Annotated in this window: 54 protein-coding genes and 1 tRNA gene (2 of these 55 running past the window's edge); 16 read left to right on the top strand and 39 right to left on the bottom strand. The window is 70.3% G+C overall.

All coding sequences use genetic code 11. From position 1 onward, the window contains the following. Positions 1-374 carry the end of a Bug family tripartite tricarboxylate transporter substrate binding protein gene (locus tag AC2D9U_RS01685; RefSeq protein WP_484745784.1) on the top strand. The gene continues 640 nt to the left of window position 1, outside the view, so 374 of the gene's 1,014 nt are visible here — the last part of the coding sequence; the start codon falls outside the window, past its left edge; the stop codon is at positions 372-374. A gap of 5 nt (positions 375-379) precedes the next feature. Continuing rightward, positions 380-1,363, top strand: a complete 984-nt coding sequence (locus AC2D9U_RS01690; RefSeq protein WP_484745786.1) for a Bug family tripartite tricarboxylate transporter substrate binding protein — start codon at positions 380-382, stop codon at positions 1,361-1,363. 55 nt (positions 1,364-1,418) lie between these two features. Here AC2D9U_RS01690 and AC2D9U_RS01695 read toward each other — a convergent pair whose 3' ends face one another. After that, positions 1,419-4,616: a hypothetical protein gene (locus AC2D9U_RS01695; protein WP_484745788.1), complete on the bottom strand. Its 3,198-nt coding sequence runs from the start codon at positions 4,614-4,616 to the stop codon at positions 1,419-1,421. Positions 4,617-4,933: 317 nt separating this feature from the next. Between AC2D9U_RS01695 and AC2D9U_RS01700 the strand changes: the two genes are divergently transcribed. Then, positions 4,934-5,812 (top strand): MBL fold metallo-hydrolase, encoded by an 879-nt coding sequence (locus AC2D9U_RS01700; protein WP_484745789.1) that lies wholly within the window; start codon positions 4,934-4,936, stop codon positions 5,810-5,812. 33 nt (positions 5,813-5,845) lie between these two features. Here the strand turns inward: AC2D9U_RS01700 and AC2D9U_RS01705 are convergent. Beyond that, positions 5,846-5,922: transfer RNA gene (locus tag AC2D9U_RS01705), tRNA-Pro, on the bottom strand. Positions 5,923-6,027: 105 nt separating this feature from the next. On the opposite strand from AC2D9U_RS01705, the gene AC2D9U_RS01710 reads away from it, so the two are divergent. After that, positions 6,028-6,900, top strand: coding sequence for a pirin family protein (locus tag AC2D9U_RS01710; RefSeq protein WP_484745791.1), 873 nt, complete (start codon positions 6,028-6,030; stop codon positions 6,898-6,900). Here AC2D9U_RS01710 and AC2D9U_RS01715 read toward each other — a convergent pair whose 3' ends face one another. The 7 genes from AC2D9U_RS01715 to AC2D9U_RS01745 form a co-directional block, all read right to left on the bottom strand. Then, a complete protein-coding gene (locus tag AC2D9U_RS01715) occupies positions 6,901-7,329 on the bottom strand; it encodes a MerR family transcriptional regulator (RefSeq protein ID WP_484745793.1) in 429 nt (142 codons plus the stop codon). Next, positions 7,326-7,640, bottom strand: a complete 315-nt coding sequence (locus AC2D9U_RS01720) for an integration host factor subunit alpha (protein WP_484745795.1) — start codon at positions 7,638-7,640, stop codon at positions 7,326-7,328. Before AC2D9U_RS01720 ends, AC2D9U_RS01715 begins: the two co-directional genes overlap by 4 nt. 143 nt (positions 7,641-7,783) lie before the next feature. Next, complete coding sequence (locus tag AC2D9U_RS01725; protein ID WP_484745796.1) at positions 7,784-8,752, bottom strand: beta-ketoacyl-ACP synthase III; 969 nt, start codon at positions 8,750-8,752, stop codon at positions 7,784-7,786. Positions 8,753-8,796: 44 nt separating this feature from the next. Further along, the gene (gene plsX, locus AC2D9U_RS01730) at positions 8,797-9,864 is read right to left on the bottom strand and encodes a phosphate acyltransferase PlsX (RefSeq protein ID WP_484747315.1); all 1,068 of its coding nucleotides are present in this window, start codon (positions 9,862-9,864) and stop codon (positions 8,797-8,799) included. Between the two features lie 99 nt (positions 9,865-9,963). Then, positions 9,964-10,164 carry a 50S ribosomal protein L32 gene (gene rpmF, locus AC2D9U_RS01735; RefSeq protein WP_484745799.1) on the bottom strand — a complete coding sequence of 67 codons (201 nt, stop codon included), beginning with the start codon at positions 10,162-10,164 and terminating at the stop codon, positions 9,964-9,966. Positions 10,165-10,279: 115 nt separating this feature from the next. After that, the gene (locus AC2D9U_RS01740; protein ID WP_484745800.1) at positions 10,280-10,795 is read right to left on the bottom strand and encodes a YceD family protein; all 516 of its coding nucleotides are present in this window, start codon (positions 10,793-10,795) and stop codon (positions 10,280-10,282) included. Continuing rightward, on the bottom strand, positions 10,795-11,337 hold the full coding sequence (locus tag AC2D9U_RS01745; RefSeq protein WP_484745802.1) for a ubiquinol-cytochrome C chaperone family protein: 543 nt from the start codon (positions 11,335-11,337) through the stop codon (positions 10,795-10,797). The genes AC2D9U_RS01740 and AC2D9U_RS01745 overlap by 1 nt, the downstream gene beginning before the upstream one ends. 85 nt (positions 11,338-11,422) lie before the next feature. Here AC2D9U_RS01745 and AC2D9U_RS01750 point away from each other — a divergent pair, with 85 nt between their 5' ends. Together AC2D9U_RS01750 and AC2D9U_RS01755 are read left to right on the top strand one after the other, a co-directional pair. Continuing rightward, positions 11,423-11,989, top strand: a complete 567-nt coding sequence (locus tag AC2D9U_RS01750; RefSeq protein WP_484745804.1) for an outer membrane protein assembly factor BamE — start codon at positions 11,423-11,425, stop codon at positions 11,987-11,989. A 334-nt stretch (positions 11,990-12,323) separates the two neighbouring features. Beyond that, positions 12,324-12,926, top strand: a complete 603-nt coding sequence (locus AC2D9U_RS01755; RefSeq protein WP_484745806.1) for a hypothetical protein — start codon at positions 12,324-12,326, stop codon at positions 12,924-12,926. Positions 12,927-12,949: 23 nt separating this feature from the next. Here the strand turns inward: AC2D9U_RS01755 and AC2D9U_RS01760 are convergent, their stop codons facing one another. From AC2D9U_RS01760 to rpiB, 10 genes are read right to left on the bottom strand one after another with little or no spacing between them, the layout of a single operon-like run. Further along, entirely contained in the window at positions 12,950-14,134 is a 1,185-nt protein-coding gene (locus tag AC2D9U_RS01760; protein ID WP_484745808.1) for an MFS transporter, read from the bottom strand. 20 nt (positions 14,135-14,154) lie between these two features. Further along, the gene (gene thiL, locus AC2D9U_RS01765; protein ID WP_484745809.1) at positions 14,155-15,114 is read right to left on the bottom strand and encodes a thiamine-phosphate kinase; all 960 of its coding nucleotides are present in this window, start codon (positions 15,112-15,114) and stop codon (positions 14,155-14,157) included. Next, complete coding sequence (gene nusB / locus AC2D9U_RS01770) at positions 15,115-15,618, bottom strand: transcription antitermination factor NusB (protein WP_484745811.1); 504 nt, start codon at positions 15,616-15,618, stop codon at positions 15,115-15,117. Further along, positions 15,615-16,097 (bottom strand): 6,7-dimethyl-8-ribityllumazine synthase, encoded by a 483-nt coding sequence (gene ribH, locus AC2D9U_RS01775; protein ID WP_484745813.1) that lies wholly within the window; start codon positions 16,095-16,097, stop codon positions 15,615-15,617. Before ribH ends, nusB begins: the two co-directional genes overlap by 4 nt. After that, positions 16,094-17,212: a 3,4-dihydroxy-2-butanone-4-phosphate synthase gene (gene ribB / locus AC2D9U_RS01780; RefSeq protein WP_484747317.1), complete on the bottom strand. Its 1,119-nt coding sequence runs from the start codon at positions 17,210-17,212 to the stop codon at positions 16,094-16,096. The genes ribH and ribB overlap by 4 nt, the downstream gene beginning before the upstream one ends. Before the next feature lie 2 nt (positions 17,213-17,214). Further along, the gene (locus tag AC2D9U_RS01785; protein WP_484745815.1) at positions 17,215-17,817 is read right to left on the bottom strand and encodes a riboflavin synthase; all 603 of its coding nucleotides are present in this window, start codon (positions 17,815-17,817) and stop codon (positions 17,215-17,217) included. Next, positions 17,818-18,915, bottom strand: coding sequence for a bifunctional diaminohydroxyphosphoribosylaminopyrimidine deaminase/5-amino-6-(5-phosphoribosylamino)uracil reductase RibD (ribD, locus tag AC2D9U_RS01790; protein WP_484745817.1), 1,098 nt, complete (start codon positions 18,913-18,915; stop codon positions 17,818-17,820). It abuts the gene before it with no gap. Between the two features lie 10 nt (positions 18,916-18,925). Beyond that, positions 18,926-19,378, bottom strand: a complete 453-nt coding sequence (nrdR, locus tag AC2D9U_RS01795) for a transcriptional regulator NrdR (protein ID WP_484745819.1) — start codon at positions 19,376-19,378, stop codon at positions 18,926-18,928. 6 nt (positions 19,379-19,384) lie between these two features. Then, positions 19,385-20,689, bottom strand: a complete 1,305-nt coding sequence (glyA, locus tag AC2D9U_RS01800) for a serine hydroxymethyltransferase (RefSeq protein WP_484745821.1) — start codon at positions 20,687-20,689, stop codon at positions 19,385-19,387. Beyond that, on the bottom strand, positions 20,686-21,162 hold the full coding sequence (gene rpiB, locus AC2D9U_RS01805; RefSeq protein ID WP_484745823.1) for a ribose 5-phosphate isomerase B: 477 nt from the start codon (positions 21,160-21,162) through the stop codon (positions 20,686-20,688). Before rpiB ends, glyA begins: the two co-directional genes overlap by 4 nt. Positions 21,163-21,261: 99 nt before the next feature. Here rpiB and AC2D9U_RS01810 point away from each other — a divergent pair, with 99 nt between their 5' ends. The 3 genes from AC2D9U_RS01810 to hemB all read left to right on the top strand — a co-directional run bounded on the left by AC2D9U_RS01810 (position 21,262) and on the right by hemB (position 24,557). Then, entirely contained in the window at positions 21,262-22,131 is an 870-nt protein-coding gene (locus AC2D9U_RS01810) for a sulfotransferase (RefSeq protein WP_484745825.1), read from the top strand. Positions 22,132-22,260: 129 nt separating this feature from the next. Beyond that, complete coding sequence (locus AC2D9U_RS01815) at positions 22,261-23,556, top strand: O-acetylhomoserine aminocarboxypropyltransferase/cysteine synthase family protein (RefSeq protein WP_484745827.1); 1,296 nt, start codon at positions 22,261-22,263, stop codon at positions 23,554-23,556. After that, a complete protein-coding gene (gene hemB / locus AC2D9U_RS01820) occupies positions 23,553-24,557 on the top strand; it encodes a porphobilinogen synthase (protein WP_484745829.1) in 1,005 nt (334 codons plus the stop codon). The genes AC2D9U_RS01815 and hemB overlap by 4 nt, the downstream gene beginning before the upstream one ends. Positions 24,558-24,573: 16 nt before the next feature. Here hemB and AC2D9U_RS01825 read toward each other — a convergent pair whose 3' ends face one another. The 3 genes from AC2D9U_RS01825 to AC2D9U_RS01835 form a co-directional block, all read right to left on the bottom strand. Further along, the gene (locus AC2D9U_RS01825) at positions 24,574-25,554 is read right to left on the bottom strand and encodes a Bug family tripartite tricarboxylate transporter substrate binding protein (protein WP_484745831.1); all 981 of its coding nucleotides are present in this window, start codon (positions 25,552-25,554) and stop codon (positions 24,574-24,576) included. 75 nt (positions 25,555-25,629) lie between these two features. Continuing rightward, positions 25,630-26,487, bottom strand: a complete 858-nt coding sequence (locus tag AC2D9U_RS01830) for an alpha/beta fold hydrolase (protein WP_484745833.1) — start codon at positions 26,485-26,487, stop codon at positions 25,630-25,632. Positions 26,488-26,589: 102 nt separating this feature from the next. Beyond that, positions 26,590-27,798 carry a CaiB/BaiF CoA transferase family protein gene (locus tag AC2D9U_RS01835; RefSeq protein ID WP_484745835.1) on the bottom strand — a complete coding sequence of 403 codons (1,209 nt, stop codon included), beginning with the start codon at positions 27,796-27,798 and terminating at the stop codon, positions 26,590-26,592. Positions 27,799-27,900: 102 nt separating this feature from the next. Here AC2D9U_RS01835 and AC2D9U_RS01840 point away from each other — a divergent pair, with 102 nt between their 5' ends. The 3 genes from AC2D9U_RS01840 to AC2D9U_RS01850 all read left to right on the top strand — a co-directional run bounded on the left by AC2D9U_RS01840 (position 27,901) and on the right by AC2D9U_RS01850 (position 32,046). Beyond that, positions 27,901-29,412: an aldehyde dehydrogenase family protein gene (locus AC2D9U_RS01840; protein ID WP_484745837.1), complete on the top strand. Its 1,512-nt coding sequence runs from the start codon at positions 27,901-27,903 to the stop codon at positions 29,410-29,412. Between the two features lie 59 nt (positions 29,413-29,471). Further along, positions 29,472-31,112, top strand: coding sequence for a GMC family oxidoreductase (locus AC2D9U_RS01845; protein WP_484745839.1), 1,641 nt, complete (start codon positions 29,472-29,474; stop codon positions 31,110-31,112). Between the two features lie 394 nt (positions 31,113-31,506). Then, positions 31,507-32,046: a hypothetical protein gene (locus tag AC2D9U_RS01850; protein WP_484745841.1), complete on the top strand. Its 540-nt coding sequence runs from the start codon at positions 31,507-31,509 to the stop codon at positions 32,044-32,046. 109 nt (positions 32,047-32,155) lie between these two features. Here the strand turns inward: AC2D9U_RS01850 and AC2D9U_RS01855 are convergent, their stop codons facing one another. Further along, entirely contained in the window at positions 32,156-33,958 is a 1,803-nt protein-coding gene (locus AC2D9U_RS01855) for a calcium-binding protein (protein ID WP_484745843.1), read from the bottom strand. A gap of 122 nt (positions 33,959-34,080) precedes the next feature. On the opposite strand from AC2D9U_RS01855, the gene AC2D9U_RS01860 reads away from it, so the two are divergent. Both AC2D9U_RS01860 and AC2D9U_RS01865 read left to right on the top strand, forming a co-directional pair. Next, on the top strand, positions 34,081-36,420 hold the full coding sequence (locus tag AC2D9U_RS01860) for a penicillin acylase family protein (RefSeq protein WP_484745845.1): 2,340 nt from the start codon (positions 34,081-34,083) through the stop codon (positions 36,418-36,420). A gap of 53 nt (positions 36,421-36,473) precedes the next feature. Further along, positions 36,474-37,256 carry an arginyltransferase gene (locus AC2D9U_RS01865; protein WP_484745847.1) on the top strand — a complete coding sequence of 261 codons (783 nt, stop codon included), beginning with the start codon at positions 36,474-36,476 and terminating at the stop codon, positions 37,254-37,256. 2 nt (positions 37,257-37,258) lie between these two features. Here the strand turns inward: AC2D9U_RS01865 and AC2D9U_RS01870 are convergent, their stop codons facing one another. From AC2D9U_RS01870 to folK, 10 genes are all read right to left on the bottom strand, one after another. Further along, positions 37,259-37,501: a hypothetical protein gene (locus AC2D9U_RS01870; protein WP_484745849.1), complete on the bottom strand. Its 243-nt coding sequence runs from the start codon at positions 37,499-37,501 to the stop codon at positions 37,259-37,261. A 144-nt stretch (positions 37,502-37,645) separates the two neighbouring features. After that, positions 37,646-39,889, bottom strand: coding sequence for a DNA topoisomerase IV subunit A (gene parC, locus AC2D9U_RS01875; protein ID WP_484745851.1), 2,244 nt, complete (start codon positions 39,887-39,889; stop codon positions 37,646-37,648). Positions 39,890-39,920: 31 nt separating this feature from the next. After that, positions 39,921-40,646 (bottom strand): DNA repair protein RecO, encoded by a 726-nt coding sequence (gene recO, locus AC2D9U_RS01880; protein WP_484745853.1) that lies wholly within the window; start codon positions 40,644-40,646, stop codon positions 39,921-39,923. 16 nt (positions 40,647-40,662) lie between these two features. Next, positions 40,663-41,562 (bottom strand): GTPase Era, encoded by a 900-nt coding sequence (era, locus tag AC2D9U_RS01885; RefSeq protein WP_484745855.1) that lies wholly within the window; start codon positions 41,560-41,562, stop codon positions 40,663-40,665. Further along, positions 41,559-42,260 (bottom strand): ribonuclease III, encoded by a 702-nt coding sequence (rnc, locus tag AC2D9U_RS01890; RefSeq protein WP_484745857.1) that lies wholly within the window; start codon positions 42,258-42,260, stop codon positions 41,559-41,561. Before rnc ends, era begins: the two co-directional genes overlap by 4 nt. Next, positions 42,257-43,009, bottom strand: coding sequence for a signal peptidase I (gene lepB, locus AC2D9U_RS01895; protein ID WP_484745858.1), 753 nt, complete (start codon positions 43,007-43,009; stop codon positions 42,257-42,259). The genes rnc and lepB overlap by 4 nt, the downstream gene beginning before the upstream one ends. Positions 43,010-43,099: 90 nt before the next feature. Continuing rightward, entirely contained in the window at positions 43,100-43,534 is a 435-nt protein-coding gene (gene acpS / locus AC2D9U_RS01900) for a holo-ACP synthase (RefSeq protein ID WP_484745860.1), read from the bottom strand. Positions 43,535-43,544: 10 nt separating this feature from the next. After that, positions 43,545-45,797: a RelA/SpoT family protein gene (locus AC2D9U_RS01905; protein WP_484745862.1), complete on the bottom strand. Its 2,253-nt coding sequence runs from the start codon at positions 45,795-45,797 to the stop codon at positions 43,545-43,547. 106 nt (positions 45,798-45,903) lie between these two features. Next, the gene (gene rpoZ, locus AC2D9U_RS01910) at positions 45,904-46,299 is read right to left on the bottom strand and encodes a DNA-directed RNA polymerase subunit omega (RefSeq protein WP_484745864.1); all 396 of its coding nucleotides are present in this window, start codon (positions 46,297-46,299) and stop codon (positions 45,904-45,906) included. Between the two features lie 87 nt (positions 46,300-46,386). Then, the gene (gene folK / locus AC2D9U_RS01915; protein WP_484745866.1) at positions 46,387-46,905 is read right to left on the bottom strand and encodes a 2-amino-4-hydroxy-6-hydroxymethyldihydropteridine diphosphokinase; all 519 of its coding nucleotides are present in this window, start codon (positions 46,903-46,905) and stop codon (positions 46,387-46,389) included. Between the two features lie 65 nt (positions 46,906-46,970). On the opposite strand from folK, the gene AC2D9U_RS01920 reads away from it, so the two are divergent. Further along, on the top strand, positions 46,971-47,603 hold the full coding sequence (locus AC2D9U_RS01920; RefSeq protein WP_484745867.1) for a uracil-DNA glycosylase: 633 nt from the start codon (positions 46,971-46,973) through the stop codon (positions 47,601-47,603). Here the strand turns inward: AC2D9U_RS01920 and AC2D9U_RS01925 are convergent. The 6 genes from AC2D9U_RS01925 to dapA all read right to left on the bottom strand — a co-directional run bounded on the left by AC2D9U_RS01925 (position 47,596) and on the right by dapA (position 53,862). Further along, a complete protein-coding gene (locus tag AC2D9U_RS01925; RefSeq protein ID WP_484745868.1) occupies positions 47,596-48,135 on the bottom strand; it encodes a glutathione peroxidase in 540 nt (179 codons plus the stop codon). The two genes, AC2D9U_RS01920 and AC2D9U_RS01925, sit on opposite strands and share 8 nt — an antisense overlap. Continuing rightward, entirely contained in the window at positions 48,128-48,799 is a 672-nt protein-coding gene (locus AC2D9U_RS01930) for a sulfite oxidase-like oxidoreductase (RefSeq protein WP_484745870.1), read from the bottom strand. Before AC2D9U_RS01930 ends, AC2D9U_RS01925 begins: the two co-directional genes overlap by 8 nt. A gap of 52 nt (positions 48,800-48,851) precedes the next feature. Next, positions 48,852-49,910 (bottom strand): alginate lyase family protein, encoded by a 1,059-nt coding sequence (locus tag AC2D9U_RS01935; protein ID WP_484745872.1) that lies wholly within the window; start codon positions 49,908-49,910, stop codon positions 48,852-48,854. Further along, a complete protein-coding gene (locus AC2D9U_RS01940) occupies positions 49,910-51,448 on the bottom strand; it encodes an amidohydrolase family protein (protein ID WP_484745875.1) in 1,539 nt (512 codons plus the stop codon). Before AC2D9U_RS01940 ends, AC2D9U_RS01935 begins: the two co-directional genes overlap by 1 nt. Positions 51,449-52,495: 1,047 nt before the next feature. Continuing rightward, a complete protein-coding gene (gene smpB / locus AC2D9U_RS01945; RefSeq protein ID WP_484745877.1) occupies positions 52,496-52,981 on the bottom strand; it encodes an SsrA-binding protein SmpB in 486 nt (161 codons plus the stop codon). 2 nt (positions 52,982-52,983) lie between these two features. Beyond that, the gene (gene dapA / locus AC2D9U_RS01950) at positions 52,984-53,862 is read right to left on the bottom strand and encodes a 4-hydroxy-tetrahydrodipicolinate synthase (RefSeq protein WP_484747318.1); all 879 of its coding nucleotides are present in this window, start codon (positions 53,860-53,862) and stop codon (positions 52,984-52,986) included. Positions 53,863-53,968: 106 nt separating this feature from the next. Between dapA and AC2D9U_RS01955 the strand changes: the two genes are divergently transcribed. Continuing rightward, positions 53,969-55,841, top strand: the 5' portion of a protein-coding gene (locus tag AC2D9U_RS01955; protein WP_484745879.1) for a lytic transglycosylase domain-containing protein. 101 nt of this gene lie beyond the right edge of the window; 1,873 of the gene's 1,974 nt are visible here — the first part of the coding sequence; the start codon lies at positions 53,969-53,971; its stop codon lies off the right edge, out of view.

Raw genomic sequence — 55,841 nt, forward strand, 5'->3', positions numbered from 1 at the left:
TGCCGAGCGTGATCGGCCATCTGCGCGAAGGGCGGCTGCGCCCGCTCGCCGTCACCACGGCCACCCGCAGCCCCGCCATGCCCGAGGTGCCGACCACCGCCGAGGCCGGCTTCCCCGGCGTGGAGGCCACGGCCTGGTTCGGCCTGCAGGGCCCCGCGCGCATGCCGCGCGCCGCCATTCAGCGCTATTCGGATGCGATGAACGAGGTGCTGCAGGAACCCGACATGCAGCGCCGCATCGCCGATCTCGGCGGCATGGCGCCCGCGCTGCGCCCCGATGGCGGCACCGACCCCGCGGCCTTCGACGCCTTCATCAGGGCCGAGATCACGAAATGGGCCGAGGTCGTGCGCCGCTCCGGCGCGCGGGTGGAATGAGCGCCATGGCCCTCACCCGCCGCGGCACGTTGGGCGCCGCACTTGCCCTGCCCTTCTCCGGCGCCGCCCTCGCCCAGGGGAATGCGCAGCCCTGGGCGCCGAGCCGCCCGGTGCGCATCGTCGTCCCCTTCCAGGGCGGCGGGGCCACGGACCTCACGGCGCGGCTGCTGGCCGAACGGCTGGCCCCGATGCTCGGCCAGCCCGTGGTGGTGGACAACCGCCCCGGCGCGGGCGGCAATGTCGGCGCCGAGAACGTCGCGCGCAGCGACCCCGACGGGCATACGCTGCTGATGTGCACGATCGGCACGGCGAGCATCAACCAGTTCCTCTACAGCCGCATGCCCTTCCGCCCGGATGAGCTGGCGGCGGTGGCGCTGGTGAACCTCGTGGCCAACGGCATCATCGTGCATCCCTCGGTGCCGGCGAACACGCTGGCCGAGCTGATCGCCTATGCGAAGGCCAATCCGGGGCGGATCAACTACGGCACGCCGGGCAACGGCACCTCGGGACATCTCTCGGGCGAGTATTTCAAGGTCCGCGCCGGCATCGAGATCACGCATGTGCCCTATCGCGGCACGGGCGGCGTGGTGCCGGACCTGATCGCGGGCAATATCCAGATGGCGATGGACAACCTGCCGGCCTATCTGCAGCACATCCGCGCCGGCACGCTGAAGCTGATCGCCGTCACCTCCGCGCAGCGCTGGTTCGCGGTGCCCGAGACGCCGACGGTTCAGGAGGGCGGGATCCCGGGCTTCGAGGCCGTGGCCTGGTTCGGTGTGCAGGCGCCCGCGCGCATGCCCGCCCCGATCCTGGCGCGCTACGCGGCCGCCATCGCCGAGATTTCGGCCGATCCGGCCGTGGTCGCCCGCCAGCGCCAGATCGGCGCCGAACCCCGCCCGCTGGGCCCGGCGGAGTTCGAGGCCTTCATCCGCGCCGAGAACGAGAAATGGCGCGAGGTGGTGCGGATCTCGGGGGCGCGGCTGGACTGAAACGGCACGGGCCGGCGCGGTTGCGCCGGCCTGGCCCTGGTCACGTGTTCCTGCGCTACAGGATCACGTCGGTCGCGGCCATGCTCGCCAGGCCCAGGATCTGGACCTGGAAATCCGCCACCGCGTCGCCGGTCACATCGGCTTCGAGCAGATCCTCGGCGGCGTTGTAGCGCAGCTGGCCCGCCCCACCGCTGAAGCCGCTCGCCCCACGCCAGGTGAAGGCCTGGTTGCCGTTGAGGTAGGGGTTCGCATCGATCGCCGAGAGATCGATCTTCTCGGTGCCGAAGACGAAGTCCACGATGACATCGCGATAGATGCCACCCGGCCCGCTCTCGGCCACGCTGGCATAGACGAAGCGGTCGGTGCCCGCGCCGCCGGTGAGCGTATCCGCCCCCAGCCCGCCCAGCAGCGTATCCGCCCCCTCATCGCCGCCCAGCACGTCGTCGCCGCCCAGGCCCACCAGCCGGTCATTGCCGATGCCGCCCGAGAGGCTGTCATTGCCGCTGGTGCCGGTGAGCGTATCGTCGCCGCCGGAGCCACCGCTCGACGAGCCGCCGACCAGGCGGATGTCGCGGCCGGCGAGCTGGAAGTCGGCGGCCTCGTAGACGCCCTGCAGGCGCACGGTGACATCCGCCCCGGCCGTGCCGTTGCGGCCGATGTAGAGCAGCGTCTCGCCGTCGATCACCTGCAGCTCGACCGCGTTATTGGCCGTGGTCGCCCCTGCATTCGCCACCACGGTCACCTGCCCGGCCGAGGCCAGGCCGCTGACGCGGATGGTGTCGCCGGCCGCGGCATCGGTGATGAGGTCGGTGCCCGAGCCCTGCCAGACGTGGAACATGTCGTCCCCCGCCCCACCGGTGAGGATATCGTCGCCTTCATGCCCCACCAGCAGGTCGGCGCCCAGGCCTCCCACCAGCACATCGCCGCCGCCGAAGCCGCGCAGCCGGTCATCGGCGCTGCCGCCGGTGATCGCGATCTGCTCGAAGGCGTACATGTCCACGCGGTTGACATTGGCCAGGCCGTCATCCACGCGCCACCAGCCATAGCCGATGTCGCGCATGCGCACCGTGGTCGTGGAGGTGGAGAAATCCGCCACCACCAGGTCGTTGCCCGCGCCCATGTTCACCACGGCATGGCCGGTGCCCAGCGTGGCGGTATCGTTGCCATCGCCGAGGGCGAGGTTCTCATCACCGCCGGCCATCGCGGAGGTGTTGATCGCATCATTGCCCGCGCCGGTGGTCAGGCTGATATTCTCGATGCCGTTCAGGACCGTGCCGCTGCCGCCGATGGTCGCATTGCCGGCGGCGCTGAGCGTCAGCGTCACGGGGACCACCGCGCCGCCGAGATTGCCGCTCCAGCGATCCACGCCCAGGCCGCCGATGATGAGGTCGGTACCGCCGGCACCATCGAGGATGTCATTGCCCTCGCCGCCGTTCAGCGTATCGCCGCCATTGCCGCCCGAGAGCGCGTCCGCGCCGACGCTGCCGGTCAGGTGGAAGCGCTCGATGCCGTAGTAGTCGACCGATTGCGTGCCATCGGCATTGCCCACGCGCCACCAGCCATAGCCCTGGTCGCTGTGGGAGACGCGCGGCGCGGAGGCTGAGAAATCCGCCACCAGCAGGTCGCCCAGGGCTGCATGGCTGCCGCCATTGACCGTATCGATGCCCGCGCCGCCATTGAAGGTGTCGTCGCCGCCGCGCAGGTCGAGCCAATCGTTCAGCGCGAAGCCTGCGGCGTTGATGTTGTCCCCGGCCGCGCCGGTGGTCAGCGAGAGCTGCTCGATGGCGCGGATGTTCAGCCCCGCGGCCACACCCTGCGCGGTGGTCTGGCTGGCCTGGAGGTTGATCTGGACAGCGGCGACCTCGGCAGAAAGGTCGGCCGTCCAGAGATCATTGCCGCTGCCGCCATTGATCTGCGCATCGCCGGTGGCGCTGCGCAGCGTGTCGTTGCCGGCCCCGCCGTTCAGCGTATCGTTGGCGCCACCGCCGCGCAGATCGTCGCTGCCCGACCCGCCGCTGAGCTGGAAGCGTTCGACGTTGTAGTAGTCGATCTGGCTCAATGCCGTGGCGAAGCGCTGCCAGCCATAGCCGGTATCGGCCCAGGTGACGGGCGTGTTCTCGCTGGTCCAGTTCATCACCAGCAGATCGTCGCCACCCCCGGCGTTCACATAGTCGCGTCCGCGACCGGAGGTGAAGCTGTCATTGCCCTCGCCGAGCCAGACGCTGTCGTTGAACAGGCCGGCACGCGCCACCACCGTGTCGTCGCCGATGCCGAAGCTGCCATACAGCTGCTCGATGCCGGTGACGGTATGGCCCGTGCTGACCACGGCCGTATCGGCGGCGATGTTCACAGAGGTGCTGACGAAGCCCGAGAGGTCGAAGGCCCAGGTGTCGGTGCCCGCACCGCCCTGCACCACGTCGATGCCCAGGCCGCCGCCGCTGTCCAGCCAGTCATTGCCGGCATTGCCGGCGAGGATGTCGTTGTCGCTGCCACCGGCGAAATTGTCGTTGCCCGACCCGCCGCTGAGGTGGAACCGCTCGAAGCCGTAGAAATCCGTGTAGTGGCTCAGGCCCTGCTGGTCGCCGAAGCGGTTCCAGCCCCAGCCAATGTCCCAGCGCACGATGTCGGTGGTGAGGCTGCCGTAGTTGACGACCAGCGTGTCCGTGCCGCCTTCACCATTCACGTAGTGGCGGCCGAGCCCGAGCACGGCGGTGTCGTCGCCGCCACGCAGGTAGAGTTCGTCATCGCCGGAGACGGCGGAGGTATCGATCAGATCCGTGCCGGCCCCGCCGACGAAGTAGAGGGATTCAACGTTGCGGATCTGGGCGTTGGTGGAACCCACGACATGCGTCGCCCCGCCGCCGAGCAGACGGACGTCGTTGACGACGGCGCCCAGGGATTCGTAGTTGACGCGCCACTGATCGAGACCGGCACCGCCATCGATGACGTCGGCGCCAAGGCCGCCCGAGAGCACGTCATCGCCGCCGCTGCCGCTCAGCGAATCGTCCAGATCGCCGCCGACCAGCTCATCGCCGCCCGCCCCGCCGGTGAGCTGGTAACGCTCGAAATTGCGGAACTCCACCGTGTTGTTCATGTCATCGGTAAAGTAACGCCAATAGCCATCCTGGAATGAAATCGGCCCGGTCAGGACCGACCAGTTCATCACCAGCGTATCCACCCCACCCAGCGCATCCGCGCCATTGGTTTCCCCGAGTGGTACATTCAGGATGTTGTCGCCGTTCGTGAAAGACATCTCGCATCTCCTCCTGCGGAGCGGCGTGGCGCGGTGCCCCGGGGCATGATCCGCCGGCCCCTGGCTACGTTCCCGCCCTCCTGTGGGGATTCAAGACATTGGTGGCATCGTGACATTGACCCAGATCAAGATATTCGAATTGCATCGATCCTTGACATAGTGTATAAGATACATCTTACTGATTTGACTTGTTTTTTCGGATCGCGTTCCAGCCTTTATTTATTCATCTCCGGGTCTTGAATTCCTACCCCCACGGGCTGCTGGCAAGGCCACCCTGCTCCTGGCACGCTGGCGCCCTTGATTCGAGGAGACATGCCATGGCCGATGCATCCGCCGGTGTCCCGGTGGTCACCGCCTTCTTCGATCCCGCGACCAATACGGTCAGCTACGTGGTCAAGGACCCGGCCTCACCCGCCTGTGCCGTGATCGACAGCGTCCTCGACATCGACTACGCCGCCGGCCGACTCAGCCATGCCTCGGCAGATGCCATCATCGCCCATGTCGAGGCGCAGGGCCTGACCGTGGAGTGGCTGATCGAGACGCATGTCCACGCCGACCACCTCTCCGCCGCGCCCTATATCCAGGGCAAGTTGGGCGGGCGCATCGGCATCGGCGCCGGCATCACCGAGGTGCAGGAGGTCTTCGGCAAGATCTTCAACGAAGGCACCGAATTCCAGCGCGACGGCAGCCAGTTCGACCGCCTGTTCCAGGAGGGTGACAGCTACCAGATCGGCGGGCTGCTCGCGCGGACATGGCACACGCCCGGGCACACCCCCGCCTGCATGACGCATCTGATCGGCGATGCGGCCTTCGTGGGCGATACGCTGTTCATGCCCGATGGCGGCTCGGCGCGGGCGGATTTTCCGGGCGGCAATGCGCGCACCCTCTATCGCTCGATCCAGCGCGTACTCGCCCTGCCGCCGGCGACACGGCTGTTCATGTGCCACGACTACGGCCCGAATGGCCGCGAGATCCGCTGGGAGACGACGGTGGCCGAACAGCGCGCGCACAACATCCATGTGCGCGACGGGGTGACGGAAGAGCAGTTCGTCGCCCTGCGCGAGGCGCGCGACGCCACCCTGGCGATGCCCAAGCTGATCATTCCGGCGCTGCAGGTGAACATGCGCGCCGGCGCGCTGCCGCCCGCGGACGCCACCGGCCGGCACTTCCTGAAAGTGCCGCTGAACGCGCTTTAGAGGTCGAAGGACTGCCGGCGGGTAACGGCAGGATGGTCGGAGTGGCGGGATTCGAACCCACGACCCCCAGTCCCCCAGACTGATGCGCTACCAGGCTGCGCTACACTCCGACTGCGGCGCAGATAGCACCGCCCATGCCCCCGCGCCAACCCCCGCCCGGCCAGCTTGTGCATCCGATTGACGGACCACAGGCACACGGGCAGGAACGCGCGGCCATGAGCCCTCCCGCCCCCCGCTTCCGCACGCTGCGCGCCCTGCATCCGGCGCTGCGCGACGACATCGGCGACCTCACCACGCGCCGGCCCCTGCCCGGCCCGCGGCTCGACCATCTCGACCCCTTCCTGTTCCTGAACCATCACGGGCCGCAGACCTACCGGCCCGGGAATCGCGGCCTGCCCTTCGGGCCGCACCCGCATCGCGGCTTCGCCACGCTCACCTTCATCCTGGCGGGTTCGCTCGCGCATCTGGACAGCGGCGGGCATGAAAGCGTGATCGAGGCCGGGGGCGTGCAATGGATGAGCGCTGGCAGCGGGCTCGTCCATGCAGAGATCTCGCCCGAGTCGTTTCGCCGGCAGGGCGGGCCGCTGGAGATCCTGCAGCTCTGGGTGAACCTGCCGGCGCGGCTGAAGATGACCCCGCCGCGCTATCAGGGCCTGCAACAGGCCGAGCTGCCGCGCCTGACGCAGGACGGGGTGGCGATCGACCTCATCGCCGGCGCCTGGGCCGGGCAGGAGGGCCCCGTGCGGCCGCCGACCGACCTGTCCATGGCGGTGCTGCGCATGGTCCCCGACGCGGCGCTACGCCCGCCAGCGCCGGAGCAGCAGAGCGTGTTCCTCTATGTGGTCAGCGGCGCCCTGGCGGTTGCCGGCGCGCCCGTGCCGGCGGCCACGCTGGCGCAGCTGCATGCGGATGGCGACGCCCTCGACCTCCGGGCGGGCCCGGCGGGCGCGGTGGTGCTGTTCGGCTGCGCCACGCCCTACAACGAGCCGATCGTCGCGCACGGCCCCTTCGTGATGAACACGCCAGCCGAGATCGAGGCCGCGATCCGCGACTACCAGGCCGGGAAGTTCGGCAGCGTGCGGCTGTAGCTACCCGCGCGCAGCCAGCGCGCGCAATTCGTGGGAAAGGCGCTCGAGCGCGTCCAGCGCCTCACGCAGCGCGTCCGGCGCCTCGGCCTCGTCACCATCGAGATCGCCGAGCGGCAATTCGGGCGTCCCGCCTGCTTCCTCGATCCCGCCCTCGCGCAGCAGGCGCTGCACGCCCTTGATCGTGTAGCCCTGGGTGTAGAGCAGGTCCGAGATCCGCTTGAGCAGCGCGATATCCTCGGGCCGGTAGTAGCGCCGCCCGCCGCCGCGCTTCAGGGGCTTGAGCTGGGGAAACTTGCTCTCCCAGAAACGCAGCACGTGCTGCGGGATCTGAAGATCGTCCGCGACCTCGCTGATCGTGCGGAATGCCGTGGGGGATTTGCGTGCCCGCGCGCGGCCGGCCTCGCCATCGGCCTCGTCGCTCGGGCTCATGCCTCCTCATCCGCCTCGACCGCAGCGCCCGGATTGAGCTGGGCGCGGAGCACATGGGAGGGACGGAAGGCCAGAACCTTGCGCGGCAGGATCGGCACCTCGACGCCGGTCTTGGGGTTCCGCCCGACGCGGCGCCCCTTCTGGCGCACCACGAAGCTGCCGAAGGCCGAGATCTTCACCGGCTCGCCGGCTTCCAGCGCGGCCGACATGCGTTCCAGCACGGTTTCCAGCAGCGCGGCACTCTCGTTCCGGGAGAGGCCAACCTCGGTGTAGATCGCCTCCGCGAGATGCGCGCGCGTGATCGTTTTCATGCCGTAGCCAGTCCCCGCAAGTCCCTCAACGGCAAACAAAACCGGTATCCGTGCCGGGCGTCAACCATGGTCTTTCGGGGGCCGACATGCCGCTCCAAGATCACGCGAAGACAGATATGTTATGGGCTGAAAACAAAGGATATTCAGAAGCGAGCGAGCGCCGCACCCCAGGTCAGCCCGCCGCCGATCGCCTCCATCAGCACCAGATCGCCTGTCTTGATGCGGCCATCGCGCGTGGCCTCCGCCAGGGCGAGCGGCACGGAAGCGGCCGAGGTATTGGCGTGCCGGTCCACCGTCACCACCACGCGCGACATCGGCAGGCCCAGCTTCTTGCCGATCCCCTCGATGATCCGCAGGTTCGCCTGATGGGGCACCAGCCAGGCGATGTCGGACTGCGCCACGCCATTGGCGGTGAGTGCTTCCTCCACCACGCCGGCGAGCTTGGTGACGGCGTGCTTGAAGACTTCCTTGCCGGCCATGCGGAGCAGCCCGGTGCCGCCGGTGGAACCCGCCCCGCCCTCGACCTGCAGGATGTCGGCATGGCGCCCATCCGCGTGCAGATGCGTGGAGAGCAGCCCCTGCCCCGCCGGAAGATCCGCCCTGGCTTCCAGGAAGACGGCGCCGGCCCCGTCACCGAACAGCACGCAGGTGCCGCGATCCGTCCAGTCGAGGATGCGCGAATAGACCTCGGCGCCGATCACCAGCACGCCGCGCGCCTGGCCGGTGCGGATCAGCGAATCGGCCAGGCCCAGCCCGTAGATGAAGCCGGTGCAGGCGGCCGAGATGTCGAAGGCGAAGCCGCGCGTCAGGCCCAGGCGCCCCTGGATGCGCGCGGCGGTCGCCGGGAAGCCGCTGTCGGGGGTGGTGGTGGCGACGATGATGCAATCCACCGCCTCCGGCCCCACTCCCGCCTGGGCCAGCGCCGCCTGGGCGGCGGCGAGGCCCATGTCCGAGCAGGTCTCCCCCTCGGCGGCGATGTGCCGCCGGCGGATGCCGGTGCGCTCGACGATCCAGGCGTCGGAGGTGTCGAGGCCCTTCCAGGCCGCCAATTCGTCATTGCTGAGGGAACGCGCCGGCAGATAGCCGCCGGTGCCCCGGATCACCGCGCGCATCGCGCTTCCCCCTGCATCATGCGTGGCGCAGCCCCATGAGTCGCTCAGCGCGGCGTGGCCACGACCGAAGCCTGGCGTTCAGCCAGCAGGGCCAGGCCCTCCTGGATCCGTTCGTTGAAGCGGTGCGTCACCATGTCCATCGCGACATCAACAGCATGGGCGAAGCCCACGCCATCCGTGCCGCCATGGCTCTTCACCACCATGCCGTTCAGGCCGATCAGCACGGCGCCGTTGTAGCGGCGCGGGTCCATCCACTCGCGCAGCCGGTCGAGCGCCGGGCGGGCCAGCAGGTAGCCCATGCGGGCGGGGACCGAACTCGTGAAGACCTGGCGCAGCAGGTCGCGCATCAGCTTCAGCGCGCCCTCCCCGGTCTTGAGGGCGACATTGCCGGTGAAGCCATCGGTGACGATCACGTCCACCGTGCCGGCGGCGATGTCATGGCCTTCGACGAAGCCGCGGAAATTCGCGCCGATATGGCTGTCGCGCAGCGTCTCCGCCGCCTGGCGCACGCGCTCATCGCCCTTCAGCTCCTCGCTGCCCACATTGAGCAGGCCGAGGGTGGGGTTGGTGAGGCCGAGCACCGCGCGCGCGAAGACGTCGCCCATCACGGCGAACTCCACCAGGTTGCGCGCATCGCATTGCAGGTTGGCGCCGAGGTCGAGCATCACGACATCGCCGCGCGCCGAGGGGCCGATCGCGGCCAGCGCCGGGCGGTCGATCTCGGGCAGCGTCTTCACCACGATCTTGGCGAGCGCCATCAGCGCACCCGTGTTGCCGGCCGAGACCACGCCTGACGCCTCGCCCGCCGCGACCGCATCGATCGCGACGCGCATGGAGCTGCCGCGCACCCGGAGGGCGGCGGTCGGCTTCATGTCGCCTGGAATGGCCTCCGGCGCATGGCGCAGGCTGCAGGCCTTGGCCGCGCGCGGCCGACGGGCGAGCAACGCGCCCAGGCGCGCCTCATCACCTACCAGCAGGAAGCGGGCATGCGGATGGCGTTCGGCAGCAAGCTCCAGGCCGTCAAGCACCGAATCCGGCGCGTGATCGCCGCCCATGGCGTCGATCGCGAGCGAGAAGGACGGTGCAGGCCTGGATGCGCCCTTGAGGGGCAGGTTCACGACCTACGCCCCCGGCCCTGCTGCGCCTGGCCCCGGCTCGGCCGGGAAGGCACCACGGAGCATGTCATGCGCGAATGCCGTGCCGGCCCGGTCTCAGACGCGAACCACGCCCTTGGCCTTGTCCGCCGCCATCACTTCACGGCCATCATAATGGCCGCAATGCGAGCAGACGTGATGCGGGCGCTTCAGCTCGCCGCAATTGGAGCACTCGACATGAGCCGATGCCGTGAGCGCCTCATGGCTGCGGCGCATGCCGCGGCGGGAGGGCGAAACCTTCTTCTTCGGAACGGCCATGGTGCCGAGCCTTTCTCGTCAACAAACTGAAAAATAAGCGGGGCCGCGGGGATTACCACCGCACCCCCGACGGCGCAAGCACAACCCCGGAATGGGGCCGAGGGGCGGACGCATATCAGCCGCGCTTGAACTGCGCCAGCGCCGCGAACGGATTCGGACGCGCCTTCGGGGTCTCCGCGACGCTTTCTTCGCCCGGCGCGCGATACTCGGCCGGCACCTCGGCCTCGGGCAGGCGCGGATAGGGGTCGAGCGCGAGGGCCAACTGCTCGGCGCAGACCTCGCCCAGATCGACCATGCCGCCCGCGCTCTCGATCTCATCGGGGCTTTCGGGGTCGTCATCCGTGGGCGGGGTGCCCTCCGGCAGGATGCGCAGCGCGAGCGGGGCGAGCACCTGCTGCACCACCGGCTCCAGCGTCGTCACGCAGGCCTGGGTCACCGTCGCGCGCAACTGCCCCTCGACCCGCACCGATCCATCGGTCTCGGGCAGGAGCTGCAGCTCGGCCGCGAAATCCGCGATGCCGAGAATGGCGAAGCGTTCGGCCAGGGCCGCGCATTCGGCGGCGCTTGCCACCAGGGCCAGCCGCCTCGCCTTGGGCGGCAGGCGTGTCGGGCGGGCGAATTCGGGCGTCATCAGGCGGGCTCCAACTCGGGCAGGGTCAGCTCCCCGGCCAGCAGCGGGGCGAAGGGGAGGCCCGCGAGCACGCCATCCAGCACCGCCGCGCGGGCCGCCAGCGCCGCCGCCGCGCCCTCCGGCGCCGTGCCACGCCAGACATTGCGCGCCAGCGCCTCGGCCAAAGCGGGCATGTCCTGCGCGTCGAGCGCGGCCTCATAGGCGGCGGCGCGGCCATGGAAGGCCTCCCACATCCGCTTCACGCGCTTGCCCACCGCCAGGTCGCTGACCCCCATCTCGCGCAGATTCACGTCCATGTCAGCGAACATCGCGTCGAACACCGCCTGCGCCAATTCCTGCCCGCGCGGATCCGGGTCCCGCCGCAGGCGCCGGATCACCAAGGCGACATGCAGCGCCACCACGTCGAAGCGCCCATCGAGCGTGTCCGGCACGCCGAGCTGGGCGAAGAAATGCGGATGGCGCGCGGCGCCCACGGCCGCTCCGTAAAGCGCGAAGCCGGCCCGTTCATGCGGCTTGCGGCGGAAGAGGCCGAGCAGGCCCATGCGAGACTCCGATCCAGAATGAAGAGGCGCGCCCCGAGGCAGCGCCGCCGTTGACCGCGCCGCGGTGGGGTGGCATTGCGCCCACATGGATAGCTCTGCCCATCCGGTCAATATCGCCGCCCGACGCGGCGCCCCGCGCGCCTTGCCCGGCGTGGCCTTGATGGCCGCGCTCCTGCTCGGCGGCTGCTCAGACAACTGGATGACCGGCCTGCCCGGCCCCGACATGTTCGACGTGCCCCGCACGAACCGCGGCATCCATATCGAGGATGAGACCCTGGCACAGGTAACGCCCGGCGTGACCGGCCGCGCCGACATCCAGTCCCTGCTCGGCTCGCCCTCCGCCACCGGCACCTTCGAGGACCGGGAGTGGTTCTACATCAGCGGCGTGACGCGCCAGCGCCCGGGCCGTGGCCCGGCGATGGAGAACCAGCAGGTGGTGCTGGTCCGCTTCAACGATGCCGGAATCGTGCAGGAAATCCGGCGCATCGGCCCCGAAGCACGCCGCGAAGTGGCCTTCGTCGAGCGCGAGACGCCCTCTCCGGGCAATGAGCGCACCTTCCTCCAGCGGCTCTTCGGCAATCTCGGGCGGCTCGCCCCCGGCCTGCCGGCCCAGCAGGGCGGCCCCGGCAACTCCACCGCCAGCGGACGCTGAGGGCAGGCGCCGGCTGGCCTTGGGCCTCGCCGCTGGGCGCCGCAGGCTTCGCGCCCCTGCCCCTCCCGGCGCTGCCATGGCGCAAGCCAGCGGCGCCTTCGGAAAAGCCCATGGCTGTGAGAGGATCAGCCTTGTTGTCCGTCCCTGCCCCGACCCGGTAGCCTGCGCAACGCGAGCGCGACCCGTCCTTCTGGAGGGACCTCGTGCTCAGGGAATCACGGCTTCCAGGGCCCCATTCGGATCGGATGATCGCATCCGGCCGGACAGGGCTCCAGGGCCGCGCGCGGAAGGACCGGGACATATGACAGGCAGGCGTCAGGATCGGATGGAACCGGTGCCGCTGGATTTGGCCGCGCTGGACCGGGTGCTGGGCGGCGTGAGCACCGGTACGGGCGGCGCTGGCGCGGGCGGCACCGACCCGAATGACCCGATGGGCCAGAATTGGGGTGGCCCCCCCGGCGATGGCGAGCCGCCGCCGGAGGACGACACGATGATCGGCGGCAGTGGCGGCGCGCTTGGCGTCGGCGATCTGCTGTTCGGCGATGGTGGCGCTGCGGGCGGTTCGGGCGGCACAGGGGGAATCGGCGGCCCGACGGATGGCGGCGAGGGCGGATTCGGCGGCACAGGTGGCCATGGCGGTTCGGGTGGCATCGGCGGCGCCGGTGGCACCGGCGGCGCGACGGACGGCTATGTCGGTCCCCAGGGCGGCAATGGCGGTAATGGCGGCACGGGGGGGATCGGGGGCCTGGGTGGGGTCGGCGGCCTGGGCGGCGTCGGCGGCACGGCCGGGCTGGGTGGCGCAGGCGGCACGGGTGGGACGGGCGGCGCGGGCGGCATCGGCGGCACCGGCACCGGCGGGCCTGGTGGGGCTGGTGGCGCGGCCGGATCCGGCGGCACCGGCGGGGCAACCGGCACGGGCAGCCTGTTCAGCGGCTGAAGGCGGGCGCGGGCGCGCGCAGCTCAGGCCAGGCGGGGCGCCCGCCGCGGCCAGAGCACCAGCACGACCGCGACCACCAGCGTGGGCAGCACCGCCAGGTTCAGCACGTTCCACCCTGCCCCGGCATGCAGCACGCCCGACCCCAGCGCCGTGCAGGCAACGGTGCCGAAGACGATGAAGTCGTTGGCGGTCTGCGCGCGCACGCGCTCTTCCGGCCGATGGGCCTCACCCAGAAGGTTGGTGGCGCCGGTGAACATGAAGTTCCACCCCAGGCCAAGCAGCGCCAGCGCCACGGTGAAGTGCCAGAAGGTCTCGCCATTCACCGCCACCAGCACGCAGAGCGCGTTCAGGGCGGCGCCGGCCGCGATCACCTGCCGCACGCCGAAGCGCTGGATCAGCCGACCGGTGAAGAAGCCCGGCGCGAACATGGCCACCGCATGGGCCTGGATCACGGTCGCACTCGCGCCCACCCCGAAGCCGCAGGCCATCATCTCGAGCGGCGTCGAGGTCATCAGCAGGTTCATCGTGCCATAGGCGATGGCACCGGTGATGGCCGCCGCCAGGAAGGCCGGGCGGCGGATGATCTCGCCCACGGGGGTCGCCACCTTCGGGCGCGGGGGCGCGGGCGGCAGGCGCACCTGCATCAGCAGCACCATGCACAGGATCGGCAGCACCGCGAGGAACATGTAGGTGCCGAGGAAGAGGAAGGGCTGGAACAGGTCCTTGCTGTGCTTCACCAGCTCCGGCCCGAAGATCGCCGCCAGCACGCCGCCCGCCATCACCAGGCTGATCGCGCGCGGCCGATAGGCCGGCGAGGCGACCTCCGAGGCCGCGAAACGGTAGTGCTGGGCGATGCCGAAGCCGATGCCCGCCGGCAGCGCGCCGGCCGTGTAGAGCCAGAAATCGCCCATCCAGATGCCGGCCGCGAAGGTGAGCGCGCCGCAGAAGGACCCCGCAGCCCCCACCAGGAAGCCGGCGCGCCGGCCGAGCCGGGCGAAGATGATGCCGGCCGGGATCGAGGCGCACATCGTCGCCAGCATCTGCAGCCCGAGCGGCAGCGTCGCCAGCGCCTTGTTCTCGGCCAGCGAGTAGCCGACCAGCGCGCCCATCGCGACCTGCCCCACCACCGAGGCGTTCATCAGCGCCTGGCAGAAGAACAGGAGCCAGACGTCGCGCCGCATGGCGCGCTCATCCAAGACCGGCTTCATCGCGCGTTCTGCCGTATCCATCAGAAGTGGCTCCATCCGCCCTGCGGCAGGCTGAGCGGCGCGCCGGACTCCCCGCGCACCACCACCCCCGCCGCCGCAGTGAAGCGCCCGATGCGGCTGACCGCTACCCCTGCCCCCATGCCGGCAGCGCGGATCCGTTCTGCGTCGGCGGGGTCGGCCGCGAAAATCAGCTCGTAATCATCGCCGCCGCCGAGAATTCTTTCCAACAGGGTCGGCGCCGCCGCCAGCGCCGCCTGCGCGGGGGCGGAAAGCGGCACCAGCGCCGCCTCGATCTCCGCCCCGCAGCCCCCGGCGCGCGCGAGATGGCCGAGGTCCTGCACCAGCCCGTCCGAGACATCCATCGCCGCCCGCGCGAGGCCCGTGAGCGCCTGCCCGAGGGCGAGGCGCGGTTCCGGCAGGCGGTAGCGGCGGGCCAGATGCTCGTCGGGCGGCAGGCGGCCCGTGAGGCTCAGCAGGCCAAGCGCGCCATCGCCGATGCTGCCCGAGACCCAGACATCATCGCCCGGCCGCGCCCCCACCCGCCGCAGCGCCGCACCCGGGGCGACGGTGCCGAGGATGGTCAGGGAGAAGCTGGCCGGGCCGGGCGTACTGACCGTGTCGCCGCCCAGCACCTGCAGGCCGAATTCGCGCTGGTCCTCGGCGAGCCCCTGCACGAAGGCCGCGATCCAGGAATCATCCGTGCCGCGCGGGAAGCCGCAGGTCATCAGGTAGCCGAGCGGCGCGGCCCCCATCGCCGCGAGGTCGGAGAGGTTCACCCGCAACAGCTTGCGCCCGATGGTCGCGGGCGGGTCCTCGGGCAGGAAATGCACGCCCGCGACCATCGCATCGGCGGCCAGCACCAGCGTGCGGCCCGGCGGCGGGTCGAGCAGCGCGGCGTCATCCAGCAGATCGAGCGCACCGGGCCCGGCCAGCGGGCGGAAATGCCGCGCGATCAGGCCGAATTCGGCGGGCAGGCCCATCTAGCGCGTCGGGGGCGGCGCGAATTCATCGGCGCGATAGGCCCGCGCCAGCGCATCCAGCACGCCATTGGCGAAGCGCGGCTCGTCGCCCACGAAGAAGCCATGCGCGATGTCGAGGTATTCGTTGATCACCACCCGGGCCGGCGGCTCATGCGGGTGCGAAAGCTCACCCGCGGCGGCGCGCAGCAAGGCGCGCAGCACGGGGTCGAGCTTCTCCATCGGCCAATCCTTGGCCAGCGCCTTCTCAATCTGCGCGTCGAGCGATTCGATCTTCGTCGCCGTGGTGCGCACGATGCGGGCGAAGAGCTTGGCGTCCACATCGGGGATGCGCCCCTCCGCCATGCCGTCATCGCTGCCATCGGGGCCGAGCCGGTGGCGGACGAATTCCTGCACCACGGCCTCGGGGCTCTCGCCGGCCTGCTCGCTCTGGAACAGCGCCTGCACGGCGGCAAGGCGCGCGGCGGTGCGCGGGCGGAAGCCGGGCGCGGGCTTGGGCGTGCTCATGCCGCCTGCCACCGGCGCGCCAGGGCGATCTGGCCCAGCGCCGCATGCGCGGCCTCGGCCCCCTTGTTGTGCCGGTCGTCGCGCGAACGCGCGATGGCCTGCTCCAGATTGGCGACGGTGAGCAGCCCGAAGCCAAGCGCGGCACCGGTCTCGGCCGCAATCGCCATCACGCCCTGGCAGACCGCGTCGCAGATGAAGTCGTAATGGTCCGTCTCGCCCTTCACCACGCAGCCGAGCAGCAGGAAGCCGTCCCAATCCGTATCGGCGAACAGCGCCATGCGGAGCGCGGCGGGCAGTTCGAAGGCACCGGCGACATCAACCACCTCATGCGTCGCCCCCACCTCGGCCAGCACGCGCGCCGCCCCGGCCAGCATGCCGCCCACCACATCGCTGTAGTAGGGCGCCTGGATCACCAGCAGATGCGGCGGCCTGCCCTCGAGGGCGGTTGCGGCGCGAACGGGCGCGTCTTTCGTGCTCACGTCTTTTCCTTCGAAATCGGCCGGGTCTCGACCACCGCGAGGCCATAGCCCTCGAGGCCCACCACAGGGCGCGGGTTGTCGGACAGGCGAATGATGTCGCGCAAGCCAAGATCGGCGAGAATCTGCGCCCCGATCCCGTAGTCGCGCAGTTCGGGCGAGGCGCTCTGGCGGCTGCGCAGCGCGCGGACCTGCTGGCTGAGCCCATCGGCCCGCCAATCGCGCATCAGCACCACGACGCCGCGCCCGGCCGCGGCCACGGCCTCCATCGCGGCGTGCAACTCGCCCTCCGCCCGGCCCATCACCAGATCGCGCATCAGCGAGGCCTGGTGCATGCGCACCAGCACCGGGGCGGGCGTGGAGAGGTCACCCTTCACCAGTGCCACATGCTCTCCGGAATCGAGCGTCGAGGCATAGACGATGATGCGCCAGGCGCCGCCGATGCCCTCCACGCTGCCTTCCTCGACGCGCTTGACCAGGCGTTCGGTGCGGCGGCGATGGGCGATGAGGTCGGCGATGGTGCCGAGCTTGAGGCCATGATGCTGCGCGAAGGAAACGAGGTCGGGCATCCGGGCCATGGTGCCGTCATCGTTCATGATCTCGCAGATCACGCCGGAGGGGTTGAGGCCCGCGAGGCGCGCGAAATCGACCGCCGCCTCGGTATGTCCCGCGCGCACCAGCGTGCCGCCGTCGCGTGCGACCAGCGGGAAGACATGGCCCGGCGTGACGATGTGCTCGCGCCCCAGTTCGGGGTTGATCGCCACCGCCACGGTGCGGGCGCGATCGGCCGCCGAGATGCCGGTGGTGACGCCATCCCGCGCCTCGATGCTCACGGTGAAGGCGGTGGAATGGCGCGTGCCGTTCGACTGCGCCATCAGCGGCAGGCCGAGCTGCTCCACCCGGTGGCGCGCCATGGCCAGGCAGATCAGGCCGCGCGCGTGGCGCGCCATGAAGTTGATGGCGTCGGGCGTGGCGAATTGCGCGGGGATCACGAGGTCGCCCTCATTCTCCCGGTCCTCGTCATCCACCAGGATGAACATGCGCCCGCGCCGCGCTTCCTCGAGCAGTTCCTCGGTGGGGCTGATGAAATCGGCGAAGCGGGTGGCTGTCGGTTGCACGTTCACGCGCTGAACTCCCGCATCCGGGCGACGTAGCGCGCCAGCATGTCGATCTCGAGATTCACCGCATCGCCCACGGCGAGGAAGCCGAAGCCCGTCACCGCGGCGGTGTGCGGGATGATGTTCACGCCGAAGCTCTCCCGCGTCACCTCATTCACCGTCAGCGAGCAGCCATCGACGCCGATGCTGCCCTTCGCCGCGACGAAGGGCGCGAGCGCAGGCGGCAGGGAGAAGACCCAGCGGGTGGACCCGTTCTCCGGCGTCGCCGACAGCACGCGGCCCACGCCATCGACATGGCCGGAAACCAGATGCCCGCCCAGCTCGTCGCCCAGCTTCAGCGAGCGTTCGAGGTTGATGCGCCGCCCCACCTGCCAGCTGCCGAGCGTGGTCTTGGAGAGCGTCTCGGCCGAGGCTTCGACCGCGAAGCTGTCGCCCGCGAAGGCCACGGCGGTCAGGCAGCAGCCCGAGCAGGCGATGGAGGCACCGAGGGCCGCGCCCGTGAGCCAGCCGGGCGGTGTCGCGATGGTCAGGCGCATATCCTGCCCCGCGCCAAGCGGCGTGATGGCCGTGACCTCCCCCAGCGCCGTGACGATCCCCGTGAACATTCAGCCAGCCTCGCCTTCGAATTCCGTCAGCAGGTCCGGCCCCAGCGGGCGGATCGCGACCCGGCGGAACTTGGGCGCGCGGGCCAGTTCCGGCAATGGCAGTTCATAGGCGGCGGGTATGCCGTCACCGCCGATGACCATCCCCGCATGGAACCAGGCGAGGCGATCGACCAGCCCCTCCCGCAGCAGGGCGGCGGCGATGCCCGAGCCCCCTTCGGCCAGCAGCCGCGTGATGCCCCGGCCGGCCAGGGCTTCGAGGATGCCGCGCATGGCGAGCCCCTCCGGCCCCGCCGGCAGCTCCAGGATCTCCACCCCGGCCTCGCGCAGGGGGGCGAGGGCGGATTCGGGATGGCCGGGGATGGTGGCGACGATGGTGGGCACGCTGCGCGCCGTGCGCACCAGCTTCGCCCCGGGCGGGATGCGCAGCCGCGCATCGGCCACGATTCGCGGCGCGGGCACGGGCACGCCGCCGGGCAGGCGGCAGGTGAGGTCCGGGTCGTCGTCGATGACCGTGCCCGAACCCACCAGGATGGCGTCATGCCGCGCGCGCAGCCCATGCGCGGCGCGGCGCGCCTCGGGCCCGGTGATCCACTGGCTCTGCTTGGTCGAGGTCGCGATGCGGCCATCGAGCGAGGTGGCGAGCTTGAGGGTCACCATCGGCAGGCCTTCGCGCAGCCGCTTGATGAAGCCGCGGTTGAGCTTCGCGGCCTCCTCGGCCAGCAGGCCTTCCTCCACCACCACGCCCGCGGCACGCAGGCGGGTCAGGCCCTCCCCATCCACGCGCGGATCGGGATCGCGCAGCGCGACCACCACGCGGGCCACGCCGGCCGCGACCAGCGCATCGGTGCAGGGCGGCGTGCGGCCCCAATGGCAGCAGGGTTCGAGCGTGACATAGGCGGTGGCGCCGCGCGCGGCGATGCCGGCCCGGGCCAGCGCCTCGGTCTCCGCATGGGGGCGCCCGCCGGGCTGGGTCCAGCCGCGTGCCACCACCTGCCCGTCGCGGACGATGACACAGCCCACGGCCGGGTTGGGCCAGGTATTGCCCAGGCCCCGCGCGGCCAGGGCCAGCGCGGTGCGCATATGCGCGAGATCGGACACCTGCTTCTTCTCAGCCGCCGTCGCTGTTGCTCAGGAAGGCCTGGAAATCCTTGGCCTCACGGAAATTGCGATAGACCGAGGCGAAGCGGACATAGGCCACCTGGTCCACGTCGCGCAGCGTCTCGAGCACCACCTCGCCGACGCGGCGGCTGGTGACCTCGCTGTCGGCCTCCACCTCCAGCCGGCGCTGGATGCCGGTGACGATGCGCTCGATACGCTCCTCGTCGAAGGGCCGCTTGCGCAGCGCGATGCGCACGCTGCGCGCCAGCTTGTCGCGGTCGAAGGGCACGCGGCGGCCATCCGTCTTGATGACCAGCAGTTCGCGCAGCTGCACCCGCTCGAAGGTGGTGAAGCGGTTGCCGCAGGCGGGGCAGGAGCGACGGCGGCGGATGGAGGCGCCATCCTCCGCCGGACGGCTGTCCTTCACCTGCGTGTCCTCATGCCCGCAGAAGGGACAGCGCATGGCCGGTCAGTCCCGATAGATCGGGAAGCGGCGGCAGAGCTCCTGCACCCGGGCCTTCACCGCGGATTCCACGGCGCCATTGCCGTCCGCCGCATTGGCGCGGGCCAGGCCATCCAGCACCTCGCCGATCATCTGGCCGACGAGGCGGAACTCGGCCTCCCCGAAGCCCCGCGTGGTCGCGGCGGGGGAGCCGAGCCGCACGCCCGAGGTCACCATCGCCTTCTCCGGGTCGAAGGGGATGGCGTTCTTGTTGCAGGTGAGGTGCGCGTTGTTCAGCGCCGTCTCCGCCGCCTTGCCGGTCAGGCGCTTGGGGCGGAGATCCACCAGCACCAGGTGGTTGTCCGTGCCGCCGGTCACGAGGTCGAGCCCCTGGGCGCGCAGCTCCTCGCCCAGCGCCTTGGCATTGGCAACCACCTGCTTCGCATAGGCGCGGAATTCAGGGCGCAGCGCCTCCCCGAAGGCGACCGCCTTGGCGGCGATGACATGCATCAGCGGCCCGCCCTGCAGCCCGGGGAAGACGGCCGAATTAATCTTCTTCGCCAGCGCCTCGTCATTCGTGAGGATCATGCCGCCCCGCGGGCCGCGCAGCGTCTTGTGCGTGGTGGTGGTGGCGATGTGGGCGTGCGGGAAGGGGCTGTCATGCGCGCCACCCGCCACGAGGCCGGCGAAATGCGCCATGTCCACCATGAAATAGGCGCCGACCTCATCCGCGATGGCGCGGAAGCCGGCGAAATCCCAGGCGCGGGCATAGGCGGAACCGCCGGCGATGATCAGCTTGGGCTTCGATTCCAGCGCGATGCGGCGGACCTCCGCCATGTCGATCCGCTGGTCGTCGCGCCGCACCGTGTAGGGCACGGGCTTGAACCACTTGCCCGACTGGTTGGCGGGGTGGCCATGGGTCAGGTGCCCGCCGGCGGCGAGATCCAGGCCCATGAAGGTGTCGCCGGGCTGCAGCAGGGTCAGGAAGACCGCCTGGTTGGCCTGGGCGCCGGAATGCGGCTGGACATTGGCGAAGCCGCAGCCGAACAGCTTCGTCGCGCGCTCGATGGCGAGGTTCTCAGCCACATCGACGAACTCGCAGCCGCCATAATAGCGCCGGCCGGAATAGCCTTCCGCATATTTGTTCGTCATCACCGAGCCCTGCGCCTCCAGCACGGCGCGGGAGACGATGTTCTCGCTCGCGATCAGCTCGATGCCGTCCTGCTGGCGAACCAGCTCATCCTGGATGGCGGCGGCGAGCGCGGGGTCGGTCTCGGCGAGCTTCGCGCTGAAGAACCGGTCGGGCGTCATGGCGGGGATGGTCTGGTTCATGGGGACGGGCTCCAACCGGGGCTGAGCTTCTGGACACGGCGCGCATGGCGCCCGCCTTCAAAGGGGGTTGCGAGGAAGATGCGCAAGGCGTCGAGCGCGACTTCGGCACCCGTCATCCGCGCGCCGAAGGCGATCACGTTCGCATCATTATGGGTGCGCGTCAGCCGCGCGCCGGTCACGTCATGCACCAGGGCGCAGCGGATGGCGGGGTTGCGGTTGGCGGCGATGGAAATGCCGATGCCCGTGCCGCAGACCAGCACCCCGAAGCGCGCACGCCCTTCGGCCACGGCGGCGCAGACGGCGGCCGCGAAATCCGGGTAGTCCACGCTGGCCGGGCCATCTGTGCCGAGGTCGAGCGTGGCATGGCCATCGGCCTCAAGCGCGGCGCGCAGCAGGGCCTTGAGCTCGACTCCGGCATGGTCGGCGCCCAGCGCGATGGGAAGGGGGGCAAGGGGGATCGGGGCGGCACTCATGGGCCGCGAATACCACTTCCTGCGGCAGGGCGGAACGGCATGGACCATCCCTTGTATCGGGCGACTTGACAGGCCAGCCCCGCGGCGGGAGCAGGGGCGATGCCTGCCCCCTGCCCCACCGGCCCCGATTTCCTGTGCATCGGCACCATCAAGGGGGGCACGACCTGGCTCTATGCCCGCCTGCCCGGCAACCCCGGCATCTGGCTGCCGCCGATCAAGGAAGTGCGGTATTTCAATACGATCCACATTCCGGGGCCGCACCAGCAGACCGATGTGACGCATCGGGCGGAGCAGCTGGTGGCGCATCGTGCGCGCCTTGCCGCGCTGAAGCAGCCCCTGGCCCCCTGGCGGGCCAGCCACCCCGCCTGCATCGAGGCGATGCTGGAGGAACCCCAGGATGACGCCTGGTATGCGCGGATCTTCGGCTTCGCCGGGCCGGGGCAGCTGCGCGGCGACATCACGCCGCAATACGCGCTGCTGCCCGAGGCCGGGATCCGCCACGCCCTGGCCTTGAACCCGCGCCTCAAGACCATCGCCCTGCTGCGCGACCCGGCGCAGCGCGCGCTTTCCCATATCGCCATGCGGCTCGGCCGCGCTGCCACGGCCGAGGGCGTGATGCGCGTGGCGGACAGCCCGCAATGGCCCGGCTATGCACGGCATTCCGACTACGCAACCTGGCTCACGCGCTGGCGGGACGCGCTGCCGCCGGGCGCGCTGCATGTGGACACGCTCGGGCGGATCGAGCGGGAGCCCCTGGCGGTGCTGGAGGAGATCTCCGCCTTCCTCGGCGCCCCCGCCCCGCCCGGCTGCTTCGCCCGCGCCGAGTCCCGGGTCAATGTGGGGGCGGCTGACCGGGACTCGCTGCTGTCCGCCCTGCCCCATCTGCGCGCGCGGCTCGCGGGCGAATATGCGGCATTGGAAGCGGGCTGGCCCGATCTGGCGGCGCGCTTCGCCGCGGAAGGAATCTAGCGCGCCGGCGCGCCCGGGGACGATGCACACCTCCCCCGGCCTTCAACACGGCGAGATTCTGTCCCCGCTTGGCGCGCGCCCCCCGGGCGTGCCACGACTTGCGCCACAGAACACGCCATGGAGGGCGCCATGACCAGCAGCACCAACCCGGAAACCATCGCGCTCCATGCCGGCTGGCGGGCGGACCCCTCCACCGGCTCGGTCGCCGTGCCGATCCACCAGACCACCAGCTTCCAGTTCCAGGATACCGGCCACGCCCAGCGGCTCTTCGCCCTGGCGGAGCTGGGCAACATCTACACCCGCATCATGAACCCCACCGTCGATGTGCTGGAAAAGCGCGTCACGGCGCTGGAGGGTGGCGTGGCGGGCCTGGCGGTCGGCTCGGGCCAGGCGGCGACGACCTTCGCGGTGCTGAACCTCTGCGAGGCCGGCGACAACATCGTGAGTTCCACGGACCTCTATGGCGGCACCTGGAACCTCTTCGCCAACACGATGAAGTCCTTCGGCATCGAGGTCCGCTTCGTCGATCCCGCCGACCCCGAGGCCTTCGCCCGCGCCACCGATGATCGCACGCGGTGCTGGTATGCCGAGACCCTGCCGAACCCCAAGCTGCAGGTCTTCCCGATCGCCGAAGTGGCCGCGCTGGGGCGCAAGCTCGGCGTGCCGCTGATCATGGACAACACGGCTGCCCCGGTGCTGTGCAAGCCGCTCGCCCTCGGTGCGGCGGTGGTGATGCATTCGACCACCAAATGGATCGGCGGGCATGGCACCTCGATCGGCGGCATGGTGATCGATGGCGGCAATTTCGACTGGGAGGGCCATGCCGCGCGCTTCCCCACGCTGAACAAGCCCGATGCCAGCTATCACGGCGCGGTCTGGACGCAGGCGGTGAAGCCGCTGGGGCCCATCGCCTACATCATCCGCATGCGGGTGATCCTGCTGCGCGACCTGGGCGCCCCGCTCTCGCCGATGAACGCCTTCCTGACGCTGCAGGGGCTGGAGACGCTGCCGCTGCGCATGGAGCGCCACTGCGCCAATGCGCTGCGCGTCGCGGCCTTCCTCTCGGCGCATCCGGCGGTGGCCAGCGTGACGCATCCGAGCCTGCAGACCGGCGAGAGCAAGCGCCGTGCGGATGCCGCGCTGAAGGGCGGCTATGGATCGCTGCTGGGCTTCGAGCTGAAGGCCGGCGCCGAGGCCGGGCGGAAGTTCATCGAGGCGCTGAAGATGTTCTACCACGTCGCCAATATCGGCGATGCGCGCTCGCTCGCCATCCATCCGGCGACGACCACGCACAGCCAGCTCAATGCGGAGGAGCAGGCGCTCTCGGGCGTCTCGCCGGGCTATGTGCGGCTGTCCATCGGCATCGAGCATATCGACGACATCCTGGCCGATCTCGACCAGGCGCTGGCGGCCGCCTCGGCATGACCGGCTTTCCGAATCTGCGCCCGCGCCGCAACCGGGTGGACGCCTTCACGCGGCGGCTGGTGGCGGAGAACCGGCTCTCCGTCGATGATCTGATCTGGCCGATCTTCATCATCGAGGGGAACGGGATCGAGACCGAGGTCGCCTCCATGCCCGGGGTGAAGCGCGTCACGCTCGATCGGCTCGCGCATCACGTCGCGCCCGCGGTGGCGCTCGGCATTCCGGCCGTCGCACTGTTTCCCGCCACGCCGCCCGCGAAGAAGGATGCCGACGGCACCGAGGCGAAGAATCCCGAGAACCTCATGTGCCGCGCCGCGCGGCTGCTCAAGCATGAGTATCCGGAGCTTGGCCTGGTCGGCGACGTGGCCCTCGATCCCTATACCGACCACGGCCATGACGGCGTGCTGCGCGAGGGTCCCGGCGGGCTCTATGTGGCGAATGACGAGACGCTCGATGTGCTGACCGTGCAGGCCGTGATCCAGGCCGAGGCCGGCATCGACGTCATCGCGCCCTCGGACATGATGGATGGCCGCGTGGGCGCGATCCGCGCGGCACTGGATGCGAAAGGGCTGATCCACACGCGGATCATGTCCTATGCGGCGAAGTATGCCTCGGCCTTCTATGGCCCCTTCCGCGAGGCGGTGGGCTCGGGCGCCTCGCTCAAGGGCGGCGACAAGAAGACCTACCAGATGGACCCGGCCAATTCGGACGAGGCGCTGCGCGAAGTGGCCCTCGACATCGCCGAGGGCGCGGACATGGTGATGGTCAAGCCCGGCATGCCCTATCTCGACATCGTGCGCCGGGTGAAGGAGCGCTTCGCGGTGCCCACCTTCGCCTATCAGGTGAGCGGCGAATACGCGATGATCATGGCCGCCGCCCGCAATGGCTGGCTCGACCATGACCGCGCGATGATGGAGAGCCTGCTCTGCTTCAAGCGCGCCGGCGCCGATGGCGTGCTGACCTATTTCGCCATCAGCGCGGCGGAGAAGCTGCGGGCGGGGTGAACCGCCCGCCGCACCCTCACTCCACGCTCATCCGCAACTCACGCACCAGCGGGCGCACGGCGGCGATCTGGGCGTGGACGGAGGCGCCGAATTCGGCGGCCGAATTGCCGCCCGGCTCGGCGCCGAGTTCATCGATGCGCGAGGCGACGGCCGGGTAGCGCGCCGCCGCCGCGATCTCGGCGTTCAGCCGTGCGAGCACCGGCTCGGGCGTCCGCGCCGGGGCGAAGAAGCCGTTCCAGCCGAGGATCTCGGCATTCGGGAAACCCTGCTCGCGCACCGTGGGCACGTTGGGCAGCACGCGCGCGCGCTGCGCGGCCAGGGTGGCGATGGGCTTCAACGTGCCCGCGCGCATGTGCTGGAGCGAGGAGGAAAGCTGGTCGCCGCCGAAGGCGATGCGTCCGGCCAGCATCTCCTGCACCAGGGGTGCGGCGCCGCGGAAGGGCACATGCTCCATCGCGAAGCCGCCATCGCGCTTCAGCACCTCGGCGATCAGGTTGATCGTGCTGCCCGGCCCGGTCGAGCCATAGAAGGGGGGCGTGGGCTGCGCCTTCGCCCAGGCGATGAACTCGCGCAGATTGGTCGCCGGCACCTGCGCATTCACCAGCAGCATCATCGGCACATTGGCGCCGAGGCTGATCGGCGCGAAGTCGCGCTCCAGCGCATGCGGCGCGCGGTTGACGAATTCCAGCGCCGCCGTGGTGGTCGAGAAGGTGAGGTTGTGGAACAGCAGCGTCTGCCCATCCGGCGCGGCCTTGGCCACCACATCGGCGCCGATCGACCCGCCCGCACCGCCGCGATTCTCCACCACGACGGAAACCCCCAGCGTCTCCGTCAGGCGCTGCGCGTAGAGCCGGGCGAGGATGTCGGTGGTGCCGCCAGCCGGAAAGGGCACGACGATGCGCACCGGCCCGGTCGGCGTCCAGGCCTGGGCACGGGCGATCGAGGGCGCGGCGAGCAGGCCCGTGGCGGCAAGGCCGAGGGCGCGGCGGGTGATCATGGTGGTTTCCTCCGATGGGCGCCGCTTCTGCCGTGGCGCTTGCGGGAAAAGCGTGGCGGCGCGCGCCGCCGGCCGTCAAGCGGCCAGGAAGCGGGAAACGAGGCCGATCTGCGCCGGATCCACCAGCGCGGGCGCATGGCCGATGCCCGGCAGGGTCACAAGTTCGACCGTCGGACGCATCGCCATCTCGCGCGCCGTCTCCTCATCGAGGATGTCGCTCTCGGCGCCGTGCAGAAGCAGGACCGGCACCTGCACCAGCGACCACAGCGCCGAGAGATCGACCGGCCCCGTCGCCGCCTGTTCGAAGGGCACGGCGATCGCGGGGTCGTAATGCATGCCGAACCGCCCATCGGGCAGCACGCGGTGGCTGTGCTGCGCCATGTGCCGCCAGTCTTCGTCGCTCAGCGGGCCGAAGGGCGCGTGCACCTCGCGCAGATGCGCCTCCAGCGCGGCGAGGTCGGCGAAGGCGCGCTCCTCCCGCACATAGGCGGCGATGCGCGCCGCGGCCGTGGCGGGCACGCGCGCGCCGATGTCGTTGAGCACCAGGCGGCGGATCGGATGCCCCTGCCCGGCTGCGACCATCATGCCGCAGATGCCACCCAGCGAGGTGCCGACCCAATCCACCGGCCCGTCGAGCCGGGCGAGCAGATGCGCCAGCGCCACGACATAGGAGGGCGGCGTATAGGCCGCCGGATGCGGCAGCCAGGAAGAGGCGCCGCGCCCCGGCAGGTCCGGGCAGAGCACGCGCCGCCCCTGCCCCGCCAGATGCGCGGCCAGCGCATCGAAGTCGCGCCCGTTCCGCGTCAGTCCATGGACACAGATCACGGGCACGCCCTCGGCCGGGCCCCATTCCGTCCAGGCGAGGCTGTGGAAGGCACCGCCGAGCAGGTAGCGCAGGCGGTGCTCCCGCATCGGGCTAGTGGTGCGAAGCATGCAGATCGCTCCTGGCCGGAATGTCGCCCCACGCACCACAAGCAGTTTCTTGGGTGGGCCGATTCACGCTGCTGTCGAAGACAGACAGCAGCGATCGGACCACTAGACCACGCCCTTGGCCCGCAGGGCCGCGATCCGCGCGTCGCTCATGCCAAGCAGCCCCTGCAGCACCTCTTCCGAATGCTCGCCGAGCAGCGGCGGTGCGACGCGGTAATCGGCCGGGGTGGCGGAGAGGCGCACCGGGTTGGCGATGACCTTCACCGTCTCCCCGCTGCTGTGCGGCAGTTCCACCACGCAGTTGCGCGCCACCACATGCGGGTCGGCGAAGACCTCGGAGAGCTTGTTGATCGGCCCGCAGCCGATCTTCAGCGCCTCCAGTTTCTCCACCCACTCCGTCGTGGTGCGGGACTGCATCACGGGCGTCAGCGTATCCGTCACCAATTGGCGGTTCGCCACGCGCGACGCATTCGTGGCGAAGCGCGCATCGGCCAGCAGCGCCTCCTGCCCCGTCGCCTTGCAGAAGCGCTCGAAGGTCGGGTCATTGCCGACGGAGAGCACGATATGCCCGTCCTTGGTCGGGAAGACCTGGTAGGGCACGATGTTGGGGTGCTGGTTGCCCAGCCGCTCCGGGTTCTCCCCGGTGGCAAGGAAGTTCATGCCCTGGTTCGCCAGCCAGGCCACATGCGTGTCCAGCATGCCGATGTCGATCTGCTGGCCCTGGCCCGTGCGCTCCTTGTGGCGCAGGGCCGCGAGGATGCCGATGCAGCCATAGAGGCCGGCGAAGAGATCGGCGACCGGGATGCCGACCTTCTGCGGCAGGCCCTCGGGCTCGCCGGTCAGGGACATCACGCCGCCCATCGCCTGGATCAGCGAATCATAGCCCGGGCGCGGCGCATAGGGACCGGTCTGGCCAAAGCCGGTGATGGAGCAATAGATCAGCCCCGGATGCTTCGCCTTCAGCTGCTCATAGCCCAATCCGTACTTGGCCAGCGCGCCGACCTTGAAGTTCTCGACCAGGATGTCGCAGCCCTCGAGCAGCTGGTGGATGATCGCCTGGCCCTCTTCCTGGGCGATATCCAGCGTCAGCGACTTCTTGTTGCGGTTCACCCCGAGGAAATAGGCACTCTCCTTGGTCTCGGGCCAGAAGGGGGGGGCAAAGCCGCGGGTGTCGTCGCCGGCTTCCGGTCGCTCAATCTTGATCACCTCGGCGCCGAGGTCGCCCAGCATCTGGGTGCAGGTCGGCCCCGCCAGGACGCGGGTGAGATCCAGCACGCGAAGACCCTTCAGCGGGCCGCTCGGCGTCTTTTCCATGGGTCTGTCGATCCTTCAGCCGGCGCCGGTGGCTTGCCGCAAATCCGGCCCCGACGCATTGTCCGCGGCCTTATAGGGCCCCGATCCGGCCAGAGGAAACCCATGCTCGACACACCGCACCCCACCCCTGAGGCGCCGACGACCGACTGCTTCGCCCTGGCGCGCGCGCTCTCGGGCAAGCATTTCATCGGCGGGCACTATGTCGCCGCCGGGTCGGGCAGGACCTTCCCGGTCGTGAACCCGGCCACGGGCGCCGAGATCGGCACCGCGGCCGAGGGCGACGCCGCCGATGTGGACGCCGCCGTGCGCAACGCCGCCGCCGCACAGAAGGCCTGGGCCAAGGTGCCCGCGCGCAAGCGGGGCGCCATGGTGCATGCCTGCGCCGCCGCACTGCGCGCCCATGTGGATGAACTCGGCCGCCTGATCGCGCTTGAGACCGGCAAGGCGCTGCGCACCGAAAGCCGGGTCGAGGCCAATGTGGTCGCCGATGTCTTCGAGTTCTTCGGCGGCCTCGGCAGCGAGCTGAAGGGCGAATCCGTGCCCTTCGCGCCCAATGTGCTCTCCGTGACGGTGCGTGAGCCGCTCGGCGTGGTCGGGGCGATCATCCCCTGGAACGTGCCGATGCTGCTGATGGCGCTCAAGGTCGCGCCCGCCTTGGTGGCGGGCAACACGGTGGTGGTGAAGTCGGCCGAGGAAGCGCCGCTCGCCGTGCTGCGCATCTGCGAGATCATGAACCGCATCCTGCCGCCGGGCGTGTTCAACATGCTCTCCGGCTTCGGCCCGGAATGCGGCGCGCCGCTGGTCGAACATCCGCTGGTGCGCAAGGTGACCTTCACCGGCAGCGTCGAGACGGGGAAGATCGTGGCCAAGGCCGCGGCGCAGAAGCTCGTGCCGGTCACGCTCGAGCTCGGCGGCAAGTCGCCGATGATCGTCTTCGCCGATTGCGACTTCGACAAGACCGTCTCCGGCGCACTCACCTCCATGCGCTTCACCCGCCAGGGCCAGAGCTGCACGGCGGCCAGCCGCATCTATGTCGAGCGCCCGATCTTCGACCGCTTCGTCACTGCGATGAAGGATGCCGTGAACGGCATGGTCATGGGCGACCCGCTGGACGAGAAGACCGACATCGGCACCATCGTCAGCGAAGGCCAGCTCGAGAAGGTGCGCGGCTACATCGCCGAGGGCATGGCCACGCCGGGCGCCACCGCGCATGTCTGCTCGGCCATGCCGACCGACCCGGCGCTGCGCAAGGGGCTGTTCATCCAGCCCGTGATCTTCACCGGCCTCGATGGCACCTCCCGCCTGGTGCGCGAGGAGATCTTCGGCCCCGTCACCGTGATCCAGCCCTTCGACGACCCCGAGGCGGTGCTGGCCGAGGCCAATGACAGCGAATACGGCCTCGCCGCCAGCCTTTGGACCAACAACCTCAAGGTGGGCCTCGACCTCGCGCACCGGCTGGAGGCGGGCCTGGTGCAGATCAACCAGAACCTCGTGGTGCAGGCCAATCTCAGCTACGGCGGCGTGAAGAGCTCGGGCCTCGGCAAGGAAGCCTCGCTGGAGGCGATGCTGGAGCACTTCACGCACAAGAAGACCATCATGGTGAACATGGGCTGATCCCGATCCCGGCCGCCCGCGGCTTGCGCGGGCGGCCGGGAGAGCGTTTCGTCTGCGGCATGCGCGACGCCGTGGACTACATCATCGTGGGCGCCGGTTCGGCCGGCTGCATCCTCGCCAATCGCCTTTCCGCCGATCCCACCTGCCGGGTCCTGCTGCTGGAAGCCGGCGGGCGGGACTGGAACCCGCTGCTGCGCGTGCCGCTCATGTCCGGCGTGCTGCTGCGCGGCAAGACGGCGAACTGGAACTACCTCTGCGAGCCGGAGCCCAACCTGGACGGCCGGCAGCTGCGCTGGCCGCGGGGCAAGGTTCTTGGCGGGTCTTCCTCGATCAACGGCATGGTGCATGTGCGCGGTATGCCCTCGGATTACGACGCCTGGGCGCAGCAGGGCCTGCCCGACTGGTCCGCCGATGCCGTGCTGGCCGCCTTCAAGCGGAGCGAGGCGCATGAGCGCGGCGAATCCGCCTGGCGCGGCGGCGCGGGCCCCGTGCCGGTCACGCGGCCGCCGCAGACCAACCCGCTCTACGAGGCCTATGTCGCCGCCGGGGCGGCGGCCGGGCACAAGGTGGTGCAGGATTTCAACGGCCCGGACCCGGAAGGCTTCGGCCATCTCGAATTCGCCATCCGCCGCGGCCAGCGCTGGAGCATGGCGCGCGCCTATCTCGACCCCGCGCGGTCCCGCCCCAATCTGCGCATCGTGACGCAGGCGCATCTGCGCCGCGTGACCTTCGAGGCCGGCCGCGCCACGGGGGTCGAGGCGCTGGTGCGTGGCCAGCCGGTGCCGTTCCGCGCGGAGCGGGAGGTGATTCTCTCGACCGGCACGATCGGCTCGCCCATGGCGCTGATGCATTCGGGCATCGGCGATGCGGAGGCACTGCAGCGCCTGGGCATCCCCGTGGTGGCGGACCGCAAGGAGGTGGGGCGGAACCTGCAGGACCATCTGCTGGTCCGCATCGAGCACGCCTGCACGCAGCCGATCACGCTCCACAACATCACCCGCGCCGACAAGGCGACGCTGGCGCTGCTGCAGGCGATGATCTTCGGCACCGGCCCCGCGGCGAGCTTTCCCATCGCCGCCGGCGCCTATCTGAAGTCGGACCCTGGGCTCGACCTGCCGGATCTGCGCTCGACCTTCATGCCCGCGCTCTCCACCGCCGCCATCCGCCTGCCGCTGCTGCCCGCCGCGGCGCGCAGCGCCGGGCACGGCTTCGTGGCGAATTGCTACCAGATGCGCCCGCACAGCCGCGGCCGGCTCACGCTGCGCAGCGCCGATCCGCGCGACCCGCCGCTGATCTACCCGAACCACCTCTCCGCCCCCTACGACCTGACCGTGACGCGGGAGGGCGTGAAGCGGCTGCGGGAGGTCTTCGCCCAGGCGCCCTTCGATCCCTATCGCGGCGTGGAGCTCGCACCGGGCCCCGAGGTGCGCACCGATGCGGAGATCGAGGCCTATATCCGGCGCACGGCCGAAAGCTCCTACCACTGCGTCGGCACCTGCCGGATGGGCGCGGATGAGGCCTCGGTGGTGGATTCCCGGCTGCGGGTGCGGGGCGTGGCGGGGCTGCGCGTGGTCGATGCCTCGGTCATGCCCGGCGTGACCAGCAGCAACACCGCCGCCCCCACGATGATGATCGCCGAGCAGGCCGCGACGATGATCCTGGGCACCCATCTGCCCCGCGGCCAGGATGCAATGGCCTGACCTTAGGGTCCAAACCCAATCAGACCCGAGGTGCATGGCCGAGGACCGCGTGGCAGGCCGCCAGGAAGGATGCGCAGCCGATGCTGGCGGCATCGGCAAGCAGCCTGACGCCGCGGATGCCGCGCGGGGCCGGCCAGGCACCCGGTGGATGATTGGGTTTGGACCCTAGAGCACGCTGCGTTCTCATGAACGCAGCTCGTGCTCTAGAAATCATTGAATCTAGAGCAAGAAATGCGTTCAGATGATTCCATCTGAACGCATATTGCTCTAGCGGGGGGATCCGGGGCGGATGGTGCCCTCGCGCACCACTTGGTCCATAAGGATCCCCCAATGGTGAGCGCGGGCTGACCGAGCCCCCCGATTCACCTTCACCCGACAGGCGGAGCGAAGCGCGATGGATTTCACCGGCAAGACAGCCGCCGAGTTGCGCACGCTGCGCGAGAATGCGGCACGCGTGCTGGCCGACCCCAAGCGCAAGGCCCAGCACGCCCGCGCCAGCGCCATCCTGGAGCAGATCCCGGAGGCTGCCATTGCCACGCCGCGCCGCGGTGGCGAGAGCACGCGCATCCCCACCGCCACGACCGAGGCCGTGGCCCTGCTCGCCGCCCTCGCCCCGCAATTGCTGCGCGAGTTCGACCTCTCGGCCCCGGCCGGCACGCGCCAGCCGCATGGGCTGACGGCCGCCGATGGCACGCCCAAGGTCGGCGGGTCCCAGCGCTCCCGCGAATTGGCGGCGGATCGCTACCTCTCCCACAAGCGGGGCGAGCGCATCGCGGCCATCGGCTGGCGCCGCGCGCATGAGGAGGATGCGGTGACGGGCGGCAGCTGGTATGTGCGCGCCAATGGCGCCCCGCCGGCGCCGGCACCTGATTACGAGACCGCGCGCGCCACCTTCCTGGCCGAATTGGCGGCCATCGGCGCGCCGCGGCGTTGAGCCGCGCTCAGAGCACGCTGCGTTCTGATGAACGCAGCTCGTGCTCTGGAAATCATTGAATCCAGAGCAAAAAATGCGTTCAGGTGACTTCATCTGAACGCATATTGCTCTAGGTGACCAGCACGATATCCGCCGCGCTCAGCGCCGGCGTGCCGCGCAGCAGGGCGAGTTCCACCCGCCCGAAGCCGCCCACCCCATCGGCGTCCCAGAACAGCCGCCCGGTGCCCAGCATGTAGGTCAGGACGCCATCGGCAGCGAGGCTGGTGAAGCCGGTCGCGTTGACCTCGAAAAACGCCGGTTCGAAGGCCCCGGGCGCATGGCCGAAGCCGGCGACCGACAGCGCGATCACATCCTCACCGGGGTCGAAATCGAGGATCCGGTCGGCACCCTCGCCGGGGGCGGCGAAGAGGAAGACATCCGCGCCCGCGCCGCCATGCAGCCGGTCGAGGCCCATGCCACCGGCCAGGGTATCGGCACCCTCCTCGCCGCGCAGCGTGTCGTTGGCTTCGCCGCCGCGCAGCAGGTCGGCGCCATCGCCGCCGCGCAGGGCATCCTCCTCCGACCCGCCCTCCAGCACATCGTCGCCGCCGGCGCCGAACAGCGTGTCCGCCCCGGCCTCGCCGAGCAGCAGGTCATTGTCCTGCCGCGCGACCAGACGATCGGCGCCCTCGCCGCCGCGCAGCGTATCGGCCCCCATGCCGCCATCGAGCGTGTCCGCGCCGGCATCCCCGAGCAGCAAATCGTCGGCCATCTTGCCGAGCAGCCCGTCATCACCCTCCCCGCCTTCCAGCGCGTCGGCGTCGCCGCTGCCCCAGAGCGTGTCATCCCCCCCGAGGCCGAGCAGCGTGTCCTCGCCGGCCAGGCCATTCAGGAAATCGCCCGCCGCGCTGCCGAGCAGGAAATCCGGCCCCGTCGTCGCCACGCCGGAGGAGGGCAGGTCGAGCGCGCCATCGGCGAAGATCACCCGCTCCACGCCGCGCAGCGTATCGAGCCCCCCCTCCGCCGTGGCGAGGGTGAAGGCGCCGCCGCCCAGATCGGTGAGTACCGCCGCCGCCCGCAGGCCGGGCGCCTGCACGACATCGAAGCCGGCCCAGCCCTCGAGCAGGTCATCGCCCGCCCCACCCGCGAAGGTATCCGCATCGAGCCCGCCGCGCAGCACATCCGCGCCCGGCCCCCCTGTCAGCGAATCGGCGCCCTCGCCGCCTTCCAGCGTGCCGCCGCCCGAGAGCGTGTCGTCGCCGAGCCCGCCCTGGACGAGGTTGGCGCCCGCCCCGCCCTCCAGCACATCGCCGCGGTCGGAGCCGATCACCGTCTCGGCCGCGTGGCTGCCGGTGAACAACACGCCGACGCTCGATCCGCGGGCGAAGACCAGTTCGAGGCGCGCGAAATCATAGCTGCCGCCCAGGCCGAAGAAGTGCAGCGGCGCGGACCAGAACTCGATGCGCGTGAAGCCGGCGAAGCCGGCCGCGTTGATGGTCAGGCTGTCATCCACGCCGCGCGCCTGCAGCACCTCGATGCTGGTGAAGAGCGTGGCGGCGAAGCGCAGCGTGCTGTCCATCACCAGCGTGTCGATGCCCGTCCCGCCATCCATCACGGCGGCCGCGTCGGACGCGCCGGCATCCTGCTCGAAGAAGAAATCGTCGCCGGCCTGCCCGTAGAGGTGATCGAGCCCGCCGACCCCGCGCAGCGAATCATTTCCCCCGCCGCCCTCGATCGTGTCCGCCCCGTCCTCGCCATCGAGGATGTCGGCGAAGCCGGTGCCGCGCAGGAAATCGTCGCCGAAGAAGGCATCGACGCTGACGCCGGTGAGGTTCGGAATGGTGCGGACCAGCACGAAGCCCTGGTTCGCCGCGCCGGGGCCAAGGAAGACGTCATTGCCGGCAGAACCCTGCCAGATGGTACGCTCCGTCATGGATCTCACTTGTTTCCAGTCACCCACCGTTAGGCCGCGGCCAGCTGCTGGGCAACTTGCAACAGGGAGAAGGTGGCCGTGGATGGCTTCACAAGCCCCGGCGCGGGCGCCATCTGTCGGCGATGCGCATGTTCCTCGCCTTTCTCGGCCGGCTTTTCGCCCTGCTCGTCGTGCTGGTCATCCTCGCGGCCGGCTTCGGCATGGCGCTGGTCTATTCGAGCCTGCCGGATCTGCGCGAGAACCTCGCCATTCCCGGACTCTCCGCGCCCGTCACGGTCACGCTCGACGCGCAGGGCATCCCGCGCATCACCGCGCAGAACGAGCGCGACGCCACCATCGCACTCGGCTACCTCCACGCCCGCGACCGGATGTTCCAGATGGAGGCGATGCGCCGCGGCGCCGAGGGAAGGCTTGCTGAGATCGCGGGCAGCTCCGCGCTGCGGCTCGACCGCTTCTCGCGCACGCTGGGCCTGGCGCAGAGCGCGCGCGCCGATTTCGCCGCCCTCTCGCCCGAGGCGCGCGACCTGCTGGAAGCCTACGCCACGGGTGTGAACGCGCTGATCGCCGCGCGCGGTCGCCTCGCCGCGCCGGAATTCATGGCGATCGGCGAGCCCGAGGCGTGGGAGCCGCATCACTCGCTGCTCTGGGCCAAGGTGATGGGGCTGTGGCTGTCGGGCAATTGGCGGCGCGAGCTGGAAATGTCGCGCCTGGCCGCGACGCTGCCGCCCGAGCGGCTGCGCCTGCTCTGGCCCGAGGATACCAGCCCCGGCCGTCCGGACCTGCGCGCCGAGGTCAGCCTCGACGCCCCGCACCTCGCGCGGCTGCTCGGCGCGCTGCCGGCCTTCGGGGAGGATGCGCCGCTCCCCAACTCGGCGAGCAATGCCTGGGCCGTGACGGGCGCGCGCAGCGCCTCGGGCGCGCCGCTGCTGGCCGCGGACCCGCATCTGGGCTTCCAGGCGCCGATCCTGTGGTATCTCGCGCGCATCGAGCTGCCCGATGGGCGCTTCCGCGCCGGGGCCACGGCACCGGGCGTTCCGATGGTGGTGATCGGGCGCAATGAGCGCCTCGCCTGGGGCTTCACCACCACCCATAGCGACACGCAGGACGTCTTCGTCGAGCGCCTGGTCGGCGCCGAGGCCTATGCCACGCCCGAGGGCCCGCGCCCCTTCACGGTGCGGGAGGAGCGCATCGCCGTGCGCGGCCAGGAGGCACCCGAGGTGCTGCGCGTGCGCAGCACGCGGCACGGCCCGGTGATCTCGGACCTCGACGCCGCCGCCCCGCCGGGGACGGTGCTGAGCGTGGCCATGGCCAACCTCGCCCCCGCCGACAGTTCGGCCGAGGCGCTGATCGCGCTCAACCGGGCCACCAGCATCGCCGAGGCGCGCCGCGCCGCCGCGCTGATGAGTAGCCCGCCGCAGAATTTGATGGTGGCGGACGCCGACGGGGGCATCGCGATGTATCTCGTCGGCCGCACGCCGCTGCGCCGCGACGGGGATGGCAGCCTGCCCGCGCGCGGCTGGGATGGCAGCCAGGATTGGCTCGGCTTCGTGCCCTTCGACGCCATGCCCCATGTCGAGAACCCGGCCAGCGGCGTGCTGGCCAATGCGAACAGCCGCCCCGCGCCGCCGGATCACCCGGTGTTCCTCGGGCGCGACTGGTATGGCGATTGGCGCCTGCGCCGCATCGGCGAGTTGCTGGCCGAGCGCCCGCGCCACAGCGCCACGCATTTCGCGGCCATGCAGGCCGACACCGTCTCCCTCTTCGCGCGGGAGATCCTGCCCACGCTGCGCGCCATCACCCCGAGCGGCGAGGCCGCGGCGGCCCATGCGCTGCTGCGCGACTGGCAGGGCGACATGCGCGCCGACGCGCCCCAGCCGCTGATCTTCCACGCCTGGCTGCGCGCCTTCCGCACGGCCCTGATGGCCGAGGCCGGCACGCCGGAGGCAGCGGGCGCGGCGGGGCCGGAATTCCTCCGCGCCGTGCTGCGGCCCGGCCCCAATGCCTGGTGCGGCCCCACGGGCTGCGAGCGGCTGCTCGCCCCCGCGCTCGATGCCGCGCTGCGCGAAGTGCGGGAGGCCCAGGGCCGCGACCCCGCCGCCTGGCGCTGGGGGGCGGCGCATGTCGCGGCCTTCGACCACCCGCTGCTGCGCTTCATCCCCGTGCTGCGCGACCTGACCCGGCTGGAGGCGCCGACCGGCGGCGATGGGGAGACGCTGGCCCGCGGCGGCATGCGCGGCGGGACCGGCGCCAACCCCTTCGCGCATCTGCATGGCGCGGGCTTCCGCGGCGTCTTCGACCTGGCCGATCCGGACGGCATCCTGGTGATGATCGCCACCGGCCAGTCCGGCCACCCGCTCTCGGACCGCTATGGCGACCTGCTCGGCCCCTGGCAGGCCGGCGAGATGCTGCGCCTGACGCGCCAGCCGGCAGCCGAGCGCGGCCGGATCGAGTTGCAGCCGTGAGGACGCGCGGGGTTGATTCACGCGGCGCCAGCGCCGACAATCCCGCCCACGAGATGCACGCCCGCACCAGCCGCCGCCCGCAATTCTTCTACACCACGGCCCCCCTGCCCTGCCCCTATCTGCCGGGCAGGACGGAGCGGAAGATCGTGACCGAATTGACCGGCACGGAGGCCGAGCCGCTGCATGACCGGCTCTCGCGCGCCGGCTTTCGCCGCAGCCACAACATCGCCTATTCGCCCGTCTGCCCGGGCTGCCGCGCCTGCATCCCGATCCGCATCGTGGTGGACCAGTTCCAGCCCGACCGCACCCAGCGCAAGCTGCTGCGCCAGAACGCCGACCTGCTGACCGCGGAGACGCCCGCACGGGCCAGCGCCGAGCAATACGCCCTGTTCCAGCGCTACCAGGCGGCGCGGCATGGCGATGGCGACATGGCCGCGATGGGCTTCTACGACTACCGCGCGATGGTCGAGGACACGCCGATCACCACCGGCATGGTCGAGTTCCGCGATGCGCGCGGACGCCTGGTGGGCGGATGCCTCACCGACTGGCTGTCGGACGGGCTCTCGGCCGTCTATTCCTTTTTCGAAACGGACCAGCCGGCGCGGTCGCTCGGCACCTATGCCATCCTCTGGCTGGTCGAGCGCGCGCGCCAGCTGGGGCTGCCCTATGTCTATCTGGGCTATTGGGTGCCGGAGAGCCCCAAGATGTCCTACAAGTCGCGCTTCCGCCCGAGCGAGGCGCTGATCGGCGGCGCCTGGCGCCTGGTGCCCGAACATGGCGCCGCCCCGGCCGCCCCCGCCCCGGCGGAGCCGGACAATCTCAGCGTCTCGGGCTGAATTCAGGCCGGGCTGAAATCGTTGCGCGTCAGGCGCCGCCGGGCGCCGCGTTCGGCGAGCACGGCATCGAGGCTGCGGGACAATTCATCGCGCAGCCGCCCCTCGCTCTCCCCGGCCACGGGCCGGAACAGCGCGACCAGGAGGCTCAGCGTTTCCTCGCGCGTGCGGGAAAGACCCTCACCCGCATCGGGGGCGGCATTGGCCAGGGTGTCGAGCAGGTCGCGGATCGAACGACGCATCCACATGGGGGAGCCCTCCAGTGCCGCCTCGGTCGGGCGGAAGATGAAGCGCTCGGGCCTTCCCGGACGCAGCGAAGCAGGCTCCCCAGCCGCTTCGCCCGCGCAGGATGAGCGCGAAAAGGCTTTCCAGCAAGTGAATGTTCGGCGGAATCAGGCGCCGAATTTGCGATTCTTGGGGAAGCGATCGGGCAGCATCTTCCCCGCCCCCGCGCGGCTGCCCCGCCAGGTCCGCAGATCCATCTCCACCTTCACGCCCCCGCCATAGCGCCAGGACAGGCCCTCGGCCGCGGTGAAGGCCTTGGCGTCGGCCAGCTGCGCGCCGTCCTTCAGCGCCATGAGCTGCACGCCGCGCCCGCGCGTCATTTCCGGCACCTGTTCGAGGGGGAAGACAAGCATGCGGTGGTTGGTGCCCGTCACGGCCATGCTGTCACCCGCCACCGGCACGCAGAGCAGCGCCTCCACCGGCGGATCGACCACCAGCACCGTCTTGCCGGTGCGCTTCTCCGCCAGCAGATCCTCGCCCTTGACGATGAAGCCCTTGCCGTCGGTCGCGGCCAGCAGATAGCGCTGGCCGTCGCGGTGGACGAACATCGTCACCACATCGTCCTCATTCGTCAGGTCGAGCATCAGCCGCACCGGCTGGCCATCGCCGCGCCCGCGCGGGATGGCATCGGCCTTGAGCGTGAAGGCGCGGCCATTGGTCGCGATCAGCACGAGGCGATCCGTGGTCTCGGCATGGATCGCGCCCTTCAGCGCGTCGCCTTCCTTGAAGCGCAGCTCGGCATCCGCGGCGAGGTGCCCCTTCTGCGCGCGGATCCAGCCCTTCTCGGAGAGGATGATGGTGATCGGCTCGCGCTCGACGAAGGCGCTGTCATCCACCACGACATCGCCGATGGCGGCGCCGATCTCGGTGCGGCGCTTGCCGAGCGCCGTGGCCTCGCCGAATTTGCGGCGCGTCTCCTCGATCTCCTCGGCGATGGCCTGCCAGCGCAGCGCCTCGGATTTCAGCAGGCCCTGCAGGCGCTTCTGCTCCGCGCTGAGCTTCCTGTGCTCCTTGCGGATTTCCATCTCTTCCAGCTTGCGCAAGGCACGAAGCCGCATGTCGAGGATGGCGTTGGCCTGCACCTCGGTCAGCGAGAAGGTCGCCATCAGCGCCTCCTTCGGCTTGTCCTCCTCGCGCACGATGCGGATGACCTCATCGAGGTTGAGATAGACAATCAGGTAGCCGTCCAGGATCTCAAGCCGCCGCGCGATGGCGGCAAGGCGATGCTCGGACCGGCGCACCAGCACGACATGGCGATGGTCGAGCCAGGCGCGCAGCACCTCGCGCAGCCCCATGACGCGCGGCGTGCGGTCCGCATCCAGCACGTTCATGTTGAGCGGGAAGCGGGTCTCCAGCGCGGTCGCGCGGAACAGCGTCTCCATCAGCAGCTTCGGGTCCACCGCGCGCGTCTTGGGCTCGAGCACCAGGCGCACCACATCCGTGCTCTCGTCGCGCACGTCGCCGAGCAGCGGCAGCTTCTTCTCTTCCATCAGCTGCGCGATCTGCTCGATCAGGCGCGACTTCTGCACCTGGTAGGGGATCTCGGTGACGACGAGTTGCCAGGTGCCGTTCTTCAGCTTCTCCTCTTGCCACTTCGCGCGCAGCCGGAAGCCGCCGCGGCCCGTGGCATAGGCCTCGCGCATGGAGTCCGCGCTCTCGATCAGCAGCCCGCCGGTGGGGAAGTCCGGGCCCTTCACATGCGCCATCAGCGCCTCGATCCCGCAATCGGGGTTGCGGATCAGTTCGAGCGCGGCGCCGCAGAGTTCGCCCGCATTGTGCGGCGGGATGGAGGTCGCCATGCCCACCGCGATCCCCGCCGCGCCATTGGCGAGCAGGTTCGGGAAGGCGGCGGGAAGCACGACGGGCTCGCGCTCCTCCCCGTCATAGGTCACGCGGAAATCGACGGCGTTCTCGTCGATGCCCTCGAGCAGCGCCTGCGCGACGTCGGTCAGCCGCGCCTCGGTGTAGCGCATGGCCGCGGCGTTATCGCCGTCGATATTGCCGAAATTGCCCTGACCCTCGACCAGCGGGTAGCGCGCCGCGAATTCCTGCGCCTGGCGCACCAGCGCCTCATAGATGCTGCTGTCGCCATGCGGATGGTACTTGCCCATCACGTCGCCGACGATGCGCGCGCATTTCTTGAAGCCCGAGGCCGGGTCGAGCTTCAGCTGATGCATCGCGTAGACGAGGCGCCGATGCACCGGCTTCAGCCCATCGCGCACATCGGGCAGCGAGCGCGAGACGATGGTGGACATCGCATAGGCGAGATAGCGCTCGCTCAGCGCCTCGGCGAGGCGCGTGTCGCGGGAATTCCCGCCCTCATCGGGCAGCAGGATCATATCGTCGGGCATGTGCTGATTCGTGCTTCGTTCTCGGGCGTGCTTAGCCGATCGCGGCCAGCCGGTCGAGCAGAAGCCCGCGCGCGGCCGGCAGGTCCTTGTGCTGGATGCCGAAGGCGTCGCGCGCCAGGAAATGCCCGGTGAGGCGCAGCCCGGCCAGCCAATCCGCCCGGTCGGAGGGCCCCTGGCCGAGCAGGAAGGCCGGCAGCCTCAGCAGCCGGTCCGCCCATTCCCCCGCCCCCTGGGCCGAGACGGCGCGCCCGCTGCGCGGCGAGACGAAGGCCAGGTCCTCGGCGCTGCCCGTCACCGCGCAACGGCCGAGATCGAGCCCATAGCCGAGTTCCGCCAGCAGTTCGGCCTCCCACAGCACCAGCGCCGGCAGGGCGCGATCGGGGCCGTGCAGCAGGGCGGTGACGATGCCGACCAGCCCGTGGAAGAGCCGCGGATGCGCCTCGCGCTCCGGCAGCGCGCCCTCGGCCACGGCGCAGGCAGCGCGCAGCGTGGCGAGGGCCAAGGGGTCCTCCATGGCGAGCGAGGCGGCCGGGTGCACCATCTCGCCGCTGAGGGCGCCGAGCTGGTCCGCGAGGCGCGCCACCCAGCGCGCCTCGATCAAATTGCCCGGCTGCCACAGCGCCGCCTGGGCGCGCGAGGCCCCGCCCTTGGCGAGGCCCGCATGGCGGCCATGGGCCTCGGTCAGGACGGTGACGATGGCGCCGCCCTCGCCATGCGGGCGGACGTCGAGCACGATGGCGGGGGCCTCCCACTCCATGCGCTACTCCTGGTCGCTATTCCGCGTCGTCGAGCCCGATGGCGCGCAGGCGCGAGCGTTCCTCATCCCAGCCGGAGCGTTCCTTGACGTTGAGGAACAGGTGCACGCGCCGTTCCAGCAGCTGTTCCAGCTCGGCCCGCGCGCGCCGGCCGATTTCCTTGATCTTCGCCCCGCCATCGCCGATCAGGATGCCCTTCTGCGTCGCGCGGGAGACGTAGATGGTGCACTCGACGCGCGCCGAGCCATCCTTCTGCTCCTTCCAGGCTTCCGTCTCGACGGTCGCGTGGTGCGGCACTTCCTCATGCGTCAGGCGCAGCACCTGCTCGCGCACCAGCTCGGCGGCCAGCATGCGCTGCGGCAGGTCGGAGAGGTCGTCCTCCGGGAAGAGCCAGGGGCCCTCGGGGAGTTTCGCGGCCAGCACGTCCAGCACGCGGTCCAGCCCCTTCGCCTTCAGCGCGCTGACCATGAAGGTCTCGTCGAAGGGGAACAGCTCGTTCAGCGCCTTGGCGAGGGGCAGCAGGCGGGGCGGCTCGACCAGATCGGATTTGTTCAGCAGCAGCATGGCCGCGCGGCCGCCACGCTTCAGCCCCTCGACGATCTCGCGCACTTCCTCGGTCAGGCCGGCGCGGGCATCGACGATGAGGATGGCGAGGTCGGCATCCTGCGCCCCCGTCCAGGCGGCGGCGACCATGGCGCGGTCGAGACGCCGGCGCGGACGGAAGATGCCGGGCGTGTCCACCATGATGATCTGCGCCGGGCCGCGCATCACCACCGCGCGGATGCGAAAGCGCGTGGTCTGCGGCTTGGGCGAGACGATGGTCACCTTGGTGCCCGCCAGCGCGTTCACCAGCGTGGACTTGCCGGCATTCGGCGCGCCCACCACGGCAACCAACCCGCAACGAGTGGCGTTGTTCATGAGGCCCCCAGGCGCGCCAGCAGCGCGGCGGCGGCGGCCTGCTCGGCCGCGCGCTTGTTCTCGCCCGTTCCCTCGGCCTCCTGCCCCGCGGCGCGCACGCGCACCACGAAGATCGGATGGTGCGAAGGCCCGGTCGCCGAGACGGATGCGTATTCGGGCAGGCCCAGCGCCCGGCCGAGCGTCCATTCCTGCAGCCGCGTCTTGGGACTGACCGGCGGGCGCACGGGGGCTTCCAGCATCGCATCCCACTCGCGCCGCACCAGGGCGCGCGCAGCGGGCAGTCCGCCATCGAGGTAGAGCGCGCCCAGCAGCGCCTCCAGCGCATCGGAGAGCACGGAAGGCCGGGCGCGCACGCCCGCGCGTTCCTCATTGGGCGGCAGGCGCAGCGCCTCCCCCACCCCGAGCGAGAGCGCGACCCGCGCCAGCGAATCCTGCGAGACCAGCACGGCCAGGCGCTTGCCGAGATCGCCCTCGCGCTCCTGCGGGAAGCGCTCGGCAAGCCACTCGGCCATGATCAGCGCCAGCACGCGGTCGCCCACGAATTCCAGGCGCTCATTCGAATCGAGCATCTGGCGGCGCGGATCCGCAGCCGAGCGATGCGTCAACGCGTGCTGCAGAAGCGCGGGATTGGCGAAGCGATGCGGCAGGCGCGCGGCAAGCTGCTCCAGCGCCTCGGCGTGCTGTTCGGTGCCGCTCACCTGACCGCGCTGAACAGGCGGGACCAGCGGATGGCCATGGGCCAGGCCCAGACCTCCCACCAGCGGGCCGAGCCATCGACCGAGAAGAAGATGAATTCCGCCCTTCCGACGAGATTCTCGATGGGGATGAAGCCCACCGCATTCTGCGCGCGGCTGTCGAGCGAGTTGTCGCGGTTGTCGCCCATGGCGAAGACATGGCCCTCCGGCACGCGGAATTCCGGCGTGTTGTCGAAGGGCTGGTCGTCCGAGATTTCCAGGATGTTGTGCGCGTGCGGCTCGATGCCCGGCTGGGCCGGGAGGATTTCCCGGTACTGGCGCACGACGAGCCGCGGCCCGTCCCCCTCGACCGTGAAGGGGCCGAGCAATTCGCGCCGGGCCGGCTGGCCGTTGAGGTAGAGCACGCCGGCGCGCACCTGGATGCGGTCGCCCGGCAGGCCGATGATGCGCTTGATGTAGTCGGTCGAATTGTCGCGCGGCAGCTTGAACACCGCCACGTCGCCGCGCTCGGGCAGGGAGCCGAAGATGCGGCCCTGGAACAGGTTCGGGCTGAAGGGCATCGAGTGCCGCGAATAGCCGTAGGAGAATTTCGACACGAACAGGTAGTCGCCCACCAGCAGGGTGGGGATCATGCTGCCCGAGGGAATGTTGAAGGGCTCGAACGCCACCGTGCGGATGCCGATGGCGATCAGCCCGGCATAGACCACGGTCTTGATGCTTTCGAGCCAGCCGCCCGTCTTCTGTCTGACCATGGGTGGAATTTTCGCGGGCATCCTATCGGCCGGCCCGGCCTTCGGGTCCGCCATCGTGACCGCGCTTAGAACCCGCGCGCCCCGCCACTGTCAAGGAATGGCGGGCCCGCGCGGCATGCCCGGCAACGGAACGGCCGAGATGATCACCATCGCCTGCGCATAGGGGTATTCGTCGGTCATGGTCAGCGCCACCTGCGCGGCCATGCCGGGCGGGGTGATGGCCGCGAGTCGCGCCGCCGCGCCCCCCGTCAGGCGCAGCGTCGGCTGGCCGGAAGAGAGGTTCACCACGCCGAGGTCACGGAAGAACACGCCGCCGCTGAACCCGGTGCCCAGGGCCTTGGAGGCGGCCTCCTTCGCCGCGAAGCGCTTGGCGTAGGTGCCGGCGCGGATCTTCTCCGTGCGCCGTTCCGCCTTGGCGCGCTCGGCGGGGGTGAAGACGCGCTCGAGGAAGCGGGCGCCGTGGCGGGCGATCACCGCCTCGATCCGGCGGATATCCACCACGTCGCTGCCGAGACCAATAATCATTGATGCGACCTCAGCCCTTCGACCGCTCGGCCTGCGCCACGCCCTGCAGGCCGCGCAGCGCCGCGATGATGTTGGAGAGGTGGCGGATGTCCTTCACCTCCACATCCACCGAGACCTCCTGGAAATCCGGCCCGCGATGGACGATGCGCAGATTCTCGATGGCGCCGTCCTGCCGCGCGATCGCATCCGTCACGGCCGAGAGCGCGCCACGGTCATTGGCCGTGATCACGTCGATCCGCCCGATATGCCCGCCTCCGGCACCGCCCTGGTAGTCCCAGTCGATGTCGAGGAAGCGCTCGGGCGTGTCGGTGAAGGCGGAGAGGTTGTGGCAATCGGTCTTGTGCACCGTCACCCCCTTGCCGGTGGTGACGATGCCCAGGATGCGGTCGCCCGGCAGCGGGTGGCAGCAGCCCGCGAAGCTCACCTGCATGCCCGCGACGAGGCCCGTCACACCCATCGCCACGTCGCGCCGCCCGCCCTTGCTGGGCACCAGCGGCACGGCACGCGGGCGTGAGCGCGCGAGCGGCAGCGGGTCCGCCGCCCGGGGCGGGCCGCGCAGCTCGGGGTAGCAGGCATAGACCACGTCCTTGCCCGAAATCGCCCCCGAGGCGACGACAATGCACAGCTCCTCGAAATTCGGCTGCTTGAGGATCTTGAGCGCGGGCTCCGCCGCGCGATCGGTGAAGTCGATGCCCTCCTGCCGGAAGGCCTTGGCGATCGCCGCGCGGCCTTCCTGCTGCTGGGTCTTGCGGCTCTCGGCATGCACGAAGCGGCGGATGCGCGCGCGCGCCTTGCCGGTGACGACGAAGCGTTCCCATTGCGGGTTCGGCGTGCCGCCGCGCGCGGTGATGATCTCCACCTGGTCGCCATTCTCGAGCGGCGTGCGCAGCGGCTTGATCTGGCCGTTGATCTTCGCGCCCACGCACTGATCGCCCACCTGGCTGTGCACCTGGTAGGCGAAATCCACGCAGGTGGAGCCGCGCGGCAGGGCGATGAGGTCGCCCTTGGGGGTGAAGCAGAAGACCTGGTCGCGATGCAGTTCGAGCCGCGTGGCGTCGAGGAATTCCTGCGGCTCGGCCGCCTGCTCGAGGATGTCGAGCAGCGCCTTCACCCAGGGGAACTTGCCGCTGTCCTTCGCCGCCTGGCCGCCCTGCTTGTAGATCCAATGCGCCGCCACGCCGTATTCCGCGACCTCATGCATGTCGCGCGTGCGGATCTGCACCTCGATCTTGGCGTTGCGCTTCTCGGGCACCGACAGGCCCGTATGGATCGACTGGTAGCCATTCGGCTTGGGAGTCGAGATGTAGTCCTTGAAGCGGCCCGGCACCACGCGATAGGCCGAGTGCACGGCGCCGAGCGCGGCGTAGCAGGCGGTCTTGTCGGCGACGATGACGCGGAAGGCCATGATGTCCGAGAGCTGCTCGAACTCCACCTTCTTGCCCTGCATCTTGAGCCAGATGGAGTAGGGCGATTTCTCGCGCCCCGTCAGCTCCACGATCTCCACCCCCGCCTCGGCCAGCACGCGACGGAGGTCGATGCGGATCTCCTCGATCAGGTCCGCGCCCTGGCCGTAGAGGAAGGCGCGGCGCGAGGCGATGGTCTGGAAGGCGTCCGGGTTCAGCTCGCGGAAGGAAAGCGTCTCGAGCTCGGTCTTCAGCGCATCCATGCCGATGCGCTCGGCCAGGGGCGCGAAGATCTCCATCGTCTCGCGCGCGGTCTTGCGGCGGCGATGCTCCTCCTGCACGAAATGGAGCGTGCGCATGTTGTGCAGCCGGTCCGCGAGCTTCACCAGCAGCACGCGGATATCCTCGCTCATGGCGAGGACGAGCTTGCGGAAATTCTCCGCCTGCTTGGTGCGCTCCGATTGCAGTTCGAGGCGCGTCAGCTTGGTGACGCCATCCACCAGCCGGGCGACTTCCTTGCCGAAGCCGCGTTCCAGCTCGGCGAGGCCGGTCTTGGTGTCCTCGGCCACGTCATGCAGCAGGGCCGTGGCGATGGAGGCGGCATCAAGCCGGTAGCTGGCCAGGATCTCGGCCACGGCGATGGGGTGGGTGATGTAGGGGTCGCCATTGTCGCGCTTCTGCCCCTCATGGGCAGCGGCGGCCACGGAATAGGCCCGCGCGATCATGCCGACATCGGCGCGCGGGTCATAGGCGGCGACGCGCTGGGCGAGGCTCAGGCCGGTCTGGTCGATGCCGGCGAGGTCGGTCGCGGCCGCAGCCCCGCCGACGGCCATCCCGTCAGGCGCCGCCGGGGTGTTCATGTCGCGCCGCCCTGGGCCTGTCTGGGGGCGCGTTCAGGGGCGGGCCGCCGAAGCGACCCGTGGCGCGGGTCAGCGGGGGGGTCGCCCCCGCGACATCGCGCCGGCGTCAGCGCTTGCCCCCGAGCTCGGCGGCGATCGCCGCCTCGATGTCGTCGGCGGAGAGATCCTCCAGCCCGGCGCCATCGCCGATCTGCTCCTCATTCACGTCCATGACGCCGAAGATGTTCTCGTCGGTCGCGATGAGGTCGAGCACCTCTTCCTCGGCCGGCTCGGGCTCGGGCGCGCGCTGGAGCGACTTGATCAGGTCCACTTCCAGGGCCGGCAGTTCGACCGTGTCCTCGGCGATCTCGCGGAGCGCGACGACGGGATTCTTGTCGTTGTCGCGGTCGAGGGTCAGTTCCTCGCCACGGCTGATGTTGCGGGCGCGCTGGGCCGCGTAGAGCACGAGCTCGAAGCGGTTCGGCACCTTCAGAATGCAGTCCTCGACCGTTACGCGGGCCATGGCCGCTCCAATCCTGTAAGCCGGCGGGGAAAGGGGGGACGGCCACGCCTGCGCGCGGTTATCCCTCTCCCACCTTTGGTGAACCGCTCATGTAGCCAGCAGCGCCGCGCCATGCAAGGGCCGGATGCCGGTCTGGTCGGCCTCGGCCAGCCAATCCGCCGCCCTCCGGCCCAGCCGGGGATGCTCCCAGAGGGGCGCGATGTCGCAGAGCGGGGCCAGCACGAAGGCGCGCTGGTGCAGGCGCGGATGCGGCAGGGTGAGGTCAGGCGTCTCACACAGCCCCTCCCCCACCGCCAGCAGATCGAGGTCGAGCGTGCGCGGCGCGTTGGGATAGGGCCGGACCCGGCCGAAGCGCGCCTCGATGGCCTGCAGCGCCGCGAGCAGCGCCGTGGGCTCCGGCACGGCCCCGGTGAGCATGGCCACGCCGTTCACATAGTCGGGCACGCCCGGGGTGGGCGGCACCGGCGGGGTCGCCCACCAGCGGGAAAGGGCGCGCAGCCGCAGGCCGGGCAGCCCATCCAGCGCGGCGGCGGCGGCGCGGCAGGTGGCGAGCGCGGGGGCGCCGTCCGGGCCGGGAAGGTTCGCGCCGATGGCGACCAGGATCACGCGAAGAGCCCCCTTGCGGCGAATCAGAGGGCGCGACGTAGTGCGTCCGAGCCCGGAAGACCAGCATGACCCTCGAGCCAGACCACGACTGCCCGCTCTGCCCGCGCCTCGTCGCCTATCGCCTGGCCAACCGGGCGAAGTGGCCGGATTGGCACAATGGCCCCGTGCCCTGCTGGGGGCCGCGCGAGGCGAAGCTGCTGGTGATGGGCCTCGCACCCGGCGTGAAGGGGGCGAACCGCACGGGGCGGCCCTTCACCGGCGACCATGCCGGCAAGCTGCTCTACGCGACGCTGCTGAAATACGGCCTCGCCACCGGCGAGTACCGCGAGGACCCGCAGGACGGGATGGAATTGCGCGGCGTGCGGATCATCAACGCCGTGCGCTGTGTGCCGCCCGAGAACCTGCCCACCCCGGCCGAGACCGCCACCTGCAACCGCTTCTTCGTCGCCGAGCGCGCGGCGATGCCGAACCTGCGCGCCGTGCTCGCGCTCGGGCTGGTCGCGCACAACGCGCTGCTGAAGAGCTACGCCATCCCCGCCGCGCGCCACAAATTCGCCCATGGCGCGCTGCATGAGCTGCCGGGCGGCGTGCTGCTGGCCGACAGCTACCATGTCAGCCGGTACAACACCCAGACCGGCCGACTGACCACCGAGATGTTCGAGACGGTGGTCGAGGCCGTGCTGGCCCGGATCAGCTGAGGGCGCGGCCAGCCAGCGCGGCCTCGACGGCCCGCACCAGGCCGGGCGCCTCGGGGTCGGTCGCGGTGGGGAAGGCGCGGACCGAGAGGCCCTCCCGCGCCACCAGATACTTGTGAAAATTCCAGCGCGGCGGCCCGCCGGCGCGGGCGGCGAGCCAGGCGAAGAGCGGATGCGCCTGCGCCCCGCGCACGCTGGTCAGCCCGGCCATCGGGAAGTCGATGCCATAGACCGTCTCGCAGAATTCGCGGATGCGCGCGGCGTCGCGGCTTTCCTGGTTGAAGTCGTTGGAGGGCACGCCGATCACCGCGAAGCCCTGGGGCGAGAAGCGGTCATGCAGGCGCTGCAGCGCGGCGTATTGCGGGGTGTAGCCGCAGAAGCTCGCCGTATTCACCACCAGCAGCGCGCGGCCGCGGAAGGCGGCAAGGTCCAGCACGCCCCCCTCCAGCGCGGTGAGCGAGAAATCGAAGGCGCTGCGGGCGGGTCCGGCGGCCATCAGCAGGGGGCTGGCGAGCAGCAGGGTGCGTCTAAGCATAGCGTTCCTCGATCCAGGGATCGCCGCGGTTGCTGTAGCCGCGCACCTCCCAGAAGCCGGGCCGGTCCTCGCGCAGCAATTCGATGCGGGTCACCCATTTCGGGCTCTTCCAGAAATACAGATGCGGCACCACCAGGCGCACCGGCCCGCCATGGATGCGCTCCAGCGGCGCGCCCGCCCATTCATGGGCGAAGAGGTTCTCGGCCCGCGCGAAATCCGCCATCGCGAGGTTGGTGGTGTAGCCATCATAGCTGGTCAGCGCCACGAAGCGCGCCTCATCCTTGGGCCGCGCCATCGCCAGCAGGTCGAGCACCGGCACACCGCGCCAGTCATTGTCGTAGCGCGACCATTGGGTGACGCAGTGGATGTCGTTGCGGCGCGTGGCCTGCGGCAGCGCGAGGAACTCCTCCAGCGTCAGCCGCAGGGGGGCGGCGCAGAGCCCCTCGATCCGCAGCCGCCAATTGGCACGGTTCACATCCGGCTGCACGCCAAGATCGAGCACCGGGAAATCGGTGACGAGGCGCTGGCCCGGCGGCAGGCGCTCGCGCGCCGGATCCGCGGTGGTGCCGGTGAGCAGCCGCCCTTCCCGCGCCCAGCCCTGCTTGGCCTCGACGAGCTTGTCGCGGATCCGGCCGGTCAGGGACACCTCATCGTCTGAAGACATCTGCATCTCCTCGCGGCCGATACGTGCGACGGCGCCGCGCGGATGCAACCCCTCACCGGCCCCAGAGCAGCGTCACCCCGCCGCCGAGCCAGGGCGCCCGATAGGGCCGGAAGGGCGCCAGCGCGGCCAGGATCGCCGGGTCTCCGCCCCAGATCTCCAGCCCATGCCCGGCCGAGAGGAAGGGCCGGTCGCCCGAAAGCACCCCCTGCGCGACGCCGGCGAGTTCGCCCAGGCGCGCGGGATCGACGGCCTGGGCGAAGGTGAAGCGGGCAAGCCGATCGAGCGCGGCGCGCGCCTCGGGCGACAGCGGCTCGCCGGCCGCCTCGGCGATGCGCGCGAGCGCCGCGGCGGCCTGAAGGGCGAACAGGTGGTAGCTCAGGGCCAGCCGGCCGCGCGCCAATTCCTGCGGATGCACCCCTTCCGGCGTGACCTGCGCCAGGAAGGTCTCGCCGAAGGCCACGCCCCGGCGCAGCAGCGCGCGATCCCCGGCAGCCACGCCAGCGGCCGAGACCGCCAGGCCCGCCCAGGCGACATGGTTGTTCAGCACTTCGCTCGCCCCCCTGGGCTGGCGCGGCGGCGGGCGTTCGTAGAAGGCCGCGACGGGCCGCGCGACCTCGCCCATCCAGGCGCCGATGCGGGCCAGGCGGCCCGGCGTCGCGTCCGGCGCATCGCGCAGCGCGAGCAGGGCGATGGCCGAACCCGCCAGCGCCCATTTGCGATGGTAGCCGCCCTGGCGGTTGAAGGCGCCGAGCAGGGCGCCAGCCTCCGCCCAGGCTTCGATCTGGCGCAGCGCGCAGGCGGCCTCGGCCGCGTCGCGCAGCGCCACCCAGCGCTCGGTCGGGCGCTGGATCGCCGCCAGCCATTCGCGCAGCGGCCGCGAGGCTTCGGTATCGGCGGCGAGCCGCGCCGGATCGGGCTGGGAGAAGGCGGCGTCGGTGTAGAAGGGCTCGCTCATCAGGCTCATGACCGGCGGCGGCGGCGCGGGGCAGTCCCGGTGCGAGAGCGGCGCGGCCGGACCAGGGCGGCCGAAGGGGCCGGCGAGGTGCTCGGCCGGCGCGGCGCTGGCGCAACCCGCCAGCAGCACCGCCAGCGGCAACACCCACCAGCGCATCAGCGCGCGCCGTTCAGCCGGTAGTGGGGCTCCGTCACGTCGAGGTGTTCCAGCATCTGCGCGTGCCAGGCATGGAAATGCGGCTTGAGCCGGCCGATCATCGCCACCTTGTGCGGGTCGGCCGCGGCATCCGCGTGTTTCGCCACCCAGGCGCGGATCTCGGCGTAGAGCGCCTCGACATCCATCGTCGTGATCCGGCGGTCGCGCATCACCACCTTGCCATCCACCACGGCGTGTTTCGTGTGGCAGCCCTTGGCGCGCTGGAGGATCAGATCCGGGATCGCGAGCCGCGGGCTGGTCCAGGGGTCGCGCAGCATCTCGGCGGTGTCGAGCACCACGGCATCGGCCAGCATCCCAGGCGCGAGCGTGCCGAGCGAGCCGTGAAAACCCAGCGTGCGCGCGGCATTCACCGTGCCCATCGCCAGAACCTCGGGCGCGGTCAGCTGCGCGGTGCTGGCCAGGTCGAAGCCCGGCGTGCGCGCCAGCATCGCGATCAGGCGCAACTCCATGAAGGGGTCGTCATCGTCGTTGATCGATTTGTCGTCGATCCCCATGGCGACGTTCACGCCGGCGCGGACCATCGGCTGCACGGGCGAGATGCCGTTGCGCACATGCAGGTTGCAGGAAGCGTGATGCGTGGTGCTCGTCCCGCGCGTGGCGAGCAGCGCGATGTCGGCCTCGCTCAGCCACACCGCATGGCCGAGCGTGGTGGCGGGGCCGAGCAGGCCGAGATCATCCAGATAGGCGACCAGCGACCTGCCATGCGCCTTCAGCCCATAGGCGCGCTGATGCGGGGTCTGCAGCGTGTGGATATGGATCGGCAGGCCGCCGCGCGCCGCCGCATCCTCGCGGATGCGCGCGAAGAATTTCCCGGTGGTGCCATGTGCCCAGCTCGGCCCATGGAAGATCCGCGACATCGGCCCGTCGAATTCGGCATGCAGCGCGGCGAATTGCGCCATGTAGCCATCCTCGATGGCGTCGGCGTCATAGGCGGTGAAGGGGCGCACGAACGCCGCGAGGTCCGGCGGCAGGGTGGCGAGAAAGCCCTGCTCATCGACGCAGAACTTGTTGCGGTTGCGCACGGCCGGCGAGTAGGCAAGGCGGATGCCCGCCTGCGCATAGGCGCGGATCGCCTTACGCGCTTCCTCGGTCGCGCGCGGGCCTTCGTCGTTCCAGCCCGTGTGGTGGATGGTGGTGGCGCCATAGCGAAGATGCCGCACGGCCGAGAGCGCCGCGCAAAGCTCGTTCGGCAGATAGGCCATCGCCGTCCAATCCAGGAAGGCGTTCTCGAGGTAGTCATAGGTCACGCCCTTCTGGATCGGGCTGAGTCCCCGCCCATGGCTGTGCGCGTCGATCAGCCCGGGCATGACGATATCCTCGGGCCCGCCGAGCACTTCGGCCTGCGGGTAGCGGCGCAGGAGGTCGGCGGCATCGCCGATCTCGGCGACGAGATTGCCGACGATGCACACCGCCGCGTCGCGCAGCACCTCGCCCTTCGCCGGATCGACGAGCACCCAGCCGCCGCGCAGCAGCAACATGCCTATGCTTCCAAAGTGTCAGTGAAAGCGATGATGATCACGCGGTATCTCCCCGTCAATCACCAACGTTTGTTATGACTACTGAGCAATAAAGCTTGGCGCAGGCGATACAAGAGTTTCGGGACGACGACGAAGACCGCCGCGCAATGACTGTGACAAAACCGCTGATTCAGGAGAAGCCGCAGGCGGCACGGGTACACGAGGCACTCTTGGCGTGTCTGTCACTGGTGACTGCGGCGGGTTCGTGAACAAGACGTCCTGCGTAACCGCGCTGACCCACAGGATGAAACGAGACTCTGTATCTCCCGTCTGTTGGAAGCAGGCCGTCCGCCCCGAAGTGGGAATCCGGGTTGCACCGACCGGGCACGCATCGCCGAATACAACCAATGGAGCAGATGGAAGTTCGCCGATAACGTTGCTTAGTGTGTTAATGAAGGCCTCACCCGCAAGAAGATTCGCCGGCAAGGGCGCCGTGCCGAATGGACCTCTGGTGGAGGCAATATTGGAAAGCTGCCTCCTGAGACCATCAAAATCGCTAGGCCTATCGCTGCTAGGGGGCACCGACGCCGAGTACGTCGCATACCTGTAAAGCGCCTGTAGAAGCCTCAGGTCGCTTACGCTCGTTACGGGAGAAACACCAAAACTTTGCTTAAAGTTGTTCGTATTCGCAAGACCAACCCCCGTTACGGCGATCGCCCTAAGGTTTATTCCCGGTATGATGGATGGATTAATCGCAGTTGTAACCTCCACTGACCCCGAGCCGATTTCATATTGGGATGGGATCGCCTGGTCATTCTCAATAAAGCGGGCAAGGTTCGAGAGTACCTGCGCACGTTGCAGGTCGGCTATTGAATCTCCAACTGCCGCTGTGTTGACACGCAAACCTGCAGCACAGCCACTTAGCGACAAAGCGATCAAAGCGGCCAAAAAACCCCGCATGGATCAATTCCCCATTACTAATTCGATCCTATCGGAGATGGCCGGAAAGTCGCAAGCCTAATGACCGTTGATGAGAGATGGTGTTGACTCTGCCGAAGCTGCCGGAGTTCAGCCCCGGTCTCGCATCAGCCGCGCCTTGTCGCGCGCCCAGTCGCGCTCGGCGATGGCGGCGCGCTTGTCATGCTTCTTCTTGCCCTCGCCCACGCCGAGCAGCACCTTCGCCATGCCACGCTCATTGAAGTGGACCTGCATGGGCACCAGCGTGATGCCGTCCCGCGCGATGGCGGCGGAAAGCTCGCGCACCTGCTTGCCGTGCAGCAGCAGCTTGCGCGGGCGGCGCGGCTCGAAATTGGCGACGAAGCTGCCCGCCTGCCATTCCGGAATATAGGCGTTGAACAGCCACAGCGCGCCGTCGCGCTCCCCAGCCCAGGCCTCGCTGAGCGTGGCCCGGCCAGCGCGCAGCGACTTCACCTCCGGCCCCACCAGCACAAGCCCCGCCTCGACCGTGTCGCCGATCTTGTAGTCGAAGCGCGCCTTGCGGTTCTGCGAGGCGATGCCGTGGCTGATCAGGGCCTTCTTGCGGGGTTCCGCCATGCTCAGTTCAGCAGGCCGGCGCCCGCGAGCGCGGCACGGACGCGGGCGCGGGTGCTCTCGGCCACCGGCGCCATGGGCAGGCGGCAGAAATCAGTGCCGTGGCCGAGCAGGCTCGCCGCCACCTTCACCGGGCCCGGCGAGGTCTCGCAGAACATCGCGTCATGCACCGGCAGCAGCCGCGCCTGGATGGCCTGCGCGCCCGCGATGTCGCCCGCCGCCCAGGCATCGTGCATCGCCCGGCAGAGCCGCGGCGCGATGTTGGCGGTGACCGAGATGCAACCATGCCCGCCCGCGGCGAGGAAGGCGAGCGCGGTGTGGTCCTCGCCCGAGAGTTGGCAGAAATCCGCGCCGCAGGCCGCGGTGGTGTGCAGCGGGCGGGTGAGGTTCGCGGTCGCATCCTTCACGCCGACGATGTTCGGGTGCTTCGCGAGCCGCGCCATCGTCTCCACGCTCATGTCCACGACGCTGCGCGGCGGGATGTTGTAGATGATGATCGGCAGGTCCACCGCATCGGCGATCGCCATGAAGTGGCGGTACAGCCCCTCCTGCGTCGGCTTGTTGTAATAGGGGGTGACGACCAGCGCCGCATCCGCCCCGGCCGCCTTGGCATGGCGGGTGAGGTCCACCGCCTCGGCCGTGCTGTTGGAGCCCGTGCCCGCGATCACCGGCACGCGCCCGGCAGCAGCGGCGACGCAAAGCTCCACGACTTCGTGATGTTCGGCGTGGCTCAGCGTCGGGCTCTCGCCCGTGGTGCCGACGGGGATGAGGCCCTGCGTGCCCTCGGCGATCTGCCAGGCCACGAAATCCGAGAAGGCCTTGGCATCCAGGGCGCCATCGGCCTGCATGGGCGTGACCAGCGCCACCAGCGATCCCCTGAACATCATTTGCCTGTCTTTCCGTGCCGCGATTGGGGGCGAGAACCTAATGAGGCGCCGGCCCTGCGACAAGGGCGCGAAGCCCGGGCCGGAACAGGCTATACCAGCCCCCATGCGCCCCTTGCTGATTCTCCTGCCGCTGCTGCTCTCCCCCCCCGCCCTGGCCCAGCCCTGGGCCAGCGACCAGGCCCGCGCCGCCGGCCGCCAGGCCATGGCCGCTGGCCAGGCCAACCGCTTCCCCGAGGCCGAGGCCCTGGCCGCCCAGGCCGACCCGCTGGCGCGCAAGCTCCTCACCTGGATGCGCCTGCAGAGCCCGACCGGCGCGGCCAGCGCGGCCGAGCTGGTCGCCTGGATCGACGCCAACCCCGACTGGCCCCTGCCCGAGACCATGGCGCGGCGCGCCGAGCAGGCCCTGCTGGCCGAGGCCACCAACGACGCCCTGGTGCTGCGCCAGTTCACCCGCAGCGCGCCGCGCACGCTGGAGGGCGCGCAGCGCCTGGCCGATGCGCTGGCCCGCGCCAACCGGCCGCAGGAGGCCCGCGCGGCGCTCGTCGCCGGCTGGCGCAACGCCCTGCATGACAGCGTGGCCGAGGCCGGTTTCCTCGAGCGCAACGCCGCCCAGCTCAGCGCCGCCGATCATTGGCGCCGCTTCGACCGGCTGATGTGGGAGGGCCAGTTCCCCGCCGCCGCGCGCGTGGTCCCGCGGCTCGACCCGGCGGCGCGCGCCATCGCCGAGGCGCGGCTCGGCCTGCGCGACGACCGCGCGGCGGCCGAGCCGGCCAGCCCCAGTGCGCGCGACATCGGCCTGGCGCATGACCGCGCCCGCTTCCTCCGCCGCCGCGACCGCGACGCCGAGGCCGCCGCCATCTGGGCCGCCGCCGAACCCCTGCAGCAGAACCTGCCGCCCGAGGCGGCGCGGGCGATCTGGACCGAGCGGCAAGTGCTGGCGCGCAAGCTGCTGCGGCTCGGCCAGCCGCAGCTCGCCTACCGCGTCGCCGCCGGGCATGGCCAGGCCGAGCCGGGCGAGGCGCGGCAGGAGGGCGAGTTCCTCGCCGGCTTCATCGCGCTGCGCCGGCTGAACGATGCCGCCGCCGCGCAGCGCCATTTCGCCGCCGTGCGGGCCGACAGCCTCAGCGTCATCACGCGCGGGCGCAGCTTCTACTGGGAGGGCCTCGCCCTGCTGCAGCTCAACCGCGTGGCGGAAGGCCGCGCGCGGCTGGCGGAGGCGGCCAGTTTCCCGACCTCCTTCTACGGGCAATTGGCGAGCCTCGGCCTGGGGGAGACGCCGGCGCAGCTCAGTGCGCGCATCAACGCCACCGCCCTGCCCCACCCGCCAGAGGATCGCGCCCGGCTGTTCGGCGCGCGCGACCTCTCCCGCGCGGCGGTGACGCTGGCGGATCTGGGCCTGTCGGACCGCTCGCGGGTGTTCCTGCTGCGCATGGAGGATGTCTCGCCCGACGCGCAGGATCGCTGGCTGATCGCACGCCTCGCCGTGCTGATGGGGCGGCCGGACCATGCCGTGTGGGTGGCGCGCCGTGCGGGGGCGGATGGCGTGGTGCTGCTCGAGGATGGCTGGCCCACCCCCTATCGCGCGCCGAGCGAGGGGGCGGAGGCCGCGCTGGTGCACGCCATCACGCGCCAGGAGAGCAATTTCGAGCTGACGGCCATCTCCTCGGCCAATGCGCGCGGGCCGATGCAACTGCTGCCGAGCACGGCGCAGGCGGTGGCGCGGCGGCTCGGCATTCCGCACAGCACGCCGATGCTGACCAGCAATGCCGACCACAATCTCCGCCTGGGCTCGTCCTACATCAACGACCAGCTCGCGCGATTCGGCGGCGCCATGCCGCTCGCCGCCGCGGCCTATAATGCCGGACCGGGCCGGGTGCAGGAGTGGCTCGTTACCTATGGCGATCCGCGCGATCCCGCGGGGCCGCATATCCTCGACTGGATCGAGCAGATCCCCTTCAGCGAGACGCGCAACTACG

The organism is Roseomonas sp. TF40 (assembly GCF_057219975.1).

Coding starts and splice junctions, on each gene's coding strand:
- AC2D9U_RS01690 (WP_484745786.1), top strand. CDS start 380: ATGGCCCTCACCCGCCGCGGCACGTTGGGCGCCGCACTTGCCCTGCCC.
- AC2D9U_RS01695 (WP_484745788.1), bottom strand. CDS start 4,616: ATGTCTTTCACGAACGGCGACAACATCCTGAATGTACCACTCGGGGAA.
- AC2D9U_RS01700 (WP_484745789.1), top strand. CDS start 4,934: ATGGCCGATGCATCCGCCGGTGTCCCGGTGGTCACCGCCTTCTTCGAT.
- AC2D9U_RS01710 (WP_484745791.1), top strand. CDS start 6,028: ATGAGCCCTCCCGCCCCCCGCTTCCGCACGCTGCGCGCCCTGCATCCG.
- AC2D9U_RS01715 (WP_484745793.1), bottom strand. CDS start 7,329: ATGAGCCCGAGCGACGAGGCCGATGGCGAGGCCGGCCGCGCGCGGGCA.
- AC2D9U_RS01720 (WP_484745795.1), bottom strand. CDS start 7,640: ATGAAAACGATCACGCGCGCGCATCTCGCGGAGGCGATCTACACCGAG.
- AC2D9U_RS01725 (WP_484745796.1), bottom strand. CDS start 8,752: ATGCGCGCGGTGATCCGGGGCACCGGCGGCTATCTGCCGGCGCGTTCC.
- rpmF (WP_484745799.1), bottom strand. CDS start 10,164: ATGGCCGTTCCGAAGAAGAAGGTTTCGCCCTCCCGCCGCGGCATGCGC.
- AC2D9U_RS01740 (WP_484745800.1), bottom strand. CDS start 10,795: ATGACGCCCGAATTCGCCCGCCCGACACGCCTGCCGCCCAAGGCGAGG.
- AC2D9U_RS01745 (WP_484745802.1), bottom strand. CDS start 11,337: ATGGGCCTGCTCGGCCTCTTCCGCCGCAAGCCGCATGAACGGGCCGGC.
- AC2D9U_RS01750 (WP_484745804.1), top strand. CDS start 11,423: ATGGATAGCTCTGCCCATCCGGTCAATATCGCCGCCCGACGCGGCGCC.
- AC2D9U_RS01760 (WP_484745808.1), bottom strand. CDS start 14,134: ATGAAGCCGGTCTTGGATGAGCGCGCCATGCGGCGCGACGTCTGGCTC.
- thiL (WP_484745809.1), bottom strand. CDS start 15,114: ATGGGCCTGCCCGCCGAATTCGGCCTGATCGCGCGGCATTTCCGCCCG.
- nusB (WP_484745811.1), bottom strand. CDS start 15,618: ATGAGCACGCCCAAGCCCGCGCCCGGCTTCCGCCCGCGCACCGCCGCG.
- AC2D9U_RS01785 (WP_484745815.1), bottom strand. CDS start 17,817: ATGTTCACGGGGATCGTCACGGCGCTGGGGGAGGTCACGGCCATCACG.
- nrdR (WP_484745819.1), bottom strand. CDS start 19,378: ATGCGCTGTCCCTTCTGCGGGCATGAGGACACGCAGGTGAAGGACAGC.
- glyA (WP_484745821.1), bottom strand. CDS start 20,689: ATGAACCAGACCATCCCCGCCATGACGCCCGACCGGTTCTTCAGCGCG.
- rpiB (WP_484745823.1), bottom strand. CDS start 21,162: ATGAGTGCCGCCCCGATCCCCCTTGCCCCCCTTCCCATCGCGCTGGGC.
- AC2D9U_RS01810 (WP_484745825.1), top strand. CDS start 21,262: ATGCCTGCCCCCTGCCCCACCGGCCCCGATTTCCTGTGCATCGGCACC.
- AC2D9U_RS01815 (WP_484745827.1), top strand. CDS start 22,261: ATGACCAGCAGCACCAACCCGGAAACCATCGCGCTCCATGCCGGCTGG.
- hemB (WP_484745829.1), top strand. CDS start 23,553: ATGACCGGCTTTCCGAATCTGCGCCCGCGCCGCAACCGGGTGGACGCC.
- AC2D9U_RS01825 (WP_484745831.1), bottom strand. CDS start 25,554: ATGATCACCCGCCGCGCCCTCGGCCTTGCCGCCACGGGCCTGCTCGCC.
- AC2D9U_RS01830 (WP_484745833.1), bottom strand. CDS start 26,487: ATGCTTCGCACCACTAGCCCGATGCGGGAGCACCGCCTGCGCTACCTG.
- AC2D9U_RS01835 (WP_484745835.1), bottom strand. CDS start 27,798: ATGGAAAAGACGCCGAGCGGCCCGCTGAAGGGTCTTCGCGTGCTGGAT.
- AC2D9U_RS01840 (WP_484745837.1), top strand. CDS start 27,901: ATGCTCGACACACCGCACCCCACCCCTGAGGCGCCGACGACCGACTGC.
- AC2D9U_RS01845 (WP_484745839.1), top strand. CDS start 29,472: ATGCGCGACGCCGTGGACTACATCATCGTGGGCGCCGGTTCGGCCGGC.
- AC2D9U_RS01850 (WP_484745841.1), top strand. CDS start 31,507: ATGGATTTCACCGGCAAGACAGCCGCCGAGTTGCGCACGCTGCGCGAG.
- AC2D9U_RS01855 (WP_484745843.1), bottom strand. CDS start 33,958: ATGACGGAGCGTACCATCTGGCAGGGTTCTGCCGGCAATGACGTCTTC.
- AC2D9U_RS01860 (WP_484745845.1), top strand. CDS start 34,081: ATGCGCATGTTCCTCGCCTTTCTCGGCCGGCTTTTCGCCCTGCTCGTC.
- AC2D9U_RS01865 (WP_484745847.1), top strand. CDS start 36,474: ATGCACGCCCGCACCAGCCGCCGCCCGCAATTCTTCTACACCACGGCC.
- AC2D9U_RS01870 (WP_484745849.1), bottom strand. CDS start 37,501: ATGTGGATGCGTCGTTCGATCCGCGACCTGCTCGACACCCTGGCCAAT.
- parC (WP_484745851.1), bottom strand. CDS start 39,889: ATGCCCGACGATATGATCCTGCTGCCCGATGAGGGCGGGAATTCCCGC.
- recO (WP_484745853.1), bottom strand. CDS start 40,646: ATGGAGTGGGAGGCCCCCGCCATCGTGCTCGACGTCCGCCCGCATGGC.
- era (WP_484745855.1), bottom strand. CDS start 41,562: ATGAACAACGCCACTCGTTGCGGGTTGGTTGCCGTGGTGGGCGCGCCG.
- lepB (WP_484745858.1), bottom strand. CDS start 43,009: ATGGTCAGACAGAAGACGGGCGGCTGGCTCGAAAGCATCAAGACCGTG.
- acpS (WP_484745860.1), bottom strand. CDS start 43,534: ATGATTATTGGTCTCGGCAGCGACGTGGTGGATATCCGCCGGATCGAG.
- AC2D9U_RS01905 (WP_484745862.1), bottom strand. CDS start 45,797: ATGAACACCCCGGCGGCGCCTGACGGGATGGCCGTCGGCGGGGCTGCG.
- rpoZ (WP_484745864.1), bottom strand. CDS start 46,299: ATGGCCCGCGTAACGGTCGAGGACTGCATTCTGAAGGTGCCGAACCGC.
- AC2D9U_RS01920 (WP_484745867.1), top strand. CDS start 46,971: ATGACCCTCGAGCCAGACCACGACTGCCCGCTCTGCCCGCGCCTCGTC.
- AC2D9U_RS01925 (WP_484745868.1), bottom strand. CDS start 48,135: ATGCTTAGACGCACCCTGCTGCTCGCCAGCCCCCTGCTGATGGCCGCC.
- AC2D9U_RS01930 (WP_484745870.1), bottom strand. CDS start 48,799: ATGTCTTCAGACGATGAGGTGTCCCTGACCGGCCGGATCCGCGACAAG.
- AC2D9U_RS01935 (WP_484745872.1), bottom strand. CDS start 49,910: ATGCGCTGGTGGGTGTTGCCGCTGGCGGTGCTGCTGGCGGGTTGCGCC.
- AC2D9U_RS01940 (WP_484745875.1), bottom strand. CDS start 51,448: ATGTTGCTGCTGCGCGGCGGCTGGGTGCTCGTCGATCCGGCGAAGGGC.
- smpB (WP_484745877.1), bottom strand. CDS start 52,981: ATGGCGGAACCCCGCAAGAAGGCCCTGATCAGCCACGGCATCGCCTCG.
- dapA (WP_484747318.1), bottom strand. CDS start 53,862: ATGTTCAGGGGATCGCTGGTGGCGCTGGTCACGCCCATGCAGGCCGAT.